Genomic DNA, 51622 nt, shown 5'->3' with positions numbered 1-51622 from the left:
CGCAGCCCGTTCGACCGGTCAACGGTCGATCGGGCTGCGCCGCCCACGTTTTCCCCCGGTTTCCCGTGGCATCCCCCCGACTGCAGGAACATTCGTTCATCAGGAGGCGATGACCATGGCGGAGAGCCACCGTTCGGCGGAGACCGGCGAGTACGTGACCGAGGAGACCGCGGAGCAGAACCCGCGCACCACCCTCGGCGAGAACGAGGCGCACGAGGGCGACAACCGGCGCGACCGATCGGCCATCACCGGCCACTTCGTCAAGCCGGACACCAGCCGCAGGCACCCGGACACCACCGTCACCGAGAACGGCTGACCCGTTCATCCGGGCCGCTCCGGGGTACCACACCCGGTACCCGAGGAGAGGAGCTGCCGTGAGCGAGCAGAAGAAGACCGGCGAGGACGAGCCGAAGGGCGGCCGTCCCGGCCCCACCGATCAGGGCCGGGACGGCGGCATGGCCACCCGCGAACACGCTCCGGAACTCACCGAACCGGACGAGGACGATTCCGGGGACTGATCCCCGGACCGCGGCCCCGATACCGACCACCGGTCGGCCGCGCACCCGAACCGGGCGAAATGTTTCCCCCGGCCGGTCACACCGGACAGCACTGCCACGACACAGTCCCGGAACTATCGGACGATCGTGGAAAGGCAGGTCAGGTGAGCAGGTCTGGAATGGTCGCGGTGGGTGCGGTGCTCGCGGTGTGCGGTGCGGCGCTCGGTGCGGGTCCGGCGGGCGCCGACATGTCGCTGAACGGAACCGACCCGGTGGCGAGCGGCTGCGCGGCGAAGACGTCGGTGACGGCGAATCTGCCGCTCCCCGACGATCGGGGCGAGACGACCGCGCTCACGCTGCGGGTGCTGCGCTCGGCGGCCTGCGACACCACCTGGGTGGAGATCGACAACCCCTACCCGGACGGGGCGGTCGAGGTGCACACCCTGATCGCGGTGGCCGCCACCGACATCATGTACCAGCGCACCGCCGCGCGCGCCGGACGGCAGATCTCACCACAGGTCTTCGCGCCCGGCCGCACCTGCGTCAAGGTCTCGGCGACGGTGACCAGCGCGGGCCGGGTGCTGGCCGGCGGCGGACCGGCGACGAAGATCTGCTGAATCGAGCTGATCAGCGGTGCCGCGGAGCCGGTTTGGCACCGCGGGCCAGGGGTAGCTCGGCGCCGACCACGGCACCGAAGAAAGGCACTCCCATGGCATCCATCGGATCGACCCCGCGCACCGGCGACCGCTCGCCGGTGCGGGGCGCGGCATTGATCGTCGGCGCGGTCTTCCTGCTGGTCGGCATCCTGGGCTTCATCCCCGGTGTCACCACGAACTACGACACGCTGCAGTTCGCCGGGCACCACTCCGAGGCGAAGCTACTCGGGCTGTTCCAGGTCTCCATCCTGCACAACCTGGTGCACCTGGCCTTCGGCGCGGCCGGGCTGATCGCCGCGCGGGCGATCCGGACCGCGCAGCTGTACCTGATCATCGGCGGCGCCATCTACCTGGTGCTGTGGCTCTACGGCCTGGCCATCGACGAGCACAGCGACGCCAACTTCGTGCCGCTGAACACCGCCGACAACTGGCTGCACTTCGGGCTCGGCGTCGGCATGATCGGGCTCGGCGTCCTGCTCGGCAGGCGCGCCGTCGACCGCGGGGCGCACGGCTCGGCGATCTGACGCACGACCGCGACACCCGGTGGCTCCCGCGCGAACATCGCGGGAGCCACCGGTTGTCCGCTCAGAGGTAGCGGGAGACCACCCGCCCCCTGGCGAAGGCGATCACCCTGGTGCCGGGCAGCACCGAGGGTTCGCTCAGCTCGTGCAGCAACTGCTCCAGCACGGTGGCGGCAGGCACCCGGTCGGTGCCGTCGGTGCTGCCGCCGGGGAAGCGGTGCCGGTTCTCGGCGGTGTAGATCCAGGCCCGATCGTTCCGGATCCCGATCCGGACCACCTGCTCGGCATTGACGAAACCCTCGAACTCGTCGCCGAGGTCGATGAAGGTGGCCATCCACGATCCCTTCGCTGTCGTGCGCGGTACCGCGCACGCCGTCGGACTTCCCCGCATCGGCGCGGCCGAACCCGCTCGTCGCCGCACATTGCGGCAAGCGGTGTGCGCGCGCCCGGCCGGTCTGGTTGACTTCCGAGGTGACCTCGAGTCGCCCGCTTCGGGCCGGGGCACGGTGTAGCCGCCGACCCGCGACGAGCACCGACCCGATGCCGCGCCGCGCGTGCGCCGGGCGCCGCTCCGACCCGACTCGAAAGTCACTCGGAGCCATGGTTTCACAGCGAGGATATCGGTCGCGCACCCCCGTCGGCACATCCGGCGGCCCAGCTTCGGCGGACCGGTGCGATCCCGGTCCGGCCCACACATCGGAACGAGGACGGCAATGACGGAGACAGCGGCGCCCGCGGGCCACCAGTCCGACCAGGTCGAGCTGCGCCAGCTGCTGGCCGGGCTGACCGCCGTGCGCGACGGCGACTTCGGCACCAGGCTGCCCGCCGACGCCGACGGGCTGCTCGGCGAGATCGCGACGGTCTTCAACGGCATGGTCGACCAGCTCTCGCTCTTCACCTCGGAGGTGACCCGCGTGGCCCGCGAGGTCGGCACCGACGGGCGGCTCGGCGGCCAGGCCGAGGTGCCCGAGGTCTCCGGCACCTGGAAGGACCTCACCGACTCGGTGAACGCCATGGCGGGCAATCTCACCGCGCAGGTGCGCAATATCGCCCAGGTGACCACCGCGGTGGCGCGTGGCGACCTCACCCAGAAGATCCGGGTGGACGCGCGCGGGGAGATCCTGGAGCTCAAGGAGACCATCAACACGATGGTCGACCAGCTCTCGTCCTTCGCCGACGAGGTCACCCGCGTCTCCCGCGAGGTCGGCACCGAGGGCCGCCTCGGCGGGCAGGCCGACGTCAAGGGCGTCTCCGGCACCTGGCGCGACCTCACCGACTCGGTGAACTTCATGGCGGGCAACCTCACCGCGCAGGTGCGCTCGATCGCCCAGGTCGCCACCGCGGTGGCCAGGGGCGACCTCACCCAGAACATCACCGTCGACGCGCGCGGGGAGATCCTGGAGCTCAAGAACACCATCAACACCATGGTCGACCAGCTCTCCTCGTTCGCCGACGAGGTGACGAGGGTGGCCCGCGAGGTGGGCACCGAGGGGCGGCTCGGCGGGCAGGCCGATGTCAAGGGCGTCTCCGGCACCTGGAAGGACCTCACCGAGTCGGTGAACGTGATGGGCGACAACCTGACCGCCCAGGTGCGCTCGATCGCCCAGGTGACGACGGCCGTGGCGCGCGGCGACCTCACCCAGAAGATCCGGGTGGATGCCCGCGGCGAGATCCTGGAGCTCAAGGAGACCATCAACACGATGGTCGACCAGCTCTCCGCCTTCGCCGACGAGGTCACCAGGGTGGCCCGCGAGGTCGGCACCGAGGGCAACCTGGGCGGGCAGGCGACAGTGCGCGGGGTCTCCGGCACCTGGAAGGACCTCACCGACAACGTCAACGTGATGGCCTCCAACCTGACCAACCAGGTGCGCTCGATCGCGCAGGTCGCCACCGCGGTGGCCCGCGGTGATCTGAGCCAGACCATCACCGTCGAGGCCAAGGGCGAGGTCGCGGCGCTGGCCGGGGTGATCAACACCATGGTCACCACGCTGTCGGCCTTCGCCGACGAGGTCACCCGCGTGGCCCGCGAGGTCGGCACCGAGGGCATGCTCGGCGGGCAGGCACGGGTGCCGAACGTGGCGGGCACCTGGAAGGACCTCACCGACAACGTCAACTCCATGGCGAACAACCTGACCAACCAGGTGCGCAATATCGCCCAGGTGACGACGGCGGTGGCCCAGGGCGACCTGACCCGCAAGATCGACGTGGACGCGCGCGGCGAGATCCTGGCGCTCAAGACCACCATCAACACCATGGTCGACCAGCTCTCCGCCTTCGCGGCGGAGGTCACCCGCGTGGCCCGCGAGGTGGGGTCGGAGGGCCGCCTCGGTGGTCAGGCCGAGGTCGAGGGCGTCTCCGGCACCTGGAAGCGGCTGACCGAGAACGTGAACGAGCTGGCGGGCAACCTGACCAGGCAGGTGCGCGCCATCGCCGAGGTCACCAGCGCGGTCGCCGAGGGCGACCTGACCCGCTCGATCACCGTCGAGGCCTCCGGCGAGGTCGCCGAGCTCAAGGACAACATCAACTCCATGGTCGGCTCGCTGCGCGAGACCACCACCGCCAACCAGGACCAGGACTGGCTCAAGACCAACCTGGCCCGGATCTCCGGGCTCATGCAGGGCCAGCGCGAGCTGCACGTGGTGGCCGAGCTGATCATGGACGAGCTGGCCCCGCTCGTCCGCGCCCAGTTCGGCGCCTTCTACCTGGCCGACGACACCACCGAGCGGCCGGAGCTGCGGCTGATCAGCTCCTACGGCAGCCCGGAGGACAGCGCGCCGCGGCTGGCGTTCGGGCAGTCGCTGGTCGGGCAGGCGGCGCGCAGCAGGCGCACCATCGCGGTGGACGAGGTGCCCGGCGACTACGTCACCATCTCCTCCGGGCTCGGCCGCACCGCGCCGATGAACCTGCTCGTGCTGCCGATCGGGGTCGAGGACCAGGTGCTCGGCGTGATCGAGCTGGCCTCGCTGCACCGTTTCACCCGCATCCACCGCGACTTCCTGGACCAGCTCATGGAGACGGTCGGGGTGAACGTCAACACCATCATCGCCAATGCCCGCACCGACGAGCTGCTCGTCGAGTCGCAGCGGCTCACCACCGAGCTGCAGGCCCGCTCCGAGGAGCTGCAGGTGCAGCAGGACGAGCTGCAGCGCTCGAATGCCGAGCTGGAGGAGAAGGCGGCGCTGCTGGCCACCCAGAACCGTGACATCGAGGCCAAGAACCTGGAGATCGAGCAGGCCCGCCAGGAGCTGGAGACCAGGGCCCAGCAGCTCTCGCTGGCCTCGAAGTACAAGTCGGAGTTCCTGGCCAATATGAGCCACGAGCTGCGCACCCCGCTGAACAGCCTGCTCATCCTGGCCCAGCTGCTGGCGCAGAACCCGAACCGGAACCTGACCCCCAAGCAGGTCGAGTACGCCGGGATCATCCATTCGGCGGGCTCGGATCTGCTGCAGCTCATCAACGACATCCTCGATCTCTCCAAGGTCGAGGCGGGCAAGATGGAGCTGGCCCCGGAGCAGGTGCCGCTGCGCAAGCTGCTCGACTACGTCGAGGCCACCTTCCGGCCGATGACCACGCAGAAGAGCCTCGGCTTCCGGGTCGGCACCGCGCCGGGGCTGCCCGCCGAGCTGCTCACCGACGACTCCCGGCTGCGCCAGGTGCTGCGCAACCTGCTCTCCAACGCGGTGAAGTTCACCGAGAACGGGTCGGTCGAGCTGCGCATCGAGCCCGCCGCGCCGGGCGAGCTGCCCGCGGCGGCGCGCAGGCACGGCCCCGCCATCGCCTTCCGGGTGATCGACACCGGGATCGGCATCGCCGAGCACCAGCTGGAGTCGATCTTCGGGGCGTTCCAGCAGGCCGACGGCACCACCAGCCGCAAGTACGGCGGCACCGGGCTCGGGCTCTCGATCAGCAGGGAGATCGCCTACCTGCTCGGCGGCGCGATCACCGCGGAGAGCGTGGTCGGGCGGGGCAGCACCTTCACCTTCTACCTGCCGGTGGCGCGCCCCGACTTCCTCCAGGCGCCGGTGCGCGAGGACGTGCGCAGCCCGGAGCCGCTCCCGCTGCCCGCAGGGCCGCCGCAGCCGCGCAGGCTGCTCGTGGTCGAGGAGCGGCCGCAGGGGCTGCTCTCGCTGGTCGCGCAGAGCGCGGTCGCCGACCTCGCCGACAGCAACGACCCGCGCGGGCCGGTGCAGGTGGTGACGGCGATCGGGGTGCAGGAGGCGGCCGCCGCGATGGCCGCGGAGGTGTTCCACTGCGTGGTGCTGGAGCTGAACATGCCCGGTGACGCCGCGCTGCGGCTGCTGGCCACCATGGACGGCGACAGCGCCGCGCGGACCGTCCCGGTGCTGGCGCACAACAACCGCAGGCTCGGCTCCGAGCAGGAGCTGCTGCTGCAGGAGCGCACCGCGCAGCGCCCGCTCGAGCTGCTCTCCAGCCTGGACGAGCTGCGCGAGCGGATCGCGCTGCACATCACCGCCGAGGCGCCGGGCGACGTGCTCCCGCTGGTGCGCGGCGAGGAGAAACCCGCGCCCGCGCCGCAGTGGCCGGACGGGCGGCTGGCCGGGCGCACCGTGCTCATCGTGGACGACGACGCGCGGAACCTGTTCGCGCTCAGCAGCATCCTCGAGCTGCACGGGGTCACGGTGCTGCACGCGGAGAACGGGCGCGAGGGGATCGAGACGCTGGTGGCGCATCCGGAGACCGATCTGGTGCTGATGGACGTGATGATGCCGGAGATGGACGGGTACACCGCCACCTCCACCATCCGGGAGATGCCGCGGTACACGCAGCTGCCGATCATCGCGGTCACCGCCAAGGCGATGCTCGGGGACCGGGAGAAGAGCCTCGCCTCCGGCGCCAACGACTACGTCACCAAGCCGGTGGACGCCGACGCGCTGCTCACCTGCATCCAGCATTGGCTGGGGTCGCGGTGACCGGGACGCGAGCCGGGTCCGGCCCGGCCGGGACGGCGGGCGAGACGGTCGCCGCCGATGGCACCGGCACGGCGGGCGAATCTGCCGCGGCCGACGACGGGACCGGCGTGCCGGGTGGCGAGCGCGCGGCCGGCGGGCCGGTCGTGACCAGGCTGGCGGCGACCGTCGAGCGGCTGCGGGCGGAGGTGGAGCAGGCGCGGGCGACCGCGGACGGGCGGGCGCTGGTCGAGCTGGCGAAGGGCGTGCTGATCGAGCGGCTGCGCTGCGGCCCGGCCCAGGCCGCGCGGCAGCTGGACGCGCTGGCCAGGCGCTCCGGGGTGAGCGTCGTCGACTTGGCGGCCGAGCTGGTCGGCCAGGCCGCGCGGGACGAGACGGGCGCGGTGCCGGTTCCGGTGCCGCAGCAGCCGGCCGAGGCGGTCCGGCTGCGCACCGCGGAGAGCGGGCTGCTGGCCGCGGGCGACCCGCAGCGGGTCGCGCAGTCGCTGCTGGAGCACGCCGCCGCCCCGCTCGGCGCCACCGCGGTGGCGATCTGGGCGGTCGGCACCGACTCCTCGCTCGCGCTCGCCGGTTTCGCCGGGATCGATCGCGCCGAAGCCGAACGGTGGCGCTACCTGCCGCCGGGCGTGGTCACCCCGGCCCGCCAGGCGCTCACCCTGCGCGAACCCCAGTGGATCGCCGACATCGCGGGCTCCGGGCTGCCCTCCATCGGGGCGCGGGAGGGCGGCCGCGCCGCCATCCCGGCAGGCATCGGCGGGCGGCTCATCGGCGTGCTCGAGGTGTGCTGGCCGACGCCGCTCGAGCCGCAGCCACCGCAGATCCGGCGCCAGCTCGAGGCGCTGGCCGAGCTGTGCGCGCACACCCTGGAGTCGGACCCGGTCACCGTCGGCGCCCCCGCCCGGCCCGGCGTCGCCGACCTGGTCCGGCTGGCCGACGGCCTCTTCGACCCGGCGCTGGTGCTGCTGCCGCACCTCGGCCCGGACGGTACGCTCACCGACTTCCGCATCCACCACCTCAACGCCTCCTTCGTCGACCCCGCCGGCCGGCCGCGCGGGCTGGTCGACGGCGCGCTGCTCTTCGAGGCGTACCCGATGGCGGCCAGCGAGGGCGGGCTCTTCGAGCGCGTCGAGCACGTCTTCGCCACCGGCGAGACCTACCGCGCCGACCGGGTGCAGCTCACCGAGCTGGTCGACCAGGTGCCGCTCACCGTCTCCGCCGCGCTCGGGATCAGCAGGCACGGCGCCGCGGTGCTCGTGGTGTGGCGGGTGGAGGACGAGACCGGCCGGCTGGCCGCGCTGCTGCAGCACGCGCAGCGCCTCGGCCGGGTCGGCGGCTTCGAGGAGAACGCCGCGAGCGGCGCGATCACCTGGAGCAGCGACCTCTTCGCGCTGCACGGCCTCGCCCCAGGCGCCGACCCGGTGCCGCTGGCCCGGCTCCCCGAGCACGTGCACGCCGACGACACCGACGCGGTGCGGCGGCTGCTGCGCAGCCTGCTGCGCTACCGCCGCCCCGGCTCCACCTCCTTCCGGCTGATCCGCCCCAACGGCGACACCAGGCACATCCGGATCATCGCCGAGCCGGTGGTGGACAGCGCCGGGCACCTGCTCGCGGTGCGCGGTGCCTACCAGGACATCTCCGCCCAGCACTGGACCGAGGTCGCGCTCTCGGCCACCCAGGACCGGCTCGCGCACACCGAGCAGCACGCCGCCGAGCAGAGCAGGCTCGCCCGCCAGCTGCAGCAGGCGATCATGCCCGCCGCCCAGCCCGTCATCGAGGCGTTCGGGCTGCACATCGCGGTGCGCTACCGCCCCGCCGAGCAGGACCACCTGGTCGGCGGCGACTGGTACGACGCCATCGTGCTGCCGAGCAAGCAGATCCTGGTCTCGGTCGGCGACATCACCGGCCACGGCATCAAGGCCGCTACCGGAATGGTGGTGCTGCGCAACGCGTTACGCGGCCTCGCCGCGACCGGCGCCGGGCCGGGCCAGATGCTCACCTGGCTCAACCTGGTCGCCCACCACCTCACCGACGACATCTTCGCCACCGCCGTCTGCGGGCTCTACGACCCGGAGACCAGGGTGCTGCGCTGGGCCCGCGCCGGCCACCTCCCGCCGGTGCTGATCCGCGACGGCACCGCCGTCACCCTGCCCGAACTCTCCGGCATGCTGCTCGGCGCCGTCGCCGAGTCGGTCTACGAGGAGGGCGCCGAGCAGCTGCAGGCCGACGACATCCTGCTGCTCTACACCGACGGCCTGATCGAGCGCCGCGACCGCTACCTCGACGACTGCGTGCAGCGGCTGCTCGACATCTCGGCCGGCTTCACCGGCACCCTGGACGAGCGGCTCGACCACCTGCTCGACCACAGCGACGCCAACAGCGACGACGACACCTGCGTCGTCGGCATCCAGGTCGGCCGCGGCGATGCTGTCTAGCCCGCGCGGTAGATCCGGCGCGCGGCGAGCACCATGGAGAGCTGCAGCGGCAGCCGGGCCAGCGCGACGGCCTTGAGCGGCTTCGGCAGCCGCTCGTTGCGCACCCAGTCGACCGCCATCTTGATGTTGGCGGGGTAGACCGCGACGAACAGCAGCTCCGCCAGCCGGGCGCCGAGCTTGCGGGTGCCCGGCCGCAGCAGCGCGCCCGCGATCGCGAGCTCGGCGACCCCGGAGCCGAGGGTGTAGAGCCGCGGGCTGCCCGGCAGCTGCTCGGGGATCACCGTGTCGAACGGTGCGGGGGCGACGAAGTGCAGCACCCCGACTCCCCCGAGCAGCAGCGCGAGCCGTCGCGCCGTCCGCTCCTCATCGACCTCGCTCACCGGCCATCTCCTCCACACGTCGAGAATGACGGCTAACTTACCAGCCTCGGGACGGCCCCGCCCGCGTGGCCGGGGGTGGCGACGACACGGGGAGGAAACCGGACGGGTCAGCGACCGCCGGCGGCGGCCACCCTGGCCCAGACGGCCGGGTCGGCGCGCGGGCCGCCGGGGGTGGCGGCGCCGTAGCGGGCGATCTCGGCGTCCAGGTTCAGCGGGCCGGTCATGGCGGCGCCGCCGGCCGCGGGCGGCTACGGCACCCGGGACTGGAAGAGCCCGAGGTCGTGGTCGTGGGCCGAGCCGGCGTGCCGTAGGAAGGCGCCGCCGGGAAAGCCGGCGCCGAGCCGCTCGAAGCCGAGCACTCCCTCGTAGAAGTCCAGGCTGCGCTGCAGCTCCGCGACGTACAGCACGACGTGATTGATGCCGCGCAGCCCCACGCCGTCCTCCTCCGCCGCCCCGATCGCGGCGCGGCCTCTCCCCCCATGATCCACGGCACGGCCGGGTCCGGCGCCTCGTACCCTGACACCGTGCTGAACCGCGATACCTTCGACCTCGGCGACGTCACGCTGCACGCGCTGACCTGGGGCACGCCCGGCGCGCCGCTGGCGCTGTGCCTGCACGGCTACCCCGACACCGCCTGGACCTGGCGACATCTCGGCCCGGAGCTGGCCGGGCGCGGGTTCCACGTGGTGGCGCCGTTCAGCCGCGGCTACGCCCCCTCCGGCATCCCCGCCGACGGCGATCTCTCCACCGGCGCCAGGGTGGCCGACGCGCTCGGCATCGCGGCCCGGGTCGGCGCGCCGGAGGCGGTGGTGATCGGCCACGACTGGGGCGGCTTCACCGCGACCGCGCTCGCGGCGCTGGACGGCACCCCGTTCCGCGCGGTCGTGAGCCTGGCCGTGCCGCCGATCGCGAGCATGACTCCGAGCCGGGACAACCTGCTCCCGCACCTGGCGCAGACCCTCGCGCAGTCGGTCGACAGCTGGTACATCCTCGCCAACCAGCTCCCGGTGCTGCCCGAGCGCGCTTTCGCCCGGCTGACGCCATTCCTCTGGCGCACCTGGTCGCCCGGGTACGACGCCACCGAGGATCTGGCGCATCTCGCCGCCGCCACCCCGACCCGCGCGCACCGCACCGCCGCCACCGACTACTACCGCTTCCTGCTGCGCCGCCGCGCCCGCAGCCCGCGCAACCGCGAGCTGGACCGGCTGCTCCTCGCCGAGCCGACGCACCCGCTGCTGACCCTGCACGGCAGCACCGACGGCTGCCTGCGCCCCGGCCTCTTCCGCGGCCTGGAGCGGCGGCTACCGGCCGGGAGCCGGGTCGTCGAGGTCGAGGGCGCAGGCCACTTCCTGCACCTGGAGCAGCCCGCCCTGGTGCACCGGTTGATCATCGAGCACCTGACGGCCGGCTGAGCTCACGGCACGAGCGCGCGCAGGATCAGCGCGGTGGCGTGCTCGGCGAGCTCGCCGGTGCTCAGCTCGAGCGTGCCGTCCAGCCACGCCTCCACCAGCTGGCTCAGCCCGCCCGCGACGAAGAGCGCGGCGCGGGCCAGCCACGGCGGGTCCGGCGCGATCCCGAGCTGGGCGGGGGCGTACTCGACCACGATCGCGGCCATGGTGGCGAGCAGGGCGCGGCGGCGCTCCAGCAGCAGCGGGCTGAGTTCGCCCGCCGCGATGTGGTGCACGTGCGGGTCGGTCGCGATCACCTCGAGCAGCGCGTGCAGCGCCGCCCGCAGCCGCTGCTCGGGGCCGCCCCGGCTGGTCAGCCCGACCTGGATCAGCGTGCCGAGCAGCAGGTCGCGCACCTCGTCGGCGATCGCGACCAGCAGCTCCTCGCGGCTCGCGAAGTGCTCGTAGAAGTAGCGGTCGGTGAGCCCGGCGGCCTTGCACACCCCGCGCACGGTGACCGCCGCGTGCCCGGACTCGCCCCAGATCCGGCGCCCCTCGCGCAGCAGCGCGCCGCGCCGGTCCGACCGCCGCTTGGCGGCGCTCACCCCGGCGTAGCTGCGCTCGACTTTCGGCCTCACCATTTGACCCTCATCGTAGGCGACCCTAGATTGGACGACGCCCGTCCTCAGATGGGCGGGTGCGAGGAGGGCCGGAAGTGCGCGACACCGAAATGCAGCGGTGGGCACACCGTTTCGAGATCCTGCGTTCAGAGCTGCGCACCGGGGCGGGGACCGGCTCGGCCGAGCAGCTGCTCGCCACCCAGCTCGCGGCGTTCCGCGAGTTCATCGACACTCCGCCCTGGGCGCCGCTGCCGCACCTTCCCCCGCCGATGACCGACCGCGCGGCCGCCGCGGGCGCCGAGCACCTGCTGCTGGCCTGCCACTACCTGCTCGCGCTCCCCGCCGTGGTGGCCGCGGCCGCCGACGCTCCCGCCGCGCGCACCGCGCTGGCCGAGCTGCTCGACCGGCTCGGCGAGCTGGCCGCGGACTGGGCCCGGGACGGAGTCGACGAGGAGCGGGCATGCGCCCTGGCCGAGCACAATCACGAACTGCATCACGCGGTGCGGCCAGCCTGACTCCGCGGCGGCCGCGCTCAGAGGGTGCCGATACCGGCCCGGACGTACCGCTCGAGAATCGCCGGATCCAGCTGGTCGGGGGCGGTGAGCAGCGCGGCGCGGATGCGCTCCGGGATCGCGGGCCGGGCGCGCCCGGCGAACGCGTCGACCACCCGCGCCCAGCCCGGCATCCCGAACCAATTCCCGCTCACCGCACCGAAACACGATTTCACCGCGATGAACCACGCCATGTCGTGCTCGTCCGGTGCGGTCAGGGTGGCGTAGTAGCCGACCGCTTTCGCGCAGTCGGCGGCCCACTCCGGGTAGTGCTCGCCGAGCAGGTCGGCGACGGTCCGGCTGCCCGCCGCCACCCGCTCCGGGTCGGCGAGGGTGCTCGAAAGCCGCTGCCACGCGTCGGGGCTGCGGTCGGCGGCGACGAGGAAGCCGCGCATGATCCGGAAGGCGGCCACGTTGGCGGCGAACATCTCGCCGTCGCTGATCCGGTTCAGCCCGTCGCGCGCGTGCGCATCCTCGACCAGGGTGGTGCGCCAGGCGCCGAGCACCATCGAGTAGGCGGCGACCGGGAGCTGGTCGGCGCCGATCCGCTCGGCGTGCCGCGATGCGTAGTACGCGCGGCCCTGCTCGAGGGTCCAGGTCGCCATGTCCAGGGGGCTGTTCACCGGGCGGTAGATATCGCCGTACTCGCTGCTGCGCTCGATGGCGACGAAGCCGTCGGCGGCCAGCCGCGACAGCCGGTCGCGCAGCGTGCCGACCACCCCGCTGTCGATCTCGGCCTCGTCCAGCTCCCACATGCCCGGGTAGGTCATCCGGGCGATCCGCCGGGCCTGCACCCCGTGCGGGAAGCGGTCGACCACGTCCACGAGCTGCCGGTATTCGACCGGCAACGCCGCGTAGACGGCGAACTCGGCTTCGCTGCGCATGCGGTCTCCTCCCGACGATCACCGACGGCCCTCGTGCCGGGGGCCGCGCGGCGCCGGGCGGCCTGCGGTGGTCAACTACGCTCCTGCCCGGCGGCTTTCACCTCGATGCGCAGCCCCACCAGCAAGAACGCTACAACCAGGCACCGGGTCTCGCATCCGCACGCGACGCGAGCCGGGCTCGGCGCCGGTCAGACGCGGTCGGAGCCGTCCGGTTCCCAGTTGGGCATCCAGTCCGGATCGAGCACCGCCATCCGCTCGGCGCCCGCCTCGGCCATCAGCGCCGCGCGGTGCATGCCGTCGACCCACTGCGCGCCGTTCGCGGCGATCTCGATGGGCCGGGCGAACAGCTCACTCCAGGCGAACAATTCATTGCCGCGCAGCCCGAGCCGCCGTCCGTGCTCGCGCCACTCCCGGTGCGTCCACCCCTTGGGCCGCGCGCTCACCGCCTCCGCGCTGGCCTCGGCGACGACCCGCCAGTCGATGGCGGCGCCGCCCCGGCGGGCGATGTTGTCCGCGGCGACCCGCGCGGGCAGCGGCGGCACGTCGGCGACCTTCCACACCACGAAATCCATCGTGTCCTCGCCTCTGCTCACCTGCCATCGCCCCCGGATGATCCGACGCCCGCCATTGCCGGAAACCACCGTATCGAGGAGTCCCCCGGATACCGAATCACCGGTACGCAGAGCGCCGGATCCCGGCCGGTTCCGCGTGCGCACCGCGATCAGCGCGGCGGCCACGACGGCGCAGCCGCCGAGCAGGGTCGCCGGTCCGACGCGCTCGTGCAGCAGCAGCGCGGCCCAGCCGATGGTCAGCACCGGCTGGGGGCGGGTGCCGCACTGCCGCGATCCCGGTGAGCGTGAGCATCGTCGTCTGCGCGATCGGCTACACCGGGGACGGTCTGCTCGCCCGCGAACTCGGCGCCTGACGGACCATCTCCCTGGCACTGGTCCTGGCGGCGCCGGTCACTGCGGCTCAGCTGCTCCGGCCCGCGGCCGGGCGATATCCCGGCCGCCGCCCGGGTGATCGGTCAGGCCCTGGCCTGCTCGTGACGTCCGGCGAAGCCGAGCAGGTGCGGGATCACCTCGTCCGGGTTCGCCCAGAGCAGGTCGTGGCCGATGCCGGGGTAGATCCTGGTCTCGACCATCGGGATGTGCGCGCGGGCGCGGGCCGCGGCGGCCACGGGGTCGTTGACCACCGTTTCCGCGCCGAAGAGCACCAGGGCGGGCGCGGTGATCGCGGCGAGCTGCTCGTCGGTGAACGGGCGGTCCCACGGTAGGGCCATCCGGTACTTCGTCGCCGCGACGGCCACCGCCAGTTCGTCGTCGTCCATCACGAAACGGGGCATGCCCCAGCTGTTGAACTTGCGCATCCGCTCCGGGGTCGGGCGCGCCCCGGCGACAAGCATCTTGGCCAGCAGGCTCAACCGCGGTCGGACGAAGGTCGCGGCGCTGGGTTCGATCAGGGTGAGCGTCGCGAGCCGGTCCGGGTGGTGTACGGCGACCGCGCCGGCCAGCCAGGCGCCGAGCGAGTTGCCCACCAGGTGCACCCGGCGCTCCCCGAGCCCGTCGAGCAGCTCGGTGCACCAGGTGGCGACGTCGGCGGCGTCGCGGACGGGCGCGGTCTGCACGCAACGGCCCGCCCAGCCGATGACGTCCGGGGTGTAGACCGTGCGCTCCCCGGCCAGCTCGGCCATGAACCGCCACCAGACATTGCCGTTGCCGCCGATGCCGGGGAGCAGCACGATCGGCGCCCCGGAGCCCTCCCCCGACCGGCGCACCCGGGTGGTTCCGAACGAGGTCGCGACATCGTGCTCGGTCGAGGGCACCGGCCACTTCGCCGCCACACTGTCGTAGGCGCGGAAGAACTCGTCCCGCGCGGTATCACTGGTGAATCGGCCGATCTTCGGCATGGGTACCCTCCCGTTCCCGTGGTTACGGTACGAGCATATCAACTGCTTTGATATCTAGATACCGTCAAGCTGTCCGGCGACGGTTCGCAGGCCGTCCCGGATGAGCCGTCCGTACTCGTCGTCGCCGAGCGTGCCGATCGCGTCCCAGAGCTGCCGCAGCTCGAGCCGCACTGCCTGCGATTCGCCTGCGTGGCCGCGCCGCAGACCCAGCGCAGCGCCCCACTCGGCGGGCCCGTACCGACAGCGGCGCAACCACAGCGCGCCGGCCGCGTGCCGATGCCGACGGCCGGGATTTCCGCTGCGGGCCGACGGTTGATCCTGAGCGGGGTGGCGGCCGAGATCGAGCCGCGCTAGCGGGTGATCCAGGTGTCGATCATCGCGGCGAGCACCTCGGCCGCGGCGGCGGTGTCGTAGCCGGGGTCGCGCAGCCGTTCGGCCACGATGGCGTCGATGGCGCCGCCGATGGCGAGCGCCGCCGTCCGGGAGTCGATTCCGGCGCCGCCGCGGGCGCGGACGGCACCGTCGAGCAGCCCGGCCAGCGGGCGCCAGCGGGCTTCGGGGGCGCGCTCGGCGGCGGTGCCGGTCACGGCCTCGATCAGCATCCTGGTGTGCCGGGGCCGCGCGCGCAGGTGCCCGATCATGGCGCGGGCGTATGCCGCCGGTTTCCCGGCGTCGCCGGCGGCGTCGACCGCGGCGCCGACGGTCTCGACGAGCGCGGCGAGCACGTGCTCGTAGGCGGCCAGGATCACCGCGTCCTTGGACGAGAAGTGGTACAGCACAGCCGCTTTGGTGATCCCGGCGCCGTCGGCGATGCGGCTCAGCGAGGTGCCGGCGTACCCGTGCTCGGCCACCTGCTCGATGGCGACCTCGATCAGCTGGGCGCGCCGCGCCCGTTCGGTGAGCGTCGGCGGTCTGCCCTCTCGACCGTTGGCCATCCGCCGATTCTACCGTACGGTGGAATTACTTACCGATCGGTTAGGAGACGACCGTTGACCGACTCCGAGAAGCGTTCGCGCCGGTGGCGCCGGACCCGCACGACCGTCGTCGTCGCCGCCCTCACGGCGGCGGGCATCGCCCTGCTGGTGCGTACCCCAGCCCCGATCGGGCACTGGGACGACGCCGCCGGTCAGGACCGGTTCCGCGCCGCCTACGACACCGCTTTCGCCGCGCTTCCCGCACCGGCGCGCACCCTCGACATCCGCACCGGCCACGGCCTGGTCCGGGTCTACCGCTTCGCCGGTGAGCGCCCGGCTGCCCGCCCGTTCCTGCTGCTGCCCGGCCGCGCCTCGGCCACCCCGGTCTGGGCCGCCAACCTGCCCGGGCTGCTCGAACTCGGCGACGTCTACACCGTCGACCTGCTCGGCGAGCCGGGCCTGAGCATCCAGGAGCGCCCGATCAGCGGCGACGCCGACCACGCCGCCTGGCTGCACCAGACCCTCGCGGCGCTCCCCGAGGACGCAGTCCACCTGGTCGGGCTCTCCATCGGCGGCTGGACCGCGGTCAACCTCGCCCTGCACGACCCGGCGCACATCGCCACGCTCACCCTGATCGACCCGGTGCACGTCTTCGACGACCTGCCGCTCGGCACGATCGTCCGCTCGCTGCCCGCCGCACTGCCCTGGCTGCCGAAATCCTGGCGCGACGGCTTCAACTCGTACACCGCGGGCGGCGCCCCCGTCGAGGACGAGCCGGTCGCCGCCATGATCGAGGCCGGAATGCGGCACTACCGCCTCGAGCTCCCCGCCCCGACCCGGATCACCGAGGACCGGCTGGCCGGGCTGCGCCCGCCGGTGCTGGCGATCATCGCGGGCCGCTCGGTCATGCACGACCCCGCCACGGCCGTCGCGACCGCCGAGCGCGCGCTACCGGGCGGCACCGTGCGCGTCTACCCGGATGCCTCGCACGCGCTCAACGGCGAGTACCCGGACCGGATAGCCGCCGATATCGCCGAATTCACCGGCGCGAGGAGGTGATTCAGCGGGCCCAGCTCGGCACGACGAAGATCCCCTCGGCCTCGACGGTGACGCCGTCGGCGTCGCCGAGGGTCGCGGTGACGAAGGTCTTCAGCCCCTCGGTGCGCTCGGCCCTGGCGCGGGCGCACAGCGGCCCGAGCGGGGTGCCGCGGCGGTAGCGCAGGGTGAGGGTGCCGGTGGAGGTGGCGCGCACCCCGTCGGAGGCGGCCACGCCGGCGATGTGGTCGAGGACCAGGGCGCAGACGCCGCCGTGCACGTGGCCGGGCGGCCCCTCGTAGGCGGCGCCGAGCACGACGTCGCAGCGGTAGCCGCCGCCGGGGTCCGGCTCGATCTCCAGCGGCGGCGCGATGGCGTTGCGCAGCCCGATCGCGGCGTTGCCCCAGGGCATGGAGTCGCCACTGCTGTTGTAGCTGATGCCGAAGCTGCCGGGGAGCTGGTCGCGGCGCAGCCGCGCGGTGACCGCGCGGATCGCGGCCTCGGCCGCGCGGATCTCCGGCTCGGCGGCGGTGCTGCGGATGGTGGCGTCGACGAGCTCGCGCACGGCGTCGGCGAGCGGGCCGTACACGGCGGCCCGCCGGTCGATCTCGGCGCTCTCGACATCCTCGAAGGTGAACACGTCAGTACTTGAGCGCGCCGCCGTCGACCGGGATCTGCAGCCCGGTGAGCGGCCCGGACCCGGGGCCTGCCAGCCAGCCGACCACCTCGGCGACGTCCTCGGCGGGCATGAACCCGCTCTGCCCGTCCGAGGCCAGCTTCAGCGGCACCGGTGGGAAGCTGTGCAGGAACGACGGGTGCTTGCCGAAGAGCTCCAGCATGGCGTCGGGCTGGATCATCGGGGTGTCCACCGAGTACGGGTGGATGGAGTTGACCCGGATGCCGTACTCCCCCGCCTCCAGCGCGAGCGTGTTGGTCAGCGCGACCAGCCCGTGCTTCGCGGCGGCGTAGTGGCCGTTGCCCGGAGTCGCCTTGAGCCCGGCCGACGAGCTCACGATGATGATCGAGCCGCCGTTTCCCGCCTCGATCATGGCGGGCACCGCGGCCCGCACGGTCCGCCAGGTGCCGGAGAGGTTGACCTCGACGACGCGGTCCCAGTGCTCCTCGCTCAGCTCCCACAGCCGGCCCCAGCTCAGGATGCCCGCATTGGCGACCAGCACGTCGAGCCGCCCGAAGAGCGCGACCCCGTCGGCGACCAGCTGCTGCTGCGCGGCCAGGTCCCTGATGTCGACGACCCGGCTCAGCACCTTGCGCCCGGTCGCCTCGACCAGCCGCGCGGTCTCGGCCAGGTCGTCGGCGGTGGGGGCGGGGTAGGTGACGGTGGGCGAGATCGGCGCGCACACGTCGGCGATGATCAGGTCGGCGCCCAGCTCGGCGAGGCGAACGGCGTGCGCGCGGCCCTGCCCGCGCGCGGCGCCCGTCACCAGCGCGGCTCTGCCCAGTAGCGGCTCGGTCGGATCACCCATCGCAGGACCTCGATCATCGTCTCGGGCGAGCGGCCGGAGCCACCGCGGTACGACCCTGAAATTAGACGGATGTCCATTCGGCAGTCAAGACAACTGCCCCGGGTCAGTCGACCGCGACTGTCCGCGGCGACCGCACCATCGCCGCCCCGACCACCAGCACCAGCGACAACACCCCCGCCACCAGGAACGCGGTGTGCACCCCGTCGGCGGTAGCCGCCACCACCTCGGAGCCCTCGCGCAGCGCCGACTCGGTCCCCCGCGTCATCATCGTGATGAACAGCGCGGTGCCCGCGGCCCCCGCCACCTGCTGCACCGTGCTCACCGTCGCACTGCCGTGCGAGTACAGCTCCGGCGGGAGGGCGCCGAGCGCCGAGGTCATGAGCGGGGTGAGCCCGCAGCTGATCCCGGCGCTGACGATCACGTGCGCGGTGATCACCAGCCCGATCGAGGAGTGCTCGTCCAGCGTCGCCAGCACCCAGACGCCCGCGCTCAGCGCGATGGTGCCGGGCAGCACCAGCGGCCGCGCCCCCCACCGGTCGAAGAGCGCGCCGACGAACGGCGCGAGCAACCCCATCACCAGCCCGCCCGGCAGCAGGACCAGCCCGGTGGTGAGCACGTCCTTGCCGAGCACGTTCTGCAGGTAGATGGGCAGCACGATGAGCGCGCCGAACAGCGTCAGCATGAGGCTGCCCATGAGCGCCACCGCCAGCCGGAACGGCCCGACCGCGAAGGTGCGCAGGTCGAGCAGCGCCCGCCCGCGCCCGACCAGCTTCAGCTGCCGCACCACGAACAGCACCAGCGCCACCGCGCCGACGCTCAGCGGGACGAACGGCGGCACCGGCGCGTGCCCGGAGGCCGACTCGCCGATGCTGCTGAGCCCGTACACCAGCCCGCCGAAGCCGAGCGCCGCCAGCGGCACCGAGACGTAGTCCAGGTGCGCCTTGCGCGGCTCGGTCACATTGCGCACGAAGACCCCGCCGAGCACCAGCACCGCGACCGCGATCGGCAGCACGATCCAGAACATGGCGCGCCAGCTCAGCGACTGCAGGATCAGCCCGGAGACGGTCGGCCCGACGGCGGGCGCCACCGAGATCACGATCGAGACCAGCCCCATGGTCCGCCCGCGCGACTCCGCAGGCACCACGTTCAGGATCGTGGTCATGAGCAACGGGATCATCAGCGCGGTGCCGACCGCCTGCACCACCCTGGCCACCACGAGCACCTCGAACCCCGGCGCCAGCGCGGCGATCAGCGTGCCGAGGGTGAACAGCGACATCGCGGCGATGTAGATCGCGCGCATCGAGAAGCGCTGCAGCACGAAGCCGGTGGTCGGGATGACGATCGCCATGGTGAGCAGGAACCCGCTGGTCAGCCACTGCGCGGTGGCCGCGGTGATGCCGAGGTCGACCATCAGGGTCGGCAGCGCGACGCTCAGGATGGTCTCGTTGAGGATCACCACGAAGGCCGCGATCAGCAGCAGCCCGATCAGCAGGATGGTGCCGGGCGGGCGCGCGGCCGCGCCGGTGGTGCCGTCGCCCGCGGCCACCTCGGTCTCTGTCACGTGCCTCATCCGATCGTCGTGCCGCCGGTACCGGGGCAGACTATCGAATGGTGTCAGTGACTGCCATATTGGCACCGGATGCCGGTGCGTATTCTGGCCCGGTGAACTCTTCGGCCGCGCCCGATCTGCGCGCACGCAGGCGGAACGCGACCAGGATCGAGATCCGCGCGGCCGCGCTCACGCTCTTCGAGCACCAGGGCGCCGAGCGCACCACCGTGGAGGAGATCGCGGCGGCCGCAGGCATCTCCCAGCGCACCTTCTTCCGCTACTTCCCCACCAAGGAGGAGTGCGTCCTCTTCGACGTGTACGGCTTCGAGGCCGCGCTCGACCACTGCCTGGCGACCGCCGACCCCGCGACGCTCACCCTCGCCGACGTGGAGGCGGCCTTCGCCGCCGTGATCGCCAGCATCGGAGCCGACGAGCAGAGCGAGGTCGCCGCCACCACCAGGCGCATCCGGAGACTCGTCGCCACCGACGCCTCGCTCAGCCGGGCCGCCGTGGCCAGGCACGCGGACTGCACCCAGCGCTCGCTGGCTCCGATCGACGGCCGCTGCTCCCCCACCGACCGCGCCCGGCTGCGGATGATCCTGCAGGTCGCGCAGATCGCCCTGCACCTCGCCTTCGAGGAGTGGGTCGAGGCGGACGCGGGCGCCGGGCTCGCCGCGATCCACGACACCGTCTGCGCCCGCCTCCGCGCCCTCTGAACGCCGGGTCGACCACCCCGCCGAGCGCACCCCGCCGCTCGAGCGGGCCGGGAGCTGCCCTCGCTAGTGGAACCGGCCCCGATCGTGGTACCGATCCAGCGCCGCCCGCAGGTCGGTGATGGTGTCCGCGCTCAACCCCCCGCCCGTGGCGACCGGGTAACCGGACGGCGCGGCGGTGCGCGCCCTCGCCTCGGCCTCGCCGAGCAGCCGATCGGCCTCCAGGCTGGCGCGCCGTAAACGGTGCCGCTCGTGCGCGGTGAGGGTGCTGCGCCTGCACCGGGCATCGAGCTCGGCGTGCTGTTCGCGCAGGTCGGCGAGGCTGCTCGGGTCGGGCACCGTGGGGAGCCCCTCGATGGCCTCGACGAGATCGGTATAGCGCTGTTCGAGGGTGGCCATCGTTCTCCCGGGTCGTTCCGTCCCCCAGTCCGTACAGCGTAGGACAATCCTGCTGCCCGGAACCAGCTTTCAGCTCACCGAACCGCGCGCTGCCCGGCAGTCACCGCGCCGACCGGCGAAGAGGCCGCGGATTGCGGCCCGGGCAGGGTGATCGGCAGCGGCGCCGAGGTGGGCGGCAGGTGGGTGTCGACGTGCGCGAGCAGGTCGTGCACGGCGAACGGCTTGGGCAGGTAGCCGTGCGCGCCCGCCGCCATGGCCGCCGCGATCACCGGCTCCTCGCGGCTCGCGGAGACGATCACGATCGGCGTCGCGCAGACCGCGCGCAGCGCCCGGCACACCGCGACCCCGTGCAGATCGGTCAGCATGAGGTCGAGCAGGATCAGCCCCGGCCGGTGCCGCTGCGCGTAGGCGGCGGCCTGTGCGCCCGCCGCGAGGTGGTCGACGATCAGGCTCTGGCCGGCGAGCACGATGGAGATCATCTCCGCGGTCGCCGGATCGTCCTCGACGAGCAGCACCCGCGCCGGGCTCGCCCAGTAGTCCCGCAGGCACACCGGGCGCGCCCGCCCCGGCGGCGCCGTCGTCGGCCTAGGTTTCTGACCCATCGCGAACTCCCCGGGGACCCCGATACGGCGAGCTTCGCCGTGATCACGAACTGTGGGGTTCGACCGTAGGCCGCGGGGTCCGGGGCGGCAATACGGCGGCGGGGTCGGGCGCCGGATGGGAATGATCGAAATCAGCACGCGGCCAAGCTGTTACCCGACCGTCGCCTGCTCGCGGTGGCCGAGACCGGACCGAGATCCGCCCCGGGGGAAACCGCTGGTCGCCGCAGCTCCGCGGCTGTCCCGCGGATCGGCGGAGCACCGACGCCGAACGCGGCGCCCGAACCGCGCCGAACCCGCGTATCGCGCACCGAACTCCGTCGCATACCGTCTGCCGCCCTCCCTGCTTCTCTCGGCGCGACGCTGCCCGGAAGCTGGCAAGATTGTTTGATGCGCATAGCGCAATGTGTACATGTTTTGCGGCGAATCGGAGACTGCCGAGGCCCGGAGGCCTCGGCAGCTCGGTATCCGAGATGATGCGACCCGTACCGGCGGCACGAGCCCCATCGGCGGCCATGCTACAGCCGACCCCGCCACGCGCAATGCCCCATCCCCCGAAACCGTTGGGCCGCACCCACGTCCGCCCTCGAACGGGCAGTCAGGAACCGCCGCCGCCCGAATCGCCACCGGCATCCGACCAGTCGCCGTCGCCCGCCGACCACTCCCCCGTGTCCGACGCGTCCTTCGAGCGTCCCGCGACGTAGGCGATGAACCCGATGAGCAGCACGACGGCGAGAAGGATCGCTGTGATCAGAAGGAGAAAACCCGCCGTCGTCATGCGCCGATCATACGGTCGCGGACACTCCCCGGCTCAGGCACTTTCGCGGGCGGCGGCGCGCCCCGCCTCGCGCCCGGAGAACAGGCAGCCGCCGAGGAAGGTGCCCTCCAGCGCGCGGTACCCGTGCACTCCCCCGCCGCCGAACCCGGCCGCCTCGCCCGCCGCGTACAGCCCGGGGATCGGGGCGCCCGCGGCGTCGAGCACCCGCCCGGAGAGGTCGGTCTGCAGCCCGCCGAGGGTCTTCCTGGTGAGAATGTTCATCCGGATGGCGATGAGCGGCCCGGCCGCGGGGTCGAGGAGGCGGTGCGGTTCGGTGGTGCGGGCGAGGCTGTCGCCGATGTAGGCGCGGGAGCGGCGCAGCGCGACGATGCCGGGGTCGGTGCTCGCCGGGTTGCCGATCTCGGCGTCCCGCGCCGCGATCTGCGCCTGGAGGTCGTCGAGGCCGATGAGGTCGGTGCCGGTGAGCCGGTTCATCCCGGCGACCAGCTCGGGGAGCGTATCGGCGACGACGAAGTCCTCGCCCCGGTCGAGGAAGTTCCGCACCGGCGGCGGGGTGTCGTCGAAGGCGCGCATGGCGAGGTAGCCGACGAGGTCCTCGGCGGTGAGCTCGGGGTTCTGCTCGGAGCCCGACAGCACGAACTCCTTGTCGACGATCCGCTTGTTGAGCACGAACCAGGAGTAGTCGTAGCCGGTCGCGGTGATCAGCTCGAGCGTGCCGAGGGTGTCGACGCTGGGGATGCCCGGACTGGGGAAACGCCTGCCGGTGGCGTCGAACCACATCGAGGACGGCGCGGCCAGCACCCGGATGCCGTGCCCGGGCCAGATCGGCGAGGGATTGGTGATGCCCTCGGTGTAGTGCCACATGCGGTCCCGGTTCACCAGCCGCGCGCCGGCCGCCTCGGCGATGCCGAGCATCCGCCCGTCGACGTGTGCGGGCACCCCGGTGCCGAGCCGGGCGGGCGGGGCGCCGAGCCGGGCCGGCCAATTGCGCCGCACCAGTTCGTGATCGGCGCCGATGCCGCCGGAGGTCACGATGACGATCGGGGCGCGCAGCTCGAACTCGCCGACCTCGGTGCGGGAGCTCGGGGTGCCGCGCGCGGCGCCGCTCGGCTCCAGGATGCCGCCGCGGACCCCGGAGATCGCGCCGCCGGTGGTGACCAGCTCGTCGACCCGGTGCCGGAACGCGAAGGTGAGCAGCCGCTCGGGCGCCTGCCGCACCTTGCGCTCGAACGGCTCGACCACCCCCGGCCCGGTGCCGAGGGTGATGTGGAAGCGCGGCACCGAGTTGCCCGGCGTCTGCGGCCCCTCGCCGCGTTCGGCCCAGCCGACGATCGGCACCCAGCGCATGCCCTCCCGGAAGAGCCACGCCTGCTTCTCCTCGGCGGCGAAGTGCAGGTAGGCCTCGGCCCAGCGGGCGGCCCAGTAGTCCTCGCCGAGCGGGTCGCCGACCCCGCGGTCGAAGCCGGCCGTGCGGAACCAGTCCGCGCGCGCCAGCTCGAAGGAGTCCCTGATCCCGGCGACCTTCTGCTCCACCGAACCCACCAGGAAGAGCCCGCCCAGCGACCAGAACGCCTGTCCGCCCAGGCTCGCCTCCGGCTCCTGGTCGAGCAGCAGCACGCGGTGACCGGCGGCCACGAGTTCGCTGGTGGCGACCAGCCCCGCCAGCCCGGCGCCGACGACGATGGCATCGGCGTCGCTGCCCGGCGGCGCGGCCCAGGCCCGGTTCGCGCCGAGCGCGGCGAGGGTGGTGGCGGCCGCCGCGCCGCCGAGCAGGCCGCGGCGGGTGATTCCGCTGTCGCCAGGGTGAGAAGGCATCGTCGCACTGTCCTCGATGGCGGGGATCCGGTTACCGGATGGTAGGGAGCCGGGTCCGCGGGCGACAACCACCCAACTGGTCAACTGACCGAATCGGCACACACCTTGACGCAACCAATAGGTTGCAATACCGTTCATGGCAATCAAATGGTTGCTATGAAGGAGCACGGCATGAGCTTTCCCGATCGCATCGTCCGCACCATCGACCTCACCCAGCCGCCCGCCACCGTCTGGGCGGCGATCACCACCGCCGACGGTCTCGGTGGCTGGTTCGGCGACAGCGCCAGCATCGACCTGCGCCCCGGCGGCACCGCGGAGCTCACCTGGTCGGGCGAGCACACCGAGCGGCTGCGGGTGGAGCGGGTCGAGGAGCCGTCGGTCTTCGGCTTCACCTGGCACATCCACGGCCTGCCGGAGGAGGATCCGCGCCGCACCTACGTCGAGTTCACCCTGGAACCGGCCGGCTCGGGCACTCGGCTCACCGTCGTGGAGACCGGGTTCGCGCAGCTCACCGAGGACGCGCACCGGGTCGCGTTCGACGGCAACACCGACGGCTGGGCCAAGGAACTCGCCGAGCTCGACCGGTACCTCGATGCGGCCTGAGCTCGAGTCCACCGCCGAGCGGGTCTTCACCGCGCTCGCCGATCCGAGCAGGCGCTCGATCCTCGCCACCCTCGCCGCGGACGGCCCCGCCACCGCGACCGACCTCGCCGACCGGCTCCCCATCACCAGGCAGGCGATCGCCAAGCACCTCGCCCTGCTCGCGGAGGCGGGGCTGGTGATCGCCGAGCCCGGCGAGCGCCGCCGCGTCCGCTACCGCCTCGATTCCGCGCCGATGCGGGTGGCCCAGCGGTTCCTCGCCGCGCTGGCGCGGGACTGGGACGGCCCGCTCGCAGCGCTCCGCCATCATCTGGACGGGCAGGAAGGAAACCCCCATGAGCACAGCTGATTTCACCGTCACCCTCACCGTCGACGCCACCCCCGAGCAGGCTTTCGCCGCCATCGGCGACGTGCGCGGCTGGTGGTCGGAGACCATCGAGGGCAGCACCGGGGCGGTCGGCGACAGCTACCGCTTCGAGGTGCCGGGCGTGCACCGCTGCACCATGACCACCACCGAGTCCGTGCCGGGCGAACGCCTGGTCTGGCACGTCACCGACTCGGCCCTGACCTTCGTCGCGGACACCGCGGAGTGGGAGGACACCGACGTGGTCTTCGACCTCACCGAGCGCGGCGGCCGCACCGAGATCCGCTTCACCCACGTCGGCCTGCGCCCCGCGGGCGAGTGCTACGAGGTGTGCACGAACGCGTGGGCAGGCTACCTCACGAACAGCCTGTACAACCTGATCACGACGGGAGCGGGTGACCCGTTCCGGCGCGGGACCACCATCGCGACCGAGGCGGCCGAGCACGGCAACACCGAACTCCTCGGTCTCGGAGGTGGCACGTAGAGCACCCACGCACAACGGAGCTGCGTCCACCGCCGGGGTCGACGAGCACGCGGAGCACTTCCGGGATTCCGCTGTCCCGAGCGGTCCGAAGCCGGCCCGACGGGGTCGCCGGGTAGCGGTTCTCGACCGCGCCGCGCGGTGGCGGTAAGCCCGGCGGCCGGCGACGGTGACCGGGGTGAAGTCGACGTAGCGCCCACCTCGGCGGTGCACCCGGTCACGACCAGATCCGGCGCCACGATCCCCGAACACCGGCCCCCTGCTGGACTTGCGCCTGACGATCCCCTCGCTGCGACGCGAAAACAGCGCTTCCGCAACGGTTTCGGCAGTCCACCGAGCATCCGCGCCGGGCAGGCGGTGATCGCGAGGCTGCTGGTGCGGGCGCAGGCGGCGGGTCAGGCGTAGGTGTAGTCGTCGAGCGGGAAGGTCCGGCTGGTCCACCAGGCCTGCAGGCCGGTGGTCGGGCGCAGCGAGCTGAAGTCGCCGTGGTGGTCGACGTAGTAGCTGCCCGCCGGGGCGCAGTTGCTGATGGCGAGCAGCGAGTTCGCGGCGCGGGCCCGGACGAACTCCAGGAACCGCGCGTTGGCCTCGGGACGCACGGCGACCCGGTCGGCGCCGCGCCGCTCGGCCTCGCGCAGCACCCGGATGATGTGGCCCGCCTGGGTCTCGACCATGACGTGGTAGGAGCCGCCGGACCAGGAGTAGGGGCCGAAGAGCGAGAAGGCGTTCGGCAGCTGCGGCAGGCTGACGCCCTCGTAGGACTGCAGCGGCTCGTGCTCGAAGAACTCGGCCAGGTCGAAGCCGTCGGAGGTGCGCACCGGGGAGATCCGATAGTTGACCGGCAGCCGCAGGAGGGCTGCCCGCCCCGGCCTCGGTGGTCGCGCTCAGCCCCTGGCTCGGCCTGGATCCGACCGGCAAGCTCGCGCACCGCAACGCCGCCACCGAGGCCTACCTGCCGACCGCCGCCTTCTCACGCATCGCCGAGCTGGGCTGCACCAGGGACGGCAGCGTCGACCTCACGCTCTCGCCGGTCTCCGGCGCGCTGGCCGGGCTGCCGCCGACGCTGCTCGCCGCCTGCGACGACGAGTTCCTCCGGCTCGACTCCGAGGTCATGGCCGAGCGGCTGACCGCGGCGGGCGTGCCGTGCGAGCTGCACCTCTGGTACGGCCAGATCCACGCCTTCCCGGTCGTCTTCCCTACCTGCCGGAGAGCCGCGCGCTCACCGCCGAGATCGCGCGCTTCGCCCGCGCGCACATCCGCCCCGCGGCCGCGACCGCCGCGGCCTGAGCCACCCTGCGAAAGGAACCCCCGTGACCATCCCGACCGCGCTCTCGACCGAGACCCGCGACCACCCGGCGGCGCTGCTCGACGAGCTCCGCGAACTGACCGCGACGGCGCCCGCCCGCGCCCGCCTCGCCTGCTGGGACCACGTCCTCGCGGCGAGCGCCGCCGACGACCGCGAGCTGCTCGACGCGCTCTTCGCCGCGGGCACCGCACCGCGGCTGCACGGCGACTACGAGGGCATCGTGGTCGGCAAGCTCTTCGGCATCCCGGGGCTGACGCTGCTCAACCCGGTGGTGGCGATCGAACCCGGCTGGGTCGGCAAGAGCTTCGACGCCGGCACCGGCACCAACCGCCTCGACCGGCTGGCCTACCTCGCGGTGCGGGCGGCGGTCCCCGGCTACCGGGGCTGGGTGCGCACCGGCGCGGTGTACCGCGGCCTCCGCTTCACGCACCGGATCGAGCGGGCGGTGCTCGCCCCGCACAACCAGGTGGTCGCGGTCACCTACACCGACCCGGCGCTCGGCAACCCGGGCAGCCGGGTGGTGCCGATCGAACGGGTCAGGGACGAGATCGTCGAGCTGGTGCCGGGGGTGTACCTGGGCCGGGCGCAGATGCGCTCGACCGGCGGCGAGATCCGCGCGGTCGGCTACTTCGCCCTGCGCGCGCCGCGGCCGGGGGTGCGGCGGTGATCCGGCTGGACGGCGCCACCGCCTGCGTCACCGGCGGGGCCCGTGGCATCGGCCGGGCCACCGCGATCGCGCTCGCCGCGCGCGGCGCCCGGGTGTGGATCGGCGATATCGACGCGGCCGCGGCCGCGGCGACGGCGGCCGAGATCGGCGGGCACGCGGCCCCGCTGGACGTCACCGACCCGGAGAGCTTCGCCGCGTTCCTCGCCGCCGCGGCGGCGAGCGGGCCGGTGCAGATCCTGGTGAACAACGCGGGCATCATGCGGCTCGCCCCCTACCTGGAGCTCGAGCTGGCCGGGCACCACCGCGAAATGGCGATCAACGTCGGCGGGGTGATCAACGGGATGAGCCTGGCGCTGCCCGGCATGGTGGCGCGCGGGCGCGGCCACATCGTCAACGTGGCCTCGATGGCGGCCAAGGTGACCACGCCGGGCGCGGCGGTGTACTGCGCCTCCAAGTTCGCGGTCGCCGCGCTCTCCCGCGCGGTCCGCGCCGAGCTGGACGGCACCGGAGTCAGCGTCACCACCGTCCTGCCCGCGGCGGTGCACACCGAGCTCACCTCGGGGGTGAACCTGGCGCTGCAGCCGACCCTGCAACCCGGCGAGGTGGGCGAGGCGATCGCCGACACCGTCCGGCACCGGCGCGCCGAGGTGGCCGTTCCGCGCTGGCTGGCGCCGCTGGGCACGGTCGAGCAGGGCCTCCCCGAGGCGGCATTACGCCTGGTGAAGCGCCGCTTCGTCGGCCGCGACCCGGGGCAGTACGACGCCGGGCGGCGCCGCGCCTACCTGGACCGCATCGAGGGCTGAGGCGCCCCTTGCCGGGCGCGAGTGGGTGCCGCGCCGCGCCCGCTCACGGCGCGGTTCGGCTCGGCGTAGCGAGGCCGCCGGGCAGGCGGGTGGCGGCGGGGCCGGAGTCGCCGCGCGGTGGGGCGGGTGCCCGACGGTCGCGCAGCGCCGCCTCCAGCTCGGCGCGGTCGTCGAAGCGCCTGGTCGCGGCGGCGTAGCGCTGCACGGTGTCGGCGCCGCGGCCCGCGAGCAGCACGAGGTCGCCGGGGCGGGCGGCGGCGACGGCGTGCCGGATGGCGGCGCCGCGGTCGGCGATCTCGACGGTGGCGGCACCGCTCGCGCCGCCGGTGGCGCCGGCGAGCACCTGGCGGCGCAGTTCGGGCGCGGATTCGTGCTCCGGGCTCTCATCGGTGACCACGACGAGGTCGGCCCGCTGCGCCGCGGTCCGGCCGAGCACCGCGCGCTTGCCCGGATCCCGGTCGCCGGTCGCGCCGATCACCACGATGAGCCTGCCCGCGGTGGCGGTCCTGGCCCAGGAGAGCACCGCGCGCTGACCGTCCTCGTTGTGCGCGTAGTCGACGAAGGCGAGGAAGTCCTGCCCGGCGTCGACCCGCTCGAGCCGTCCGGGCACCACCCCGAGCCCGGCCATGCCCGCCGCGGCGCGCTCGGGGTGGATTCCCGCGCCGGCCAGCACGGCCAGCGCGATCAGGGCATTGCGCACCTGGTGGGTGCCGAGCAGCCGCAGCCGCACCGGGAAGGAGCCGGCCGGGCCGTGCGCGCGGAAGCGGGTTCCGGTCAGCTCGGCGTGGATATCGGTGGCCCGCCAGTCCGCCGCGACCCCCGGCGTCGTGGTGCAGGTGACCGTCGGCAGCAGCGCCCGCCCGGCCAGCCGCAGCCCCCAGGCGTCGTCGACGGCGACCACCGCACGCTCGCTGCGCGCGGGGTCGAAGAGCGCGGCCTTGGCCGCGAAATAGCTCTCCATCGAGCCGTGGTGGTCGAGGTGGTCGCGGGCGAGGCCGGTGAAGGCGACGCAGGCGAAGTGCGTGCCGTCGACGCGGTGCTCGGTGAGCCCGTGCGACGACACCTCGAGCACCGCCGCGCCGGCGCCGTCGGCGACGCAGCGGGCCAGGTGGCCGGCGATGACATCGGCCTCCGGGGTGGTGCGGGTCGCGGGTTCCGAGCGCGCCGGGGTCCGGGCGACGATACCGCCGAGCAGCCCGCGCGGGATTCCGGCCCCGGCCAGCCCGGCGTCGAGCAGGTAGGTGGTCGAGGTCTTGCCGTTGGTGCCGGTCACCCCGAAGACCGGCAGCCGCCGCGAGGGATCGCCGTGCAGCCGGGACGCCAGCGGGCCGAGCGCGGGGCGCGGTGCGCGCACGACCAGGGTGGGCAGCGTGCGCGCCGGCCGATCGCTGACCACCGCCACCGCGCCGCGGCGCCGCGCCTGCTCCTCGAAGTCGAGGCCGTGGTGCCGCTGCCCGGGCAGCGCGAACCACAGCGTGCCCGGCTCGACCGCCCGCGAATCGGCGGCGACGTCGGTGACGAGCTCGGCCCCGGCTCCCGGTGGGAGCGGGCAGCGCAGGTCGCGGGCGATTTCGGCGAGCGTGACGGGCACCAGGCGTTCCTTCCGGCCACGAAAGCCCGGCGGGCCCTCGGAAGTAGTTCGGCACGGGATACCCCGCGGAGGCGCGCTACTCCTCCGGATCGGCGGCTGTGCGCCACCTCTCCAGCACCGACTCCGCCTGGATGAGCTGTTCGCGAGGGATCACGGTCAGGCCGGTGGTCAGGATGCCCATCGCCAGCGCACCGATCTCGGCGAGCAGGCCGCTCATCGCTCGCCCCGCCGCTGCCGCCAGTAGGTGAGGTAGGCGTTGGGGTCGGTGAGGTACCAGATCCGCAGGATGCCGATCGGGGTCGAGCCCTGCGCGGACATCGCGCCGGGCAGCCGGTCGGCGGCGGGCGGGGCGGCGCGCAGCGCCACGGCCCAGCGGGCGGCGACGTCGGCGGGGTCGTGGTAGCGGTCGGTGCGCGCGGCCAGCACCGGCGGCGCGTCGTGCACCCGCATCCAGCGCACCGGCGGCAGCTGCGCGGCGGCGCCGTTGACGTAGTCGCTGAGCGCGCGCTCGCGGGCGCGGGTGAGCGCGGGGCCGGAGCGTCCGGCGGTGGCCGCGTCGACGGCGCGGCGCAGCGCGGCCGGGTCGAGGACGAGCCCGCGTGACGTCACCGCCGGTGCGCGGGCGTCGGGAGCTGCGTGCTGGTCATGGACGGACATCCTTTCGGCGAGCGCGACGAACCCCGGTACGTCGAACATAGGGGCCCGGTCCCGCGCTGTCTGTCGGCGATCCGACCGATTCTCACCGGCAACCGCTGAGTAGCCGACGCCCCATTGCGCACAGTCAATCCAACGGCAAGCTAGGCTAATGGTCATTAGCCCGCACCGGCCGAGGTGCGGGCGGGATTCCGGCGGGAGCGTCATGACGGTGGAGCTGTCGTACTCGGACGAGGTCACCGGCCTCGTCGCCAGCACCGAGGCCTTCGTGCGGGAGGTGGTGCTCCCGATCGAGGACGCCAACGGCGGCGACATCGCCGTCGCGGGCTCCGACGAGATCCGGGTCGAGCTGCAGAGCGAGGCGCGCAGCCGCGGTATCTTCGCCCCGCACGCGCCGGTCGAGTACGGCGGGCTCGGGCTGGACATGAGCGACCGCGCCCCGGTCTTCGAGGCCGCGGGGTACTCGCTCTTCGGGCCGCTCGCGGTGCACATCGCCGCGCCGGACGAGGGCAATGTGCACCTGCTCGCGCACGTCGCGAGCCCGGAGCAGAAGCAGCGGTTCCTGGCGCCGCTCGCGCACGGCGACCAGCGCTCCGCCTTCGCCATGACCGAGCCCGCCCCCGGCGCGGGCTCGGACCCCTCCGCGCTCACCACCCGCGCGGAGAAGGCGCCGGGCGGCTGGAAGATCAACGGCCACAAGTGGTTCATCACCGGCGCGGACGGCGCCGGATTCTTCATCATCATGGCCCGCACCTCCGGCGCGCCCGGCGACCGCGGCGGCGCCACCATGTTCCTCAGCCCGGCCGACGCGCCTGGGCTGCGGGTGGAGCGCCACATCAGCACACTGGACCGCTCGATGATCGGCGGGCACTGCGAGGTCTTCTTCGACGATCTCTTCGTCCCCGACGAGGCCGTGCTCGGCGCGGTCGACGAGGGGTTCGCCTACGCCCAGGTGCGGCTCGGCCCGGCCCGGATGACCCACGTCATGCGCTGGCTCGGCGCCGCGCGGCGCGCGCACGACATCGCCGTCGCGCAGGTGGCGCAGCGCCGCGGCTTCGGCTCGGTGCTCGGCGATCTCGGGATGGTGCAGCAGCTGGTCGCCGACAACGAGATCGATATCGCCGCCACCCGCGCCCTGCTGGTGCGCGCCTGCTGGGAGCTGGACCAGGGTGGCTCCGCCGCGAACGCGACCGCCATCGCCAAGACCTTCGGCGCCGAGGCGATCGGGCGGATCGTGGACCGCTCGGTGCAGATGTGCGGCGGGCTCGGCGTCTCCGACGACCTGCCCCTGGCCCGGCTCTCCCGCGAGGTCCGGCCGTTCCGGGTGTACGACGGGCCGTCCGAGGTGCACCGCTGGGCGCTGGCCAAGCGGGTCGTCGGCGCCGCCAAGCGGGCCGCGCGGGAGCGGGCGCAGTGACCGCGACCGTGCACGAGGGGCTCGATCTGGTCGCGCTGCGGCGGTTCTTCACCGAGCGGGATGTCGCGGTCGACGGCGAGCTGCGGGCCGAGCTGATCTCCGGCGGCAAGTCCAACCTGACCTTCCTGATCACCGACGACCGCACCCGCTGGGTGCTGCGCCGCCCGCCGACCGCCGGGCTCACCCCGTCCGCGCACGACATGGCGCGCGAGTTCCGGGTCTGCGCGGCGCTCCGGGACAGCCAGGTGCCGGTGGCACCGACGGTCGCGCTCTGCACCGACGAACAGGTGATGGGGGCACCGTTCGCGGTGACCGGATTCGTCGGGGGGCAGGTCGTCCGCACCGCCGACGATCTCGCCGCGTTCTCCGACGCCGAGATCACCGCCTGCACCGACGAGCTCGTCCGGGTGCTCGCCGCCCTGCACGCGGTCGATCCGGACGCGGTCGGGCTGGCCGGCTTCGGCCGCCCCGAGGGGTACCTGACCAGGCAGGTCGCGCTGTGGGCGCGGCAGTGGGAGCGGGTCAGGACGCGCGAGCTGCCCGACCTGCACCGCCTGCACGACCGGCTCGCCGCCGCCGTCCCCGCCCGCTCGGCGGTCTCGATCGTGCACGGCGACTACCGCATCGACAACACCATCCTTGCCGCGCCGGGCCGGGTGGCGGCGGTGGTGGACTGGGAGCTCTCCACGCTCGGCGACCCGCTCGCCGACCTGGCCCAGATGTGCACCTACCGCCACTCCGCGCTCGATGCCATCATCGGCGAGACCGCGGCCTGGACCAGCCCGCGGCTGCCCGGCCCCGCCGAGCTCGCGCAGCGCTACGCCGAGCACACCGGCCGCGACCTCGGCGCGTGGGGCTTCTACCTGGGGCTGGCGCACCTCAAGCTCGCGGTGATCGCCGAGGGGATCACGCACCGGCACCGGGCCGGGGCGACCGAGGGCGACGGGTTCGAGCACGCGCACCTGGCGGTCGGGCCGCTGGTCGCGGCGGGGCTGGCGGCGCTCGGGGAGTAGCGGGTCACCCGTCGCCGTCGACGATCCGCTGGATCAGCGCGCCGTAGCGCCGGATCAGCGTCTCGTCGTCGATGGCGGCGGGGTCGAGCAGCTCGAGGTGGCGGAGCGCGGCGGCGAGTCCGAGCAGCTGCGCCATGACGAGCTGGGCGCGCAGCCGGTCCGGCGCGGTGTCGCCGATCCGCTCCGCGACGGCGTCCAGGTACCGGGTGCGGACGTCGGCGCGGGTGCGGGCCGGATCGTCGGATTCCCGGATGAGCACCGGCGCCATCGCCCACGGCTCCGGCTCGTCGGCGCGGCGCCGCTCCACCAGCCGCCGCACCATCAGGACTCCCGGCGGCTCGCCCGCGGGCGGCGGCGCCTCGTCGAGCGCTGCGCCGGAGGGGTCGGCGGCGGCGAACAGCTCGGCCTTGCTCCCGGTCAGCTTCATGACGAGCGCGGGCGAGCAGCCCGCGGCGGCGGCGACGTCCTTGATCGTGGTGGCGGTGTAGCCGCGCCGGGCGAAGAGCTCGCGCGCGGCCGCGATCACGGTGTCGCGGGAGGAGCGGTCGCTCACCGCGCCCCCGACACCTGCAGCGCGTTGTCCAGCTCGAAGTCGACCGCGGCCGGCCGGGTCAGCACGGCGACGTGCCTGGTCACGGTGCGCCGATCGGCGGCGAGCACGGTCACCAGGTAGCGCCCGCTCGGCGGCTGCGCGAGCTCGTAGCCGCCGTCGCTGCCGGTGACCGTGGCCGCCACGTACTCCCCGCTGGCCTTGACCAGGCTGACCATCGCGCCCGCGCACGGCTCCCCCGCGGCGGTGACCCGGCCCTGCAGGCTGAGCCTGCGGGTCAGCAGGACGCTGGGCCGCTCCGAGTCCGCCGCCAGATCCATGACCTGCGACTCCGGCGCCCACCCGTCCGCGCCGGTGATCACCAGGTACGGCCCGGGCGCGGGCAGTACCACGGTGAACTCCCCCGCGTTGTCGGCCCGCCCCCAGTCGGCGGGCTCGCCGGTGGTGCGCAGCACGGTGACCACGGCGTGCCGGATCGGCTCGCCGCCGCCCCGCACCGTCCCGGTGACCACCAGCTCGTCGGGGAGCTCGCCGTCGTCGGGCGCCGGCTCGGCGGGCAACTCGACCCGCGGGATGAAGAACGCGACCGCCGTCGCCACCGCGGCGGCCATCGCCGCGATGACGAACACCAGCTGGAAGGCGGCGAAAGCGGGCAGCCGCTCCCCGCCGACCTCGATGGTGATCATGGTGAGCAGCGCGGAGATGAGCGCGCTGGAGATCGCGGTGCCCACCGAGCGCAGCAGCGTGTTGAGCCCGTTCGCCGAGGCGGTCTCGGTGATCGGCACCGACCCCATGATCAGCATCGGCATCGCCGCGTAGGCGATGGCGGTGCCCACCATCACGAACATGGCGCCGCCGACGACCAGCGGCACCGAGCCGTTGAGCAGTACCCGCAGCAGGTAGGCGGCCATGAGGATCGCCGTCCCCGTCATCAGGGTGTACTTGGCCCCGATTCGCCTGATCAGCCGGGCCGAGATCGGCGCGAAGACCACCATCACGAGTCCCGCGGGCATCATGCAGAGCCCCGCCGCCAGCACCGAGAGCCCGAAACCGTACCCGGTGCCGACCGGCATGGTCAGCTCCTGGATGGTGGCCAGCATGTTCGCGTACATGGAGACGCCGCAGAGCAGCGCCGCGACATTGGTCAGCAGCACCGGGCGGCGCGCTGAGGTGCGCAGATCGACCATGGGCAGGCTGACCCGCAGCTCGAACGGGAACCAGACCGCGAAGCCGAGCACCGCGATCGCCGCCGCGCCGAGGGTGTACCCGCTCGTCCACCCCCACGCGCCGCCCTTGGAGATCACCAGCAGCAGCGCCACCAGCGCGATCGAGAGCAGCACCGCGCCGCCGAAATCGAACCGGCCGCGGGTGCGGACCGCGGATTCCGGCACGACGGCGAGCACCGCGGCGAACAGCAACGCCGCCGCGACCGCGGAGAGCCAGAAGATCGATTCCCAGCCCAGATGCTCGTAGAGCACGCCGGGCAGCGGCAGCCCCAGCGCGCCGCCGATGCCCAGCGTCGCGCTCATCAGCGCCGTCGCGCCGGCGACCTCGGCGCGCGGCAGCTCGTCGCGCAGCATGGCGATCCCGATCGGCACCAGCGCCGAGGCCAGCCCCTGCAGGCCGCGTCCGACCAGCACCGCGAGGAAGGTCCCGCCGAGCGCGGCGATCAGCGACCCGGCCACGATCGTCGCCAGCGACACCAGCATCATGAGCCGCTTGCCGAACATGTCCGCGAGCCGGGACAGGATCGGCGTGGCCACCGCGGCGCAGAGCAGCGTGATCGTCACCAGCCAGGAGGCGCTCGGGTAGTCGACTCCGAGGATCTCGGGGAATTCGCCGAGCAGCGGCACCACCAGGGTGTGCTGCAGCGCCACCACGACGCCGGAGAGGCAGAGCACCGCGGTGAGCAGCCGATTCGGCGGCGCTTTCGCCGGACTGTGCACGCGGGCTCCTTACCGAGACGAACGAACGTTCCCCCAGAGGTGAACACACGTTCACCTCTGGATGCAACCCGAAACCCGGCGTGCGACCATCGAGTGATGACCCCGCCCCCGACGCTCGCGGCCGTCTCGGTGGCGCAGCTCGCCGACACCGCGCTCGGCGCCTCGTTCAGCACGCTCGACTCCGCCGGGGTGCCGTCGACGCCGCTGCTCGTGGTGGATCTGGACGGAACGGAGTGGGACGCGGCGACGGTCGAGGCGGCGTGCGCCGTGCTGGCCGACCCGGCGAGCCCGCTCGCCGTCGGCATCGCCACCCGCCGTCCGCCGCGCGCGGCGGATTCGCTGCTGGCCGCCCTGACGTGCACCCTCGCGCCGGAGGAGTGGTCGCCGCAGGTGGTGGCCGAGCCCGACAGCCTGCCGCTGATCGCCGCCGCCGTCGAGCGGGCGCCGCTGGCGGCCCTGGCCATGAACGGGCTGCTGCGGCTGACCGCCGGGGCTCCGGTCGCTTCCGGGCTGGTCGCGGAGTCGCTGGCGTACTCGATGCTGCTCGCCGGCGACGAGTTCGCCGCGTGGCGGGCCGCCCGGCCGGTGCGGCCCGTTCCCGATCCGGTCGCCCCGCCGGTGCTGGCCGAGCGCACCGGCGATCGGCTCGACCTCACGCTGAACCGCCCCGAGCGGCGCAATGCCTTCGCCCGCGAAGTCCGCGACGCGCTGCTGGAGGCGCTCGACATCGCCGCGCTCGACCCCGGGGTCACCGAGGTGCACCTGCACGGGGCCGGGCCGGATTTCTGCAGCGGCGGGGACCTGGACGAGTTCGGCACCGCGACGCACGCCCCCACCTCGCACGCGGTCCGGTTGCAGCGCAGTGCGGGGTACGCCCTGCACCGGCTGGCCGTCCGGCCCGGCACCACCGTGCACGCGCACCTGCACGGGTCGTGCATCGGGGCCGGGCTCGAGGTTCCCGCTTTCGCCACCCGCGTGCACGTCGCGGCCGATGCGCGGCTGCGGTTGCCCGAGCTGTCCATGGGGTTGGTGCCGGGGGCGGGCGGGACGGTCGGGGTGGTGCATCGGGTCGGGCGCTGGCGGGCGGCGTGGATGGTGCTGACCGGGGCGCACGTCGATGCGGAGACGGCGGTGCGGTGGGGGTTGGCCGATACGTTGCGGGATCGGGGGTAGGGCATGCCGGACGCCGCCGAGTCCGGGAGCGCCGTCGGCTACCCGGGATCCGTCCCGGATGCGGCCGTCGAGCCCGGGTGGGCCGCCGACGAGGGAGTCTCGCCGGGGACACCTCCCGGCTCCGCGCTGGCCGCGTGGGCGCGGTCGGGGGCGATGGCGCTGACCGGGTTCCCCGGCGAGCCGCCGCTGGCCGCGCCCGGTGCGCCCGCTCTCGTCGTCGAGCGGGCACTCGGGCGCGTCGCCCGTGCCGCGGCGGCGCGCACCGGCCGCCCGCCGGTGCTGCCCGGGGTCGGCCTGCTCGGTGAGCGCGCCGCCTGCACGGGCTTCACCCGCAACGCACCCTTCTCCTGCGGGGGCCGGTTCCTGGCGGTGCCCGCGCGCGACGGTTTCGTCGGGCTGTCGCTGGCGCGCCCCGACGACATCGCCCTGCTCCCCGCGCTGGTCGAGCGCGCCGAGTGCCCCGATCCGTGGGCGGCGCTCGCCGAATGGGCGCGCGAGCTGCCGGTCCGGGTCGCCGACGAGCGCATCGCCCTGCTCGGGCTGCCCGGCGGCGCGCTCGGCTCCGCGGCCACCCGCGAGCCGGTGCGCCGCACCGTCGGCGGCCGCCGGGTACGCCTCCGCGAACGCCCCCGCGTGATCGATTTCAGCGCCCTGTGGGCGGGCCCGCTCTGCACCCACCTGCTGACCGGCACCGGCGCCGAGGTGATCAAGGTCGAGAGCCGCACCCGGCCCGACGGCGCCCGCACCGGCCCCGACGGTTTCTACGACCTGCTGCACCACGGGCAGCAGAGCGTCACCGTCGATTTCGACGACCCGGCCGATCGCGACCGCCTGGCCCGGCTGGTGGCAGGCGCCGATTTGGTGGTGGAGGCGTCCCGCCCGCGCGCCCTGCGCCGCCTCGGGCTCGACGCCGAAGGGCTGGTCGCGGCCGGGGTCTCGTGGCTGTCGATCACCGCGCGGGGGCGGGGATCCGACCGCGTCGGTTTCGGTGACGACATCGCCGCCTGCGCCGGGCTGCACGCCACCGCCGACGGCACCCGGGTGCCCTGCGGCGACGCGCTCGCCGACCCGCTCACCGGTGCCGTCGCCGCCGCCGAGGCCGCCGAGGCGCTGCTGGACGAGCGCGCCAGCCTCATCGACATCTCCATGCACGACCTCGCGGCGCAGTCCGCATCCGGACCGGTTCCCGCGCACACGGTGTCGCTCCGCGACGGGCACTGGTGGGTCGACTGCGACGCCGGCACCTTCCCGGTCGCCTCCCCTGCACCGCGCGCCGCACCCGGCCCCGCTCCGGGCACGCGCCCGCTGGAGTCACTGCTGTGAGCTGGCTGCTCCGCGATGTCACCCTGACCGACCGGGCCGGCAGCGTCGATGTGCGCCTCGATGCCGGGGTGGTCGCCGAGGTGGGGCCGGGCCTGCGCGCCCGCGGGGAGACCGAGGTCGACGGCGGCGGCGCCGTGCTGCTACCCGGCCTGCACGACCACCACATCCACCTGCACGGCGCGGCCGCGGCACGCGAATCCGTCGACTGCGCAGCCGGTCTCGACGCGCTCCTCGCCGCCGAGGCCGCACGTATCCGCGCGGTCGGCGCCGGGGTCTCGGTCGACCGGCACACCCTGGACCACCTGGTCCCCGACCGCCCCGTCCGCGTCCAGCACCGCTCCGGTGCCCTGTGGATGCTCAACACAGCCGCCCTCGCCGAACTCGAGCCCCTCCCGCACCTGCCCGGCATCGAACGCGATGCCGCGGGCGAGCCGACCGGCCGCCTGTGGCGCCTGGACGACCTGCTCCGCGGAACCTGGCCGCCCCGAGGCGATCTCACCGCCCTCGGCCGCGAACTCACCGCCTACGGCATCACCGGCGTCACCGACGCCACCCCCGGACTCACCTCGGTCCCCGCTCTGCCGCAGCGGGTCACCCTGCTCGGCGAGCGCAAACTGCTCCTGCACGACCACGACCTCCCCGGCTACGACGAACTCCGCGACCGCATCGCCGCCCTGCACGACCGCGGCCTCCCGGTGGCCGTCCACTGCGTCACCAGGGTGTCCCTGTTGCTCACCCTCGCGGTGCTGGACGAGATCGGCATCCTCCCCGGCGACCGGATCGAGCACGGCGCCGTCATCCCCGACCCCGCCGCGCTGCGCGGGATCACCGTCGTCACCCAGCCCGGTTTCGTCGTCGCCAACCGCGAAAGGTACCGCGCGGAAGTCGATCCCGACGACCTCCCGCACCTCTACCCCTACGCGAGCCTGCTCGCCGCCGGGGTGCCGGTGCTGCCGAGCAGCGACGCCCCCTACGGCCCGCTCGACCCGTGGGCCGTCATGCGCGCCGCCGCGAGCCGCGAACTCGTTCCAGGCGAACGGGTTTCGATCCGGACGGTGCTCGACGGCTTCCTGCACGGGGCCGACCTCCGCCCGCGAACCGTGGCCGTCGGCGCTCCCGCCGACCTGATCCTCCTGGCGGCACCTCTGCACACCGCGCTCGACGCCCCCGACGCAGCACTGGTCCGGCACGTCTGGATCGACGGCAGGCAGGTGCGGTAGCAGGTCAGTCCCCGGTGACCACCGTGCCATCCGCGGGCGAGCAGGTCGGCGTGTCGACCGGCACCAGCGCCGCCACCACCGGCTTCCCGGTCCTGGTCTCGACCAGCGCGACCGGCGGCCCGTCCGGCCCGGTGAGGTGCCGCTCCCCCCACGGCTGGATCGACCGCGCCCTCCCCGCCGCCGAACTCGATCCCTTCGTCGCGCAACTCGCGCGCCGGATCGCGGCCGAGCCGCCCGCCGACGTAGCGGCCGCCGTCGCCGCGATCGACGCGGCCCTGCCCGCGCGCCCCGACTCCGCCGAACTGGAGATGGCGCTGCTCATGCCCCTCTTCACCGGTGCCGACGCCATCGAGCGCGCCGCCGCCGCGCTCGCCGCCGGGGCTCAGACGGTCGCCGGGGAGCGCGACCTGGAAGGGTTGATCGAGCGCGCGACATCCTGAACCGGGCTGGCGTCGTCACCGGTGGCGCGGGCGTAATCGAGCCGGTCACTCCTGCTCGAGTGCGCGTACTCGGCCGGGCTCGAAGATCCGTGGCGACGCGGGCCGATCTAGAACGCGCCGACCAGCGCGCCCGCGTCGGTGATCGGCACAGTGTGGGTGGCGACACCCGCTCCGGTTCCGACGTGGAGCAGGAAGGCGGGCGGCTCCGCGAGGTACCCCATCTGCCGGTCCGCCGAGAGGTCAGCGAACTCTGCCGATGGGTACCTCGGCGCGATCGAGACCTGCCCGCGAACGGCGCGGAGACCGCGCGGTGCACGTGCCCGGCCAGCACCCGGACGACGTTGCGGTGCCTGCCCAGCACCTCGCCGAGCGCATCGGCATCCGCCGAACCCATGGCACGGAGAGTCCGTTCAAGAGCGCGTGGCGCGTAGCCGTCTGCGGTCGGCGAGCAGTTCCTCGAGGGTCTGCCGGACCGGGCGGAAGGTGAGGCCGAGGTCGCGTCCGGCGGCGGAGTTGTCCGCGGGCGGCGAGTCGACGAGGTAGCGGGCGCCTGCCGCGCCGAGTTTGCGCAGGCTCGGCGGGAGCCGGTCGCGGAACAGGTCGGCGAGCGTGCCCGCCGCCACGAGCGCGGCGTCGGGCACCCGGTGGTGGCGCACCCGGCGGCCGCTGATCGCGCTGAGCTGCGCGGCCAGTTCGGCGCCGGTGAGGTGGTGTCCGGCGATCACGGAGCGCCGGGGGCCGAGCCCGGGTTCGAGCAGCCGGGCGTGCGCTTCCGCGACATCGCGCACGTCGGCGACCGGGAACGCCGCGCCCCGCCCCGGAATCCCCGACCGCAGGAAGGCGCCGACGGCATCGCCGGATTCCCCGAACCGCCCGGCAACGGCGGGCCCGAGCACGCTGCTCGGGTAGGTGATCACCACCGGCGCCCGGGCCCGCTGCAGGCCGCGCGCGTACCGCTCGACCCGCGCCTTCGACTCGCCGTAGGCGTCGGCGCCGCCGCCGGGCTGCAGGTCCGGGTGCAGCAGCGGGCAGCGCGGATGCCAGAGCGCCACCGCGCTCGACACCGACACCACCGGGTCCAGCCCAGCCGCCACCGGCTGCCCGAGCACGTTCTCCGCCCCGGTCACGGTGGAGCGGATCATCCGCTCGGCCGCGGCGGGGTCGAGCGCGACCACCGCTGCCGCGTGCACGACGGCATCGCAGCCGTTCAACGCTGTGCGTACCTGTTCCGCGTCGGTCATGTCGCCCCGGACGACGTCGCCGCCGTCGAAGCCGAGTTCGGCCGCCACCGCGGCCGCGCGCTCCGGATCGCGGGCCAGCAGCCGCACGTGGTGACCGTGGTCGTACACGGCCTTCGCGGTCCACGCGCCGACGAAACCGGTCGCGCCGGTGATCAGAACGCGCATGCTCAGCCGCGCAGCAAGAGCGCGGAGACCGAGGTCAGCCGCTCGGCCATGTCGGTGTAGGAGCCGTACGCCATGCCCGCCTCGACCATGCCGCCGCTGACGGCGATGCTCAGCGCGTCCAGGATCTCCGGCGGGCAGGACAGCCCGGCGGCGCGGCGCAACCAGCCGGTCACGGCGGTGCCGATGCAGATCCGCAGCCGCGCCACGTCCGGGTCGCGGCTCAGCACCGCGGCCGAGGCGGCGACGCCGAGCTCGGACTCCTCCGACATGAGCTGCCCGAGTTCGGCGAAGACCCCCGCCAGCCGCTCGAGCGGCTCGGTACCGTCGACGGGCTGCTCGCACCAACGCTGGATCCGGCGCCAGTACAGCTCGGTGACCAGGTGCTGCTTGGCCGAGAAGTAGCCGTAGACGGTGGCGTGCGTCAGCCCGGAGCGCCGCGAGACCTCGCGCATGGAGAGCTGGTCGTAGCCCTGCTCGCGCAGTACCGCCAGCCCCGCGTCGAGCACCCGATCCACGGTGTCGACCGAGCGCCCCCCAGCGAGCGCCGTCCGATTCCCGTTTCGACCATGATCCAGACATTGGTCTGTACAGGTGTCGATCAGAGGGGCTCGGGGTCGACTCCCGCTCCTGCCCCTGTTTCCGGGGCTGTCCGTCCCGGCGCCCGGCTTCTAGACTCGGGCAGGTGAAAGCCTGTGTGTGCTCGGCGACCGTGATCGGTGCGCTACTCGGCGGGCTCGCGTCGCTTTTCGCGCTGTCCGCGTTCGCGGCCGTGTTGGCCGCCGAACCCGCCCTGCTGTCCGTCGACACCCTGCTGTTCTGCGCGCCCGGTCCGATCGTCGGCAGCGGACTCGGGGCGCTCACCGCTGCCGCGGTATCGCTCGATCGCCGCAACGGCGGGTATCGCTGCCGCACCTGAGTTCGGGCGTGCCGGCGGCATCTCCGCGACAATGGCCGAATGTCGATCAGGACGCTGGCGTCGAAGGTGATCTACGAGAATCCGTGGCTGTCCCTGCGGGAGGATCGGATCGAACGCGAAGACGGATCGGCCGGGATCTACTCCGTGATCGACAAGCCGGACTTCGCGATCGTCGTCCCGATGGAGAACGACGGGTTCCACCTGGTCGAGCAGTACCGGTATCCGCTGCGCGCGCGGTCCTGGGAGTTCCCCTCCGGCGGGTTCCCGGCCGGGGTCACCGGCCGTCCCGAGCAACTGGCCGCCGCGGAGCTCGGCGAGGAGACCGGGTTCACCGCGGGGCGAATGGAGCGGATCGGCTATCTGCACTGCGCCAACGCCATGACCGGGCAGGGCGCCGATGTGTTCCTGGCGACCGAGCTGGTGCCGGGTGAGCCGCGCCGGGAGCAGACCGAGCAGGACATGCGGCAGCAGTGGTTCTCGCGAAGCGAAGTGGAGGGCATGATTCGCGAGGGGATCGTCACCGACGGCCCCTCACTCGCCGCGTACCTGCTGCTTCAGCTCCGCATGGAGAAGCGTTGCCGGTGATCGAGTTGATCGTCGTCGAAAGCGAACCCGGCCCGCATCCCGACCCCGAACTCCCGCATCGGCTCGCGTCCCTGTTCTCGCCACACCGCCGACGTCAGCCCTCGCACGGCCCGGAAGCGACGGGGCTGGACGGGTAGTACGTGCATCGCGGCGGGAAGCCGGACCGACCAGTGCCCCGGACAGCGGTGCGTCCACCGGGTGTCCGGGCGGGGCAGTCCGAGACCACGGGTTCGATCCACCCCCCAACCGCGAGGAATGTTTCAGCGCAACCTGTTTCAGCGAACGCTTCCCGGTGAAGCTCCCACCGCTGCCGACGCGGCGAACGCGGATGCGGGGCGACGGGAAACAACGACGAACGGGAGCAGCAATGGGCGTGGTGCGGAATTCGGTGATGACGGTGCTCGTGTGCTCGGCGATAACCGCGCTGGCACCCTCGGCACAGGCCGGCCCCGAGTTCAACGGCACCGATCCACGCGAAAGCGGTTGCGCGCGTGACTCGGTCATCACCGCGACCCTCCCGCTCACCGACCCGTCGGGAGCCCGGACCCGGTTGGCGATCACGGTGCGCCGCTCCCCGGGGTGCGATACGCGCTGGATCGATCTGATCAACCCCTACCCGTCCGGGTACGCGCAGGTGGAGACCTCGATCGCGGTCGCCTACACCGACATCGCCACCAGCCGGACCGGCACCGCCACCGGACTGCACCGCTCGCGACAGGTGTTCGCTCCGGGCCGGACCTGTATCGAGGTGGGAGCCGTCGTCACCGGCGCGGGCGGGGTGCTCGCCGGCGACGCGGAGCCGACCACGTTCTGCTGACCGCGCCCGCGAACGTGCTGATGGGCGGGAATGCAGAATCACTACCCATGAGCCTGCTCTGGGACCAGCACGCATCACTCCCCCTGCACCTCGATGCCGAGGTCGGACCACTCACCCGCTTCACCCACCCCGGCCCCACCTTCGTCTCGATCAACGCCGGCTACTCCCCGCACGACTTCGCCGACGCCACCCGCCTGCTGCACTACTACCGCACCGCCATTCACCGCACACCCCCGGCTGCACCTCATCGACGCCGCCCGGCAGACCCCGGAGACCCGGGAACATCACCGACGACCCGGCCCGCCGACATCGCGGCCGTGCTCGGCGCCGACTTCCTGCGGCGGATGTGGTGAAGCACGGAGTTCAGAACAGCCCGAGCTGGGTCGAGATCCCGGCCGAGCGAACGGGACCCGGCACCACCCGCCGCCCGGCGAGCACCCCGAAATCGGCCAGGTAGCGATCCGCCTCCCCGTTCACCGTCACCGACGCCACGGACCCGACCATCGCCCCCACGGTCAGGCAGTGGTCACCGGAGGTGAGGGTGTGCGGGTACTCGTCCCCGGCGATCCCGGCATGCTGCGCGGGCGGCTCCCACGGCTCCAGCGGCAGCACGGCCGAGGCACTTTCCAGCACTTCGCGCGCCTCCTGGACGGCCCACCCGTGCGCACGCTCGATCTCGGCGGCCGGCCGCGGACGGGAGAGCGCGGTCAGCTTGGCGCTGCGCCGCTTGCTCTGCACGATGTCGAGCGCACCGGAGACCAGGTCTTCGTACTCCCGCGCGGTGACCCCGGAGTCGGCCCAGGCCAGGTAGGTGGCGCGGACGGCGCCCTGCTCGTCGAGGCGGGTCCGCTTGCGCGCGTGCACCGCGGTGCCGACCTTGCTGGAGGCATCGGCGAAGGTGGCGATGTAGACCCAGTGCGGGCGGGCGACGTACTCGCGCAGGCCGTCCGGGATGTAGCCGCCGCGGTGCACGTGGTGGATGAAGCGGAACTCGTCGGCGGCGGCGCACTCCGCGCACTGCCGTCCGGTCACCGCGGGCCGGGCCGCGGGGCAGTCCCTGCCGCGCACCTCGCCGGACGCGGCGAAGACCGCGTGCCCGGTGCAGAACTGTCCGGGCTCCGGCACGCTGAACGCGAGGGTCGTGCCGATCAGCGGGACGGCGGTGCGTTCCCCCGAGCCGACCTCGGTCAGGTCCAGGTGCGGGTTACCGCCTGCCCACGACACCGCGCGCACCAGATACCGCTCACCGTCCCGCCAGCCGGCGCGCATCATCCACCCCCACGAGACTGGTCAGCAATCCTTCCAATCTACCCCTCGACTGTAGCCGCAACCACGCTGTACCCCTTCGGGTCCCGCCACACCGCGCCCGGATGCTCCGCGAACCAGTGCTCGGCCGCGGCCGCCACATCGGACAGGATCTGCCCGCGGCGCGGCTCGTCGGGCGCTACCCCGCAGAAGGAGAACAGCGCTTCGGCGAAGGCGATCAGGGGTTGCGGCCGGTCGAACACCAGCGCGTTGTCGTAACGGACGACCATGACGTCGCCGAAAACGTCCCGCATCATGTCCGGCAGGGTGTCGCTGTGCACGGCGGCGTTGAGCATTCCGGAGCGCGGGCGCAAGCCGTGACCGCGGGCGTGCGCGCAGACCAGTTCCCGCGTGCGGGCGCAGGTTCCGGCATGGTTGACGGCCACGGCGACGGTCCCGCCCCGGCGGGTGACGCGGCGCAGCTCCGCGAGCGCGGCCACGGGCTCGGGCACGTGGTACAGCATGTGCCGGGCGGTGCAGATGTCGAACTCGCCGTCGCCGAAGGGCAGGCGGCTGATATCGCCGAGCACGCCGGTGACACCGGGAACGGCGTTCGCGGCGGCGACCATGGCGGGCGCGGTGTCCACCCCGACGAGCCGGCCCGAGTGCCCGGCCGCACGCAGTCGGGCGAGGAATCGCGCATCGCCGCAACCGATGTCGGCGAGGTCTCCGGCGCCGGTCGGTGGCAGCGCCGCCAGAACGGCCGCGGCGGGATCGTCGGCCCGCTCGGAGTGATCCCGGTGCGTGGCGATGCGCACCCGCAGCGACGCGGGATCGGCGTACTCGGTATTCAGCGAGGGAACGGTCATCGACGCCTCCGGGGTCAGCGGCCGAGGTAGGCGGCGAGCCCGCCCAGCTCCGCACTGGCGATGAACACCGCCCGCACGTTCAGGATCGCCTCCTCGGCGTGCGCGGGGCAACCCCACGCCGAATCCCCCCACGAATCCGCGATCTTGATCTCCGCCCCCGCATCGCACCCCTCCGGACCGCCGAGCTGGCATCGCTCCGGATGCGGCACCCCTTCTTGCGCAGCAGCGGCGGAACGCAGCCGCGCCGCCAGCTCGGCGGCCGCCTCCGCCCGCCGCTCGGCCTCGGCCCGCAGCTCGTGCTCGGCGCGCAACGCCTGCGCCAGCTCCTCGCGCGCGGCCTCGGCACGCGCCTCGGCGGCGGCCTCGGCCTGCTCGATGTGGTGGCGTTCGATGGCGAGCGCGGCGGTGCCCGTGAAGACGCGGGCGAGCGCGAGGTCGCTGTCCCGCGGGACGCGCGGGCGCCGGTGGTACAGGGCGAAGGTGCCGAGCAGGCTGCCGTCGCGGGCCAGGATCGGGGTCGACCAGCAGGCGGCGAGCCCGGCGCGCTCGGCGAGTTCGCGGAAGTCGGCCCAGAAGGGGTCGGTGCCGATGTCGGTGACGATCACCGGTTCCCGCCGGTGCGCGGCGGTGCCGCAGGAGCCGACGCCCTCGCCGGTGGCGATGCCGTCGATGGCCTCGTTGTAGAAGCCGGGCAGGCTGGGGGCGGCGCCGTGGCGCAGGTGCGCGCCGTCGGGGTCGGCGAGGAGCACCGAGACCAGGACCGGCTCGGGGACGAGGCTCTCGATCGAACGCGCCATACCGTCCAGCACCTCGGCGAGCGGCGCCTGCCTGGCGATGTGCTCGACCAGGATCCGCTGCTCGGTGAGCAGCCGCTGCGCGTGCTTGATCTGGGTGGTCTCGACCCCGATCACCTGGACCCCGCCGCGCCGGGGCTCGACGGTGAGGTCGAAGAACGCCTCCCGCGCGGGCGCGCCGGCGCCGAGCACGACCCGGAGGTCCCTGATGGTGGCGGCCGCGCCGGAGCGGTGCACCCGGTCGAGCACGGCGACGACGTCGCGGCCGATGGCGTCGGGCAGCAGCTCGGCCAGCGGGCGGCCCGCGGCTTCCCGGTCGCGGCCGATGGCGGTGTGGAAGGCGGGGTTGGCGGACTCGACCACGTGGTCGGGGCCCGCGAGCGTCGCGTACACCGCGACGGACTGCCCGAACAGATCGCGCAGGTCCTGCTCCGCCGCCGGGACGGCCTGCCCGGGTATCGCTGTCATTCGTGCCTCGGAATTCGGGTCGTCGGGGGTCGCCGGCAGGCGCGCCCCGGCCCGGCCGGGCAGTCGAGGTCGGGTCAGTAGACCAGACCGGGCCGGGAAGCGCCAGCGATCAGGCCGGGGGCAGGACGGTGGCGGGAACGACGATCCTCGGCGCCGGCTGCCCCGGCGCGGGCGGTGGCAGCGTGTCGATCACCCGGGCCACGAGGTCGTAGACGGCGGTGGCGAGCTCCGGATCATCGGCGGAGATGCCGCCGTGCGCGTTGTGGTCGAGCGCGACGAGGTAGTCGGCCATCTGCTCGCCGGTCAGGTCGATGCGGACCATGCCGTCGGCCTCGGGGACCAGCGTCACCGGGCCCTCGACGCCGGGGTCGCCGAGCCGGACGTCGGTGCGCTGCCACACCTGCTCGGGCATGTGCAGTTCGAACACCGGGACGGCGGCCACGCGGTCCTCCCGCCCGAGCTGCTCGGGCGGCGATTCCGCACACCCCGTGAGCAGCGCCAACCCCAGCACGCCCGCCATCAGCCGTGCCCTCGAGAATCCCGCGACCATCTGCCCCGTCCCCTGTCCCGCTGTGCTGTCGACCCCGCATTTCCACCGGCGCGACCGCCGTAAACGTCCCCACCCTGAACACGTGTTATGTTCTAAAGCCATTGAAAGTGACCCACATCACTGACACCTCCGCGGAGCCGCCATGACTGCACCGGATCGGTTCGACCAGCTCGCCTCCCGCGTGGCCGGGGTGGCACCGGTCTCGCGCACGCCGCTCGACTCCCCCTACGACATCTCCGACGAGCTGTTCGCCGCGCTGCGGCACGTGCTGCACGACGTCGGCGGCCAGCCCGACATCCCGGTGCCGTACCTGGAGAAGACCGAGGAGGAGTGGGAGATGAACACCTACGTCACCTGCGAGTGCCTCGGCTGGCGCGGGGTGTGGAACTCCGAGGAGCGCCGCCGCGCGGAGAACGACCTCGGTGCCACCCTCTACTTCGGGCTGCCCTACTACGCCCGCTGGGCCATGGTCGCGGCGAAGACGCTGGTGGCGAAGGGGTACGTCACCCCGGACGAGCTGAGCGCCAAGCTCGACGAGGTCCGCGCCAGGCGGGCGACGCGGTGACGGCCCGCCGCTTCGACGTCGGCGACCGGGTCACCGTGCGCGAGGCCACCACCCTGTTCCACACCCGCACCCAGCTCTACACCCGGGGCCGCACCGGCACCGTCGTCGAGCACCGCCCGGAGTGGGTGATTCCCGAGGACGAGGCGTGGGGCCGCGACGACGGCCGCACCGAACCGTTCTACGTGGTCCGCTTCCGGCAGCACGACCTCTGGCCCGGCTACACCGGATTCCCCGCCGACACCCTGCAGACCGAGATCTCCGAACACTGGCTGACCCCCGCACAGGAGGACGACACGCAGTGACCCACGACCACGACGACCACGCCCCCATCGAAACCGCAGGGCAGATCAGCGAATTCGAGGTGCTGGAGACCGCGATCCGCGAACTCGCCATCGAGAAGGGGCTGTTCTCCCGCGAGGACCACCGCCGCTTCGCCGAGTGGGCCGAGACGGTCGGCCCGCACGGCGGCTCCACGCTGGTGGCCAGGGCCTGGACCGACCCGGAGTTCAAGGCGCGGCTGCTCGCCGACGGCACCGAGACCTGCAAGGAGGTCGGGATCGACTGGCGCGACCCCACCGGCTCCGGCACACCGAGCGACTACACCTTCTTCTATGTCCTGGAGAACACCCCCGAGGTGCACAACGTCATCGTCTGCACGCTGTGCTCCTGCTACCCGCGCCCGGTGCTCGGCATGTCCCCGGACTGGTACCGCACCCCGAACTACCGCAGGCGCCTGGTGCGCAGGCCGCGCGAGGTGCTCGCCGAATTCGGGCTGCACTTCCCGGCCGAGGTCGACGTCCGGGTGCACGACTCCAACCAGAAGTCGCGGTTCATGGTCATGCCCATGCGCCCGGCGGGCACCGAGGGCTGGACCGAGGAGCAGCTGGCCGCCATCGTCACCCGCGACACCATGATCGGCGTCGCGCTGCCGCAGGTCGGCTGGACCGCGCAGAAACCGCCGAACCGGGCCGAGGACGCCATGCACGGGGAGGCCCGCGGATGACCGCGCCCTACGACGTCCTGCTCGCCACCCTGCCCGACGGCACCGAGCGGGAACAGTCGCTGCCCGACCTCGACCGCAGGCCGGACCCGTGGGAGTCGAGCATGCAGGCCACCTGCGAATGCCTCTCCTGGCGCGGCGCACTCGACAATCTGGAGCGCAGGCACGCCGAGGACGCGCTCGGCGAGACCGTCTACCGCGACTTCCCGGTCCGCACCCGCTCGGCGGTGATCACCGCGCACACGCTGCTCGAGCGCGGCGTCATCGACCCGGACGAGCTGGCCGCGCGGATGGCCGCGGTGCGGGAGCGGTTGCATCGGGAGTAGCGGACCCGCGGGGGCCGGGCTGGGACCGTTTCGTCCGGTACGCCCCGGGTAGAGCAGTCTCACTGCTCCGAGAGATAGGTGCCCGCGCGGCGGACGACGATGACCGAGAACGATATCGAAGGCGCCTACCTGGCCGCCGGAATCGCGCTGCTGCTCGCGGCGACCCTGCCCCGCCTGTTCAAGGATCGGGCGATCACCGCGCCGATGCTGGTCGTCGGGATCGGAGCCCTCGCGGGGCTCGCGATCGGGCGCACCGGCATCGACGTGGTCTCCCCGCTCGCGCACCCGGCGGTGATCGAACACCTGGCCGAGCTGTGCGTGATCGTGGCACTCATGGGCGTCGGCCTGGCGATCGACCGGCCGCTGCACTGGCGCACCTGGCGCTCCACCTGGCGCCTGCTGCTCATCGCCATGCCGGTCTGCATCGCGGCGGTCGCGGTGTTCGGCTGGTGGGCGGTGGCGTTGCCGCCCGCCGCGGCGGTGCTGCTCGGGGCGGTGCTGGCCCCGACCGACCCGGTGCTCGCCTCCGACGTGCAGGTGGAGGGGCCGACGCCGGGCGAGGGCTCGGACAAGGAGGACGACGAGGTGCGGTTCGCGCTCACCTCGGAGGCCGGGCTCAACGACGCCCTCGCCTTCCCCTTCGTCTACCTGGGGATCATGCTCGCGACGGCGGGGCCGATCCTGACCTGGCTGCCCGGCTGGGTGGCGTGGGAGCTGATCGGCAAGGTGGCGCTCGGCGTCGCGGCGGGGTGGATCGCGGGCGACCTGCTCGGCCGCGGCTTCTTCCGCTTCCCCATCCGCGACGCGCGGCTCGCCGACCGCGGCGAGCCGATCGTGGCGCTGGCCGCGGTGCTCGCGGTGTACGGGCTCACCGAGCTGATCGGCGGGTACGGCTTCATCGCGGTCTTCGCCTGCGCCGTCGCCATGCGGCGGATCGAGCGGGACAACGACTACCACGAGGAGATGCACAGCCTCGTGGAGCAGCTCGAGCACGTGCTGACCCTGGTCGTGCTGCTGCTCCTCGGCGCGGCGCTCACCGCGGGGCTGCTGGCGGCGCTGGACTGGCGGGGTGCGCTGCTCGGGGTGCTGCTGGTCTTCGTGATCCGCCCGGCGGCGGCATGGCTGTCGCTGCGGCGCTGCCCGGAGCTGAACCCGAGGGAGCGCCGGGTGACGGCGTTCTTCGGGGTGCGCGGGATCGGCTCGGTGTACTACGTCGCCTACGCGCTCGCGCAGACCGATTTCGGGGTGGCGGGCGAGACCATCTGGGCGATCACGGCGTTCACCATCGTGCTGTCGGTGGTCGTGCACGGCGCCAGCGCGGGCTGGGTGATGAGCCGGCTGGACGGGGAGCGCAGCGCGGCGACGTAGCCCCTACTCCGGCGCCGCCTGGAAGAAGTCGGTGAAGCCGCTGGGCCGGTGCACACCGATCACGCCGTGCTCGTAGAGCCCCCAGCCGACCCGCGGCTCCTTCCCCTCCTCGTGCCAGACCGCGCGCCCGACGTTGTCGGTGAGCCCGAAGGGCAGCCTGCCGACCACCTCGGGCGCGGTCATGTCGTAGTTCCGCCGCTCGGTGAAGTTCTCGCCGTGCCACTGGCCGTGCAGCCAGTCCGGATCGGGGCTGTACCCGCCGCCGACGCCGATCGCCAGGAACAGCTTCGACTCCAGCTCCAGCCGCACCTCGGCGCCGTCGCGGGTGCGCAGCGCGAGGGTGCCGGTGGCGGGCAGGCGGGTGCCGGGCCGGTAGGTGGTCGAGACCAGCGGCCAGCCGAGCTGCTCGGTGCGGCCGTCCGGCCAGACGCGGTGGCAGTCGTTGAGGCTGCGCTCGCCGTCGGCGTCCTCCTGGATGATGATCACGACGGCGAAGTCATCGAAGGCGATCGGGGCGTAGAGCCACCACATGCCGCCGAAGGGCGGGTCGGCGGGGCGGCCGGCGGGCTCGGCCTCGCCGATCGGGCGCAGCCCCCAGGAGCGGTCGCGGGTGCCGGTGAAGCGGTCGGGGGTCACCGCATAGCCGGTGCCGTCGATGCTGATCGACCCCTCCCAGGTGCCGACCTGCGCGAAGCGCTGCGCGTCGATGATGGTGCGGTGGCTGCCCGAGCGCATGACGTGGCGCTGCTCCGGGATGGCGGGGAACGAGGCGCGCCAGGTCATGTCGACGGCGATCCCATCGGTCTCCGCGATCACCAGCCGCGAGGTGGTCAGCGGCTCGACCACCTCCAGCCGGTAGTTCCCGCAGTGCTGGTTGAGCCGGTCGCTGTCGATCTCGTCGCCGAAGTGCAGCGCGATCTGCTCGTCGCCGCGGCGGACGACGAAGAAGGCGTCCTTGGTGCCCAGGTTCGGGTAGTAGCCGATGCCGGTGATCAGCATGAGCTCGCCGGAGTGGTCGAGCGCGTTCCAGTAGGACCGGTCGTAGAAGTTGCGGTCGCCGCCCACCCATTCGATGGGGGCGGGGATCTGGTGGATGGGGTACTCGTCGAGCGG

58 protein-coding genes and 1 pseudogene (1 of these 59 running past the window's edge) are annotated in these 51622 nt (G+C 73.3%); 31 read left to right on the top strand and 28 right to left on the bottom strand.

Annotated elements, in window-relative coordinates; genetic code table 11:
• Positions 1-115: 115 nt before the first annotated feature.
• The 4 genes from ACFO0B_RS24660 (at position 116) to ACFO0B_RS24645 (ending at position 1677) form a co-directional block, all read left to right on the top strand.
• A complete protein-coding gene (locus ACFO0B_RS24660; RefSeq protein ID WP_378614942.1) occupies positions 116-316 on the top strand; it encodes a hypothetical protein in 201 nt (66 codons plus the stop codon).
• A 58-nt stretch (positions 317-374) separates the two neighbouring features.
• Complete coding sequence (locus tag ACFO0B_RS24655) at positions 375-518, top strand: hypothetical protein (RefSeq protein WP_378614941.1); 144 nt, start codon at positions 375-377, stop codon at positions 516-518.
• 143 nt (positions 519-661) lie between these two features.
• Complete coding sequence (locus tag ACFO0B_RS24650) at positions 662-1114, top strand: hypothetical protein (protein ID WP_378614940.1); 453 nt, start codon at positions 662-664, stop codon at positions 1112-1114.
• A gap of 92 nt (positions 1115-1206) precedes the next feature.
• Positions 1207-1677, top strand: coding sequence for a DUF4383 domain-containing protein (locus tag ACFO0B_RS24645; protein WP_378614939.1), 471 nt, complete (start codon positions 1207-1209; stop codon positions 1675-1677).
• 61 nt (positions 1678-1738) lie between these two features.
• Here the strand turns inward: ACFO0B_RS24645 and ACFO0B_RS24640 are convergent, their stop codons facing one another.
• Positions 1739-2008, bottom strand: coding sequence for a hypothetical protein (locus tag ACFO0B_RS24640; RefSeq protein WP_378614938.1), 270 nt, complete (start codon positions 2006-2008; stop codon positions 1739-1741).
• 379 nt (positions 2009-2387) lie between these two features.
• Between ACFO0B_RS24640 and ACFO0B_RS24635 the strand changes: the two genes are divergently transcribed.
• Both ACFO0B_RS24635 and ACFO0B_RS24630 read left to right on the top strand, forming a co-directional pair.
• Entirely contained in the window at positions 2388-6605 is a 4218-nt protein-coding gene (locus tag ACFO0B_RS24635; RefSeq protein ID WP_378614937.1) for a HAMP domain-containing protein, read from the top strand.
• A complete protein-coding gene (locus ACFO0B_RS24630; RefSeq protein ID WP_378614936.1) occupies positions 6602-9034 on the top strand; it encodes a SpoIIE family protein phosphatase in 2433 nt (810 codons plus the stop codon). The genes ACFO0B_RS24635 and ACFO0B_RS24630 overlap by 4 nt, the downstream gene beginning before the upstream one ends.
• Here the strand turns inward: ACFO0B_RS24630 and ACFO0B_RS24625 are convergent.
• Complete coding sequence (locus ACFO0B_RS24625; protein ID WP_378614935.1) at positions 9031-9414, bottom strand: DoxX family protein; 384 nt, start codon at positions 9412-9414, stop codon at positions 9031-9033. The genes ACFO0B_RS24630 and ACFO0B_RS24625 overlap by 4 nt on opposite strands.
• Positions 9415-9662: 248 nt before the next feature.
• On the bottom strand, positions 9663-9848 hold the full coding sequence (locus tag ACFO0B_RS24620) for a VOC family protein (RefSeq protein WP_378614934.1): 186 nt from the start codon (positions 9846-9848) through the stop codon (positions 9663-9665).
• A 90-nt stretch (positions 9849-9938) separates the two neighbouring features.
• On the opposite strand from ACFO0B_RS24620, the gene ACFO0B_RS24615 reads away from it, so the two are divergent.
• Positions 9939-10826, top strand: coding sequence for an alpha/beta fold hydrolase (locus ACFO0B_RS24615; protein ID WP_378614933.1), 888 nt, complete (start codon positions 9939-9941; stop codon positions 10824-10826).
• Positions 10827-10828: 2 nt separating this feature from the next.
• Here ACFO0B_RS24615 and ACFO0B_RS24610 read toward each other — a convergent pair whose 3' ends face one another.
• A complete protein-coding gene (locus ACFO0B_RS24610) occupies positions 10829-11443 on the bottom strand; it encodes a TetR/AcrR family transcriptional regulator (RefSeq protein WP_378614932.1) in 615 nt (204 codons plus the stop codon).
• Positions 11444-11517: 74 nt separating this feature from the next.
• Here ACFO0B_RS24610 and ACFO0B_RS24605 point away from each other — a divergent pair, with 74 nt between their 5' ends.
• Positions 11518-11937: a hypothetical protein gene (locus tag ACFO0B_RS24605; protein ID WP_378614931.1), complete on the top strand. Its 420-nt coding sequence runs from the start codon at positions 11518-11520 to the stop codon at positions 11935-11937.
• A gap of 17 nt (positions 11938-11954) precedes the next feature.
• Here ACFO0B_RS24605 and ACFO0B_RS24600 read toward each other — a convergent pair whose 3' ends face one another.
• The 4 genes from ACFO0B_RS24600 to ACFO0B_RS24585 all read right to left on the bottom strand — a co-directional run bounded on the left by ACFO0B_RS24600 (position 11955) and on the right by ACFO0B_RS24585 (position 15701).
• Positions 11955-12857 (bottom strand): hypothetical protein, encoded by a 903-nt coding sequence (locus tag ACFO0B_RS24600; protein WP_378614930.1) that lies wholly within the window; start codon positions 12855-12857, stop codon positions 11955-11957.
• Between the two features lie 188 nt (positions 12858-13045).
• The gene (locus ACFO0B_RS24595; protein ID WP_378614929.1) at positions 13046-13672 is read right to left on the bottom strand and encodes a hypothetical protein; all 627 of its coding nucleotides are present in this window, start codon (positions 13670-13672) and stop codon (positions 13046-13048) included.
• A gap of 212 nt (positions 13673-13884) precedes the next feature.
• Positions 13885-14766: an alpha/beta fold hydrolase gene (locus ACFO0B_RS24590; protein ID WP_378614928.1), complete on the bottom strand. Its 882-nt coding sequence runs from the start codon at positions 14764-14766 to the stop codon at positions 13885-13887.
• Between the two features lie 350 nt (positions 14767-15116).
• Entirely contained in the window at positions 15117-15701 is a 585-nt protein-coding gene (locus ACFO0B_RS24585; RefSeq protein WP_378614927.1) for a TetR/AcrR family transcriptional regulator, read from the bottom strand.
• A gap of 54 nt (positions 15702-15755) precedes the next feature.
• Here ACFO0B_RS24585 and ACFO0B_RS24580 point away from each other — a divergent pair, with 54 nt between their 5' ends.
• Positions 15756-16739: an alpha/beta fold hydrolase gene (locus ACFO0B_RS24580; protein ID WP_378614926.1), complete on the top strand. Its 984-nt coding sequence runs from the start codon at positions 15756-15758 to the stop codon at positions 16737-16739.
• Position 16740: 1 nt separating this feature from the next.
• Here ACFO0B_RS24580 and ACFO0B_RS24575 read toward each other — a convergent pair whose 3' ends face one another.
• The 3 genes from ACFO0B_RS24575 to ACFO0B_RS24565 form a co-directional block, all read right to left on the bottom strand.
• Positions 16741-17355: a PaaI family thioesterase gene (locus ACFO0B_RS24575; protein ID WP_378614925.1), complete on the bottom strand. Its 615-nt coding sequence runs from the start codon at positions 17353-17355 to the stop codon at positions 16741-16743.
• Between the two features lies 1 nt (position 17356).
• The gene (locus ACFO0B_RS24570; RefSeq protein ID WP_378614924.1) at positions 17357-18199 is read right to left on the bottom strand and encodes a mycofactocin-coupled SDR family oxidoreductase; all 843 of its coding nucleotides are present in this window, start codon (positions 18197-18199) and stop codon (positions 17357-17359) included.
• 103 nt (positions 18200-18302) lie between these two features.
• Positions 18303-19769, bottom strand: a complete 1467-nt coding sequence (locus tag ACFO0B_RS24565; protein ID WP_378614923.1) for an MDR family MFS transporter — start codon at positions 19767-19769, stop codon at positions 18303-18305.
• A 92-nt stretch (positions 19770-19861) separates the two neighbouring features.
• On the opposite strand from ACFO0B_RS24565, the gene ACFO0B_RS24560 reads away from it, so the two are divergent.
• Positions 19862-20464, top strand: coding sequence for a TetR family transcriptional regulator (locus ACFO0B_RS24560; RefSeq protein WP_378614922.1), 603 nt, complete (start codon positions 19862-19864; stop codon positions 20462-20464).
• Positions 20465-20527: 63 nt separating this feature from the next.
• Here the strand turns inward: ACFO0B_RS24560 and ACFO0B_RS24555 are convergent, their stop codons facing one another.
• The 4 genes from ACFO0B_RS24555 to ACFO0B_RS24540 all read right to left on the bottom strand — a co-directional run bounded on the left by ACFO0B_RS24555 (position 20528) and on the right by ACFO0B_RS24540 (position 24052).
• Positions 20528-20860: a hypothetical protein gene (locus ACFO0B_RS24555; protein WP_378614920.1), complete on the bottom strand. Its 333-nt coding sequence runs from the start codon at positions 20858-20860 to the stop codon at positions 20528-20530.
• Positions 20861-20934: 74 nt separating this feature from the next.
• Complete coding sequence (locus ACFO0B_RS24550; protein WP_378614918.1) at positions 20935-21462, bottom strand: response regulator; 528 nt, start codon at positions 21460-21462, stop codon at positions 20935-20937.
• A 595-nt stretch (positions 21463-22057) separates the two neighbouring features.
• The gene (locus tag ACFO0B_RS24545) at positions 22058-22237 is read right to left on the bottom strand and encodes a hypothetical protein (RefSeq protein ID WP_378614917.1); all 180 of its coding nucleotides are present in this window, start codon (positions 22235-22237) and stop codon (positions 22058-22060) included.
• A gap of 33 nt (positions 22238-22270) precedes the next feature.
• Positions 22271-24052, bottom strand: a complete 1782-nt coding sequence (locus ACFO0B_RS24540) for an FAD-binding dehydrogenase (RefSeq protein WP_378614916.1) — start codon at positions 24050-24052, stop codon at positions 22271-22273.
• Positions 24053-24223: 171 nt separating this feature from the next.
• On the opposite strand from ACFO0B_RS24540, the gene ACFO0B_RS24535 reads away from it, so the two are divergent.
• From ACFO0B_RS24535 to ACFO0B_RS24525, 3 genes are read left to right on the top strand one after another with little or no spacing between them, the layout of a single operon-like run.
• The gene (locus ACFO0B_RS24535; RefSeq protein ID WP_378614915.1) at positions 24224-24655 is read left to right on the top strand and encodes an SRPBCC domain-containing protein; all 432 of its coding nucleotides are present in this window, start codon (positions 24224-24226) and stop codon (positions 24653-24655) included.
• Positions 24645-25001, top strand: coding sequence for an ArsR/SmtB family transcription factor (locus ACFO0B_RS24530; protein ID WP_378614914.1), 357 nt, complete (start codon positions 24645-24647; stop codon positions 24999-25001). Before ACFO0B_RS24535 ends, ACFO0B_RS24530 begins: the two co-directional genes overlap by 11 nt.
• On the top strand, positions 24988-25500 hold the full coding sequence (locus ACFO0B_RS24525) for an SRPBCC family protein (RefSeq protein WP_378614913.1): 513 nt from the start codon (positions 24988-24990) through the stop codon (positions 25498-25500). Before ACFO0B_RS24530 ends, ACFO0B_RS24525 begins: the two co-directional genes overlap by 14 nt.
• A gap of 392 nt (positions 25501-25892) precedes the next feature.
• On the opposite strand, the gene ACFO0B_RS24520 is transcribed toward ACFO0B_RS24525, so the two are convergent.
• Entirely contained in the window at positions 25893-26315 is a 423-nt protein-coding gene (locus tag ACFO0B_RS24520; protein WP_378614912.1) for a hypothetical protein, read from the bottom strand.
• 56 nt (positions 26316-26371) lie between these two features.
• Between ACFO0B_RS24520 and ACFO0B_RS24515 the strand changes: the two are divergent.
• The 3 genes and pseudogenes from ACFO0B_RS24515 to ACFO0B_RS24505 form a co-directional block, all read left to right on the top strand.
• Positions 26372-26620 (top strand): annotated as a pseudogene (locus ACFO0B_RS24515) (alpha/beta hydrolase); the annotation flags it as partial.
• A 187-nt stretch (positions 26621-26807) separates the two neighbouring features.
• Positions 26808-27470, top strand: a complete 663-nt coding sequence (locus tag ACFO0B_RS24510; RefSeq protein WP_378615322.1) for a hypothetical protein — start codon at positions 26808-26810, stop codon at positions 27468-27470.
• Positions 27467-28273: an SDR family NAD(P)-dependent oxidoreductase gene (locus tag ACFO0B_RS24505; RefSeq protein WP_378615300.1), complete on the top strand. Its 807-nt coding sequence runs from the start codon at positions 27467-27469 to the stop codon at positions 28271-28273. The genes ACFO0B_RS24510 and ACFO0B_RS24505 overlap by 4 nt, the downstream gene beginning before the upstream one ends.
• A 43-nt stretch (positions 28274-28316) precedes the next feature.
• Here ACFO0B_RS24505 and ACFO0B_RS24500 read toward each other — a convergent pair whose 3' ends face one another.
• The 3 genes from ACFO0B_RS24500 to ACFO0B_RS24490 form a co-directional block, all read right to left on the bottom strand.
• Entirely contained in the window at positions 28317-29864 is a 1548-nt protein-coding gene (locus ACFO0B_RS24500) for a Mur ligase family protein (protein WP_378614911.1), read from the bottom strand.
• 76 nt (positions 29865-29940) lie between these two features.
• On the bottom strand, positions 29941-30081 hold the full coding sequence (locus tag ACFO0B_RS24495; RefSeq protein ID WP_378614910.1) for a hypothetical protein: 141 nt from the start codon (positions 30079-30081) through the stop codon (positions 29941-29943).
• On the bottom strand, positions 30078-30560 hold the full coding sequence (locus tag ACFO0B_RS24490) for a hypothetical protein (RefSeq protein WP_378614909.1): 483 nt from the start codon (positions 30558-30560) through the stop codon (positions 30078-30080). Before ACFO0B_RS24490 ends, ACFO0B_RS24495 begins: the two co-directional genes overlap by 4 nt.
• Before the next feature lie 163 nt (positions 30561-30723).
• Here ACFO0B_RS24490 and ACFO0B_RS24485 point away from each other — a divergent pair, with 163 nt between their 5' ends.
• Together ACFO0B_RS24485 and ACFO0B_RS24480 are read left to right on the top strand one after the other, a co-directional pair.
• Positions 30724-31935 (top strand): acyl-CoA dehydrogenase family protein, encoded by a 1212-nt coding sequence (locus ACFO0B_RS24485; protein WP_378614908.1) that lies wholly within the window; start codon positions 30724-30726, stop codon positions 31933-31935.
• Positions 31932-32948 carry a phosphotransferase family protein gene (locus ACFO0B_RS24480; protein ID WP_378614907.1) on the top strand — a complete coding sequence of 339 codons (1017 nt, stop codon included), beginning with the start codon at positions 31932-31934 and terminating at the stop codon, positions 32946-32948. The genes ACFO0B_RS24485 and ACFO0B_RS24480 overlap by 4 nt, the downstream gene beginning before the upstream one ends.
• A gap of 4 nt (positions 32949-32952) precedes the next feature.
• On the opposite strand, the gene ACFO0B_RS24475 is transcribed toward ACFO0B_RS24480, so the two are convergent.
• Positions 32953-33501: a TetR/AcrR family transcriptional regulator gene (locus tag ACFO0B_RS24475; RefSeq protein WP_378614906.1), complete on the bottom strand. Its 549-nt coding sequence runs from the start codon at positions 33499-33501 to the stop codon at positions 32953-32955.
• Entirely contained in the window at positions 33498-35444 is a 1947-nt protein-coding gene (locus tag ACFO0B_RS24470) for an MFS transporter (protein WP_378614905.1), read from the bottom strand. The genes ACFO0B_RS24475 and ACFO0B_RS24470 overlap by 4 nt, the downstream gene beginning before the upstream one ends.
• A 96-nt stretch (positions 35445-35540) precedes the next feature.
• Between ACFO0B_RS24470 and ACFO0B_RS24465 the strand changes: the two genes are divergently transcribed.
• The 4 genes from ACFO0B_RS24465 to ACFO0B_RS24450 are packed head-to-tail and all read left to right on the top strand — an operon-like array spanning position 35541 to position 39600.
• Positions 35541-36617, top strand: coding sequence for an enoyl-CoA hydratase/isomerase family protein (locus tag ACFO0B_RS24465; protein ID WP_378614904.1), 1077 nt, complete (start codon positions 35541-35543; stop codon positions 36615-36617).
• Between the two features lie 3 nt (positions 36618-36620).
• Positions 36621-37940, top strand: coding sequence for a CoA transferase (locus ACFO0B_RS24460; RefSeq protein WP_378614903.1), 1320 nt, complete (start codon positions 36621-36623; stop codon positions 37938-37940).
• The gene (locus tag ACFO0B_RS24455; protein ID WP_378614902.1) at positions 37937-39160 is read left to right on the top strand and encodes an amidohydrolase family protein; all 1224 of its coding nucleotides are present in this window, start codon (positions 37937-37939) and stop codon (positions 39158-39160) included. The genes ACFO0B_RS24460 and ACFO0B_RS24455 overlap by 4 nt, the downstream gene beginning before the upstream one ends.
• A 14-nt stretch (positions 39161-39174) precedes the next feature.
• Entirely contained in the window at positions 39175-39600 is a 426-nt protein-coding gene (locus ACFO0B_RS24450; RefSeq protein WP_378614901.1) for a hypothetical protein, read from the top strand.
• 410 nt (positions 39601-40010) lie between these two features.
• Here ACFO0B_RS24450 and ACFO0B_RS24445 read toward each other — a convergent pair whose 3' ends face one another.
• Both ACFO0B_RS24445 and ACFO0B_RS24440 read right to left on the bottom strand, forming a co-directional pair.
• Positions 40011-41006 (bottom strand): SDR family NAD(P)-dependent oxidoreductase, encoded by a 996-nt coding sequence (locus ACFO0B_RS24445; protein WP_378614900.1) that lies wholly within the window; start codon positions 41004-41006, stop codon positions 40011-40013.
• A gap of 2 nt (positions 41007-41008) precedes the next feature.
• Entirely contained in the window at positions 41009-41521 is a 513-nt protein-coding gene (locus ACFO0B_RS24440) for a TetR/AcrR family transcriptional regulator (protein WP_378614899.1), read from the bottom strand.
• A 179-nt stretch (positions 41522-41700) separates the two neighbouring features.
• Here ACFO0B_RS24440 and ACFO0B_RS24435 point away from each other — a divergent pair, with 179 nt between their 5' ends.
• From ACFO0B_RS24435 to ACFO0B_RS24420, 4 genes are all read left to right on the top strand, one after another.
• Entirely contained in the window at positions 41701-41922 is a 222-nt protein-coding gene (locus ACFO0B_RS24435; protein ID WP_378614898.1) for a hypothetical protein, read from the top strand.
• A 39-nt stretch (positions 41923-41961) separates the two neighbouring features.
• A complete protein-coding gene (locus ACFO0B_RS24430; protein WP_378614897.1) occupies positions 41962-42507 on the top strand; it encodes an NUDIX domain-containing protein in 546 nt (181 codons plus the stop codon).
• A 391-nt stretch (positions 42508-42898) separates the two neighbouring features.
• Positions 42899-43324 carry a hypothetical protein gene (locus ACFO0B_RS24425; protein WP_378614896.1) on the top strand — a complete coding sequence of 142 codons (426 nt, stop codon included), beginning with the start codon at positions 42899-42901 and terminating at the stop codon, positions 43322-43324.
• 47 nt (positions 43325-43371) lie between these two features.
• Positions 43372-43677 carry a hypothetical protein gene (locus tag ACFO0B_RS24420; RefSeq protein WP_378614895.1) on the top strand — a complete coding sequence of 102 codons (306 nt, stop codon included), beginning with the start codon at positions 43372-43374 and terminating at the stop codon, positions 43675-43677.
• A 10-nt stretch (positions 43678-43687) separates the two neighbouring features.
• Here ACFO0B_RS24420 and ACFO0B_RS24415 read toward each other — a convergent pair whose 3' ends face one another.
• The 4 genes from ACFO0B_RS24415 to ACFO0B_RS24400 all read right to left on the bottom strand — a co-directional run bounded on the left by ACFO0B_RS24415 (position 43688) and on the right by ACFO0B_RS24400 (position 47250).
• Positions 43688-44596 (bottom strand): DUF2797 domain-containing protein, encoded by a 909-nt coding sequence (locus tag ACFO0B_RS24415; RefSeq protein ID WP_378614894.1) that lies wholly within the window; start codon positions 44594-44596, stop codon positions 43688-43690.
• 35 nt (positions 44597-44631) lie between these two features.
• Entirely contained in the window at positions 44632-45438 is an 807-nt protein-coding gene (locus tag ACFO0B_RS24410) for a class I SAM-dependent methyltransferase (RefSeq protein ID WP_378614893.1), read from the bottom strand.
• 14 nt (positions 45439-45452) lie between these two features.
• Positions 45453-46700 carry a GAF domain-containing protein gene (locus tag ACFO0B_RS24405; RefSeq protein ID WP_378614892.1) on the bottom strand — a complete coding sequence of 416 codons (1248 nt, stop codon included), beginning with the start codon at positions 46698-46700 and terminating at the stop codon, positions 45453-45455.
• A gap of 109 nt (positions 46701-46809) precedes the next feature.
• Positions 46810-47250, bottom strand: a complete 441-nt coding sequence (locus tag ACFO0B_RS24400; protein WP_378614891.1) for a hypothetical protein — start codon at positions 47248-47250, stop codon at positions 46810-46812.
• Between the two features lie 142 nt (positions 47251-47392).
• Here ACFO0B_RS24400 and ACFO0B_RS24395 point away from each other — a divergent pair, with 142 nt between their 5' ends.
• The 5 genes from ACFO0B_RS24395 to ACFO0B_RS24375 all read left to right on the top strand — a co-directional run bounded on the left by ACFO0B_RS24395 (position 47393) and on the right by ACFO0B_RS24375 (position 50509).
• Complete coding sequence (locus ACFO0B_RS24395) at positions 47393-47815, top strand: hypothetical protein (protein WP_378614890.1); 423 nt, start codon at positions 47393-47395, stop codon at positions 47813-47815.
• Entirely contained in the window at positions 47812-48117 is a 306-nt protein-coding gene (locus ACFO0B_RS24390) for an SH3-like domain-containing protein (protein WP_378614889.1), read from the top strand. The genes ACFO0B_RS24395 and ACFO0B_RS24390 overlap by 4 nt, the downstream gene beginning before the upstream one ends.
• Complete coding sequence (scnC, locus tag ACFO0B_RS24385) at positions 48114-48818, top strand: thiocyanate hydrolase subunit gamma (RefSeq protein WP_378614888.1); 705 nt, start codon at positions 48114-48116, stop codon at positions 48816-48818. The genes ACFO0B_RS24390 and scnC overlap by 4 nt, the downstream gene beginning before the upstream one ends.
• On the top strand, positions 48815-49141 hold the full coding sequence (locus ACFO0B_RS24380; RefSeq protein ID WP_378614887.1) for a ScnB: 327 nt from the start codon (positions 48815-48817) through the stop codon (positions 49139-49141). Before scnC ends, ACFO0B_RS24380 begins: the two co-directional genes overlap by 4 nt.
• 99 nt (positions 49142-49240) lie before the next feature.
• Positions 49241-50509 (top strand): cation:proton antiporter, encoded by a 1269-nt coding sequence (locus ACFO0B_RS24375; RefSeq protein WP_378614886.1) that lies wholly within the window; start codon positions 49241-49243, stop codon positions 50507-50509.
• Positions 50510-50512: 3 nt separating this feature from the next.
• On the opposite strand, the gene ACFO0B_RS24370 is transcribed toward ACFO0B_RS24375, so the two are convergent.
• On the bottom strand, positions 50513-51622 hold the 3' portion of the coding sequence (locus ACFO0B_RS24370; protein WP_378615298.1) for a hypothetical protein. It continues 15 nt past the right edge of the window; only the last 1110 of its 1125 coding nucleotides appear in the window; its start codon lies off the right edge, out of view; it ends in the stop codon at positions 50513-50515.

Origin of the sequence: Nocardia jiangsuensis, assembly GCF_042650385.1 — a bacterium.
Classification (GTDB): domain Bacteria; phylum Actinomycetota; class Actinomycetes; order Mycobacteriales; family Mycobacteriaceae; genus Nocardia; species Nocardia jiangsuensis.
Note: the sequence above shows the minus strand (reverse complement) of the source record. Positions and strands in the feature narration are given on the sequence as shown.

What these genes read in the sequence shown, in the direction of transcription:
- ACFO0B_RS24375 (WP_378614886.1), top strand. Translation starts at nt 49,241, where the DNA reads ATGACCGAGAACGATATCGAAGGCGCCTACCTGGCCGCCGGAATCGCG.
- ACFO0B_RS24430 (WP_378614897.1), top strand. Translation starts at nt 41,962, where the DNA reads ATGTCGATCAGGACGCTGGCGTCGAAGGTGATCTACGAGAATCCGTGG.
- ACFO0B_RS24405 (WP_378614892.1), bottom strand. Translation starts at nt 46,700, where the DNA reads ATGACAGCGATACCCGGGCAGGCCGTCCCGGCGGCGGAGCAGGACCTG.
- ACFO0B_RS24420 (WP_378614895.1), top strand. Translation starts at nt 43,372, where the DNA reads ATGAGCCTGCTCTGGGACCAGCACGCATCACTCCCCCTGCACCTCGAT.
- ACFO0B_RS24540 (WP_378614916.1), bottom strand. Translation starts at nt 24,052, where the DNA reads ATGCCTTCTCACCCTGGCGACAGCGGAATCACCCGCCGCGGCCTGCTC.
- ACFO0B_RS24410 (WP_378614893.1), bottom strand. Translation starts at nt 45,438, where the DNA reads ATGACCGTTCCCTCGCTGAATACCGAGTACGCCGATCCCGCGTCGCTG.
- ACFO0B_RS24485 (WP_378614908.1), top strand. Translation starts at nt 30,724, where the DNA reads ATGACGGTGGAGCTGTCGTACTCGGACGAGGTCACCGGCCTCGTCGCC.
- ACFO0B_RS24425 (WP_378614896.1), top strand. Translation starts at nt 42,899, where the DNA reads ATGACGGTGCTCGTGTGCTCGGCGATAACCGCGCTGGCACCCTCGGCA.
- ACFO0B_RS24415 (WP_378614894.1), bottom strand. Translation starts at nt 44,596, where the DNA reads ATGATGCGCGCCGGCTGGCGGGACGGTGAGCGGTATCTGGTGCGCGCG.
- ACFO0B_RS24600 (WP_378614930.1), bottom strand. Translation starts at nt 12,857, where the DNA reads ATGCGCAGCGAAGCCGAGTTCGCCGTCTACGCGGCGTTGCCGGTCGAA.
- ACFO0B_RS24525 (WP_378614913.1), top strand. Translation starts at nt 24,988, where the DNA reads ATGAGCACAGCTGATTTCACCGTCACCCTCACCGTCGACGCCACCCCC.
- ACFO0B_RS24570 (WP_378614924.1), bottom strand. Translation starts at nt 18,199, where the DNA reads ATGGGTGATCCGACCGAGCCGCTACTGGGCAGAGCCGCGCTGGTGACG.
- ACFO0B_RS24550 (WP_378614918.1), bottom strand. Translation starts at nt 21,462, where the DNA reads ATGGGTCAGAAACCTAGGCCGACGACGGCGCCGCCGGGGCGGGCGCGC.
- ACFO0B_RS24445 (WP_378614900.1), bottom strand. Translation starts at nt 41,006, where the DNA reads ATGCGCGTTCTGATCACCGGCGCGACCGGTTTCGTCGGCGCGTGGACC.
- ACFO0B_RS24465 (WP_378614904.1), top strand. Translation starts at nt 35,541, where the DNA reads ATGACCCCGCCCCCGACGCTCGCGGCCGTCTCGGTGGCGCAGCTCGCC.
- ACFO0B_RS24610 (WP_378614932.1), bottom strand. Translation starts at nt 11,443, where the DNA reads ATGGTGAGGCCGAAAGTCGAGCGCAGCTACGCCGGGGTGAGCGCCGCC.
- ACFO0B_RS24565 (WP_378614923.1), bottom strand. Translation starts at nt 19,769, where the DNA reads ATGAGGCACGTGACAGAGACCGAGGTGGCCGCGGGCGACGGCACCACC.
- ACFO0B_RS24555 (WP_378614920.1), bottom strand. Translation starts at nt 20,860, where the DNA reads ATGGCCACCCTCGAACAGCGCTATACCGATCTCGTCGAGGCCATCGAG.
- ACFO0B_RS24460 (WP_378614903.1), top strand. Translation starts at nt 36,621, where the DNA reads ATGCCGGACGCCGCCGAGTCCGGGAGCGCCGTCGGCTACCCGGGATCC.
- ACFO0B_RS24395 (WP_378614890.1), top strand. Translation starts at nt 47,393, where the DNA reads ATGACTGCACCGGATCGGTTCGACCAGCTCGCCTCCCGCGTGGCCGGG.
- ACFO0B_RS24590 (WP_378614928.1), bottom strand. Translation starts at nt 14,766, where the DNA reads ATGCCGAAGATCGGCCGATTCACCAGTGATACCGCGCGGGACGAGTTC.
- ACFO0B_RS24640 (WP_378614938.1), bottom strand. Translation starts at nt 2,008, where the DNA reads ATGGCCACCTTCATCGACCTCGGCGACGAGTTCGAGGGTTTCGTCAAT.
- ACFO0B_RS24490 (WP_378614909.1), bottom strand. Translation starts at nt 30,560, where the DNA reads ATGTTCGACGTACCGGGGTTCGTCGCGCTCGCCGAAAGGATGTCCGTC.
- ACFO0B_RS24585 (WP_378614927.1), bottom strand. Translation starts at nt 15,701, where the DNA reads ATGGCCAACGGTCGAGAGGGCAGACCGCCGACGCTCACCGAACGGGCG.
- ACFO0B_RS24535 (WP_378614915.1), top strand. Translation starts at nt 24,224, where the DNA reads ATGAGCTTTCCCGATCGCATCGTCCGCACCATCGACCTCACCCAGCCG.
- ACFO0B_RS24635 (WP_378614937.1), top strand. Translation starts at nt 2,388, where the DNA reads ATGACGGAGACAGCGGCGCCCGCGGGCCACCAGTCCGACCAGGTCGAG.
- ACFO0B_RS24380 (WP_378614887.1), top strand. Translation starts at nt 48,815, where the DNA reads ATGACCGCGCCCTACGACGTCCTGCTCGCCACCCTGCCCGACGGCACC.
- ACFO0B_RS24645 (WP_378614939.1), top strand. Translation starts at nt 1,207, where the DNA reads ATGGCATCCATCGGATCGACCCCGCGCACCGGCGACCGCTCGCCGGTG.
- ACFO0B_RS24530 (WP_378614914.1), top strand. Translation starts at nt 24,645, where the DNA reads ATGCGGCCTGAGCTCGAGTCCACCGCCGAGCGGGTCTTCACCGCGCTC.
- ACFO0B_RS24545 (WP_378614917.1), bottom strand. Translation starts at nt 22,237, where the DNA reads ATGACGACGGCGGGTTTTCTCCTTCTGATCACAGCGATCCTTCTCGCC.
- ACFO0B_RS24660 (WP_378614942.1), top strand. Translation starts at nt 116, where the DNA reads ATGGCGGAGAGCCACCGTTCGGCGGAGACCGGCGAGTACGTGACCGAG.
- ACFO0B_RS24495 (WP_378614910.1), bottom strand. Translation starts at nt 30,081, where the DNA reads ATGAGCGGCCTGCTCGCCGAGATCGGTGCGCTGGCGATGGGCATCCTG.
- ACFO0B_RS24400 (WP_378614891.1), bottom strand. Translation starts at nt 47,250, where the DNA reads ATGGTCGCGGGATTCTCGAGGGCACGGCTGATGGCGGGCGTGCTGGGG.